Below are 42008 nucleotides of genomic sequence, written 5' to 3' on the forward strand. Positions count from 1 at the left end.
CTGCTCGCGGGCGAGAGCGCCGAGCAGCGGGCGTCCGAGGGCACCGACCCGTACGACCTGGACGGCGAACGCGCGGCGCTGTGCGGCACGTTCGCCGTCAGCGGCCTGCCGAGCCATCCGGCGGGTCACTAGGCCCCTGCGGGTCCGCCGGGCCCTGTTCCTCGGCGCGGCCCGCTTCGCCTGGGCGCGGTTCCCCTGAGCCCGGTTCGCCGCGGCCCTCCGCGGTGTCCCTGGGGCCCCTGGCGGCGTCACGGGCGGAGCGCGCCGCGCCCGTGGCGAAGTTCCGCAGCCGCCCGCCCAGCTCGCCGGCGCCGCCCGCCACGTCGTTCACGAGCTTGACCAGCGGGTCCTTGCCGGTGCGCACCCGCTGTGCGTAGTGCCCTGCCGACTCCCGCACGGAGTCGCTGACCGAGGCACCGCCGTCCTCGTCGCGGCGCGGGTAATGGCCGTCCATGATCCGCTGGTAGTCGCGTCCGGCGGCCCAGGCGCGCAGCTCGGCGGCGCGCACGACGGCGAACGGGTGGCTGCGCGGCAGCACGTTGAGGATCTTCAGCGCCGAGTCGCGCAGGTCGCCGCCCGCCTCGTACTCGTCGGCCTGTTCGAGAAAGGCGTCGACGTTCATCTCGTGCAGGTGGTTGCCCCCGGCCAGCTTCATCAAGCCGCGCACCGACGCCTGCGGGTCCTGTCCGACGAGGAGCCCGGCGCGGTCGGCGGACAGCTCGGACTTGCGGAACCACTCGCGGAGCGCGGTGACGATGGCCATGATCGCCAGGTTGCCCAGGGGTATCCAGGCGACGCGCACCGCCATGTTCGTCAGGAACAGCAGCAGCGTGCGGTAGACGGCGTGGCCGGACAGCGCGTGCCCGACCTCGTGGCCGATGACCGCCCGCATCTCCGCCTCGTCGAGCAGCTCCACCAGGCCCGTGGTCAGCACGATGATCGGCTGGTCGAGGCCGATGCACATGGCGTTCGGCCGGGGGTCCTGCGTGACGTACATGGCCGGGACCCGGTCGAGGTCGAGGACGTAGGCGGCGTCCAGCAGCAGCTCGTGCAGCTGCGCGAACTGCCGCTCGCTCACCCGCACCGAGTCCGACAGGAAGAGCAGCCGGAGGCTGCGCTCCGGCAGCATGCCGCTGAGCGCCTTGAACACCGCGTCGAAGCCGGTCAGCTTGCGCAGCGCCACCAGGGCGGAACGGTCGGCAGGGTGCTCGTAGGCGCGGGAGGATATGCCGGGGAAGCGCCGCCGTTCCGCGCCCGCGCTCGTTTTCCCGCCCGTTCCCTTGCCCGTTCCCGTGCCGTTCCCGCCGTGGCCGGTCCTGTCGGCGCGCTCGGCGCTGTCGGCGCTGTCGGCGCTGTCGGCGCTGTCGGCGCTGTCGGCATTGTCCGTCATGGGGCCCCCTCGTCCGCTTCCGGGCTGTGCGTTGCCCCTCACTGCACCGCACGGGAGCGATGGGGGCAAGAGGCCATGGCATAGTCCTCCGCATACGATGACAGTGAGTCCAAGCAGTCCCGTTCCCGGATAGGTCCGCGTATGACGCAGCTCACCACTTCTCCCGCCGCCTCCGCCCTGCGCACCCTCGCGGAGGAAGGGGGCCACGAGAGCCTGAACGCCTACGCCATCGGCGGCGGTGCACTCGCCGCCCTGCTCCTGCTCCTGTGGATCACCACGCGGCTCAACCGCGACCGCTAGGCCGGCCATGCAGGAGCCGATAGGGCCCGCGAAGCGGCGGCTCGGCGTGATGGGCGGTACCTTCGACCCCGTCCACCACGGACACCTGGTCGCCGCGAGCGAGGTGGCGGCGCGCTTCCACCTCGACGAGGTGATCTTCGTGCCGACCGGCCAGCCGTGGCAGAAGGGCCACCGTGCCGTCTCCCCGGCCGAGGACCGGTACCTGATGACGGTCATCGCGACGGCGTCCAACCCGCAGTTTTCCGTCAGCAGGATCGACATCGATCGCGGCGGGAAGACGTACACGATCGACACGTTGCGCGAGCTGCGGGCCGAACACGCCGACGCCGACCTGTTCTTCATCACCGGCGCCGACGCGCTCGGCCAGATCCTGGGCTGGCGCGACGCCGGAGAGCTGTTCTCCCTGGCGCACTTCATCGGCGTGACCCGCCCCGGGCACGCGCTCGCCGACCCCGGCCTGCCGGGCGGCGGCGTGTCGCTGGTGGAGGTGCCCGCGCTCGCCATCTCCTCCACCGACTGCCGGGAGCGGGTCGCCCGCGGCGACCCCGTCTGGTATCTGGTGCCGGACGGGGTGGTGCGCTACATCAACAAGCGGGCGCTGTACCGGGACCTCGCGGGGCCTGAGCGCTGAACGGACTGAAGGGCGGCAGTGGTGAACGACCGACACGATCCGTACGGTCAGCCCTACGGCTATGACGAGTACGGGCGCCCGCTGTACCGGACCGCTCAGCAACAGCCGCCCGCCCCGCAGGAATACGACTACGGAACGGGGGAGCAGCCCCCCGTCTGGGACACCGGCACCCAGGCGCCGCAGAGCCCGCACGCCCCGGTCCCGGGCGCGTACGACTACGGCACCGGCCAGCAGCCCCCGGTGTGGGACGGCTACCAGGGCGGCGGCTACGAGGGCTACGGCGGTTACGACGGCTACGGCCGCCCGCAGGACACCGGCCCGCAGCCCCCCGTCACCGAGACGTTCGACTACGGCCGCGACCAGAGTCACGGCCACGACCAGACATACGGCCAGGGCTGGGCGGGGGTGCCCGGGCACCACCACGACGGCGGCACCGGCGAGCAGCCGCCGGTGCCCCCGGCCGAGCCGGGACCGCCGCCCGCGGTGGACGAGCCGCCCGCCGTGGCCGTTCCGCAGCAGCGCCGGCCGCCGGCCGACGACTTCGGGGCGGACTACGGGACCGAGCAGTTCGCGTTCGTCGACGAGCAGGACGACGACTCCGAGGACGTCATCGACTGGCTGAAGTTCAGCGAGAGCCGCACCGAGCGCCGCGAGGAGGCCAAGCGCCGCGGGCGCGGCAGGCGGCGGCTGCTGATCATCGTGCTGGTCCTCGCCGTGCTCGGCGGTACCGCGTTCCTGTGGGCCACCGACCGGCTGCCCGGCGTGCCGGGGCCCGACAGCGGCGACGAGGCGACGGCCGGGGCCGAGGTGCGCGACGTGATCGTCGTCCACCTGCGGCAGACGGATTCCGACGAAACGGCGACGGCCCTGCTCATCGCGAACGAGACCGCGGGAACGGGCACCACCCTGCTGCTGCCCAACGAGCTGGCCGTCACCCCGGACGGTGGCGCCACGACGCTCGGCCAGGCCGTCACCGAGGAGGCCGCCGGCTCCGTTCGCGACTCCCTCGGCACCCTGCTCGGCGCCGACATCAAGGGCACCTGGCGCCTCGACACCCCTTACCTGGAGATCCTGGTCGACCTGGTCGGCGGCATCACCGTCACCACGGACACCGAGGTGCCCGGCGGCGAGGAGGACGAGGGCCCCCTCGTCGAGCAGGGCGAGGACGTGCTGATGGACGGCAGGGACGCCATCGCCTACGCCTCCCACCGCGGCGACGGCGAGCCGCAGACCGCCCAGCTGGCCCGCTTCGGCCAGGTGCTGCACGCCGTGCTGCTGAAGCTGCCGAGCAACGAGAGCGGCGCCACGCAGGTGGTGGAGAGCCTCACCCAGATCACCGACCCCTCGCTGACCGAGGAGGAGCTGGGCATCAGCCTCGCCCGGCTCGCGGGCTACGCGCAGGACGGCGGCCACGACACCGAGTCGCTGCCGGTCGAGAGCGGCGGCACCATCAGCGACGAGACCGCGGACGGTCTGGTCGCGGACGTGCTGGGCGGCACCGTCAGCAACACGGAGGCCGGCGCGGTGCCGCGCATCGGCATCAGGGACGCCAGCGGCAGCGAGGACGCCGCGGAGACCGCCAGGATCGCGCTGGTCAACGGCGGGTTCACGGTCGCCGACAGCCGCCCGGGGAACGAGCAGGCCGCCGAGTCGAGCGTGACGTACGCCGACGAGGCCCATCAGGCGACCGCGCGCGAAGTGGCCGCGACCCTCGGCCTGCCGGATGACGTCGTCACTCAGGGTGACGCGGCAGGAAATGCCGATGTGACGATCGTCCTGGGCGGGGATTATGGACAGTGACCGTCAGTGCGCCGTGAGACCCTGGCTTCAACAGCAGGGGCCGACGCCCGCGACACCGAGGAGACTGCCGCACCTGTGACCGCCACGGACCGCGCCACCGAGCTGGTCGAGGCCGCCGCCCAGGCCGCCGCCGACAAGCTCGCGCACGACATCATCGCGTACGACGTCAGCGACGTGCTGGCCATCACCGACGCCTTCCTGCTCGCCTCCGCACCCAACGACCGGCAGGTCAAGTCGATCGTCGACGGCATCGAGGAGCGGCTGCTGAAGACCTTCGGCACCAAGCCCGTCCGCCGGGAGGGGGAGCGGGAGGGCCGCTGGGTTCTGCTCGACTACGTCGACATCGTCGTCCACGTGCAGCACGCCGAGGAGCGCGTCTTCTACGCCCTGGAGCGGCTGTGGAAGGACTGCCCGGCCATCCCGCTGCCCGAGGACGCCGCGGCCACCCGGGGCAGGGCCGCCGAGCACGCGCAGCAGGAGCGCGCGGCCGAGGCGGGCGTGCGGGGCGGTGAGGTCAGCTGAGCGCCCCGGGGACGCGGCGCATCGTGCTCTGGCGGCACGGGCAGACCGCGTGGAATCTGGAGCGGCGCTTCCAGGGCACCACGGACGTGGACCTGACGGAGACGGGCCGCGCGCAGGCGAAGCGTTCCGCACGGCTGCTCGCCTCCCTCACACCGCACAGCATCATCAGCTCCGACCTGCGGCGCACCCGGGACACGGCGGCCGAGCTCGCCGCCGTCACCGGGCTGGAGGTCACCTACGACGAGGCGCTGCGCGAGACCTACGCCGGTGCCTGGCAGGGCCTGACGCACGACGAGATCATGGCCAGGTTCGGCGAGCAGTACGCGGCGTGGAAGCGCGGCGAGGCGGTCAGGCGCGGCGGCGGTGAGCTGGAGACCGAGGTCGCCGACCGGGCGGCCCCGCTGGTCGAGCGCGCCGCGGAGAAGCTGCCGTCCGGCGGGGTGCTCGTGGTGGTCAGCCACGGCGGCACGATCCGCACCACGATCGGCCGGCTGCTCGGCCTGCCGTCGCCGAGCTGGGAGGCGCTGGGCGGGCTGTCCAACTGCGCCTGGTCCGTGCTCGGCGAGGGCGTCCGCGGCTGGCGACTCATGGAGCACAATGCGGGCTCCCTGCCGGAGCCGGTCCTCGGCGACGATGTCTGACGGACGGCGGTAGCCCGTCCGCTGCCGCGGCCGCGGGCACTGCCGCCGGCCCGCGCCGCCTCAGGACCGGCGGGCGCGGGCGCTCAGCGTCCCGATGTGCCGTCGGCTCTCCTCGTCCGCCGGCACGTACACGACCATGCGGGCCTCCGGCACCCCGTTGATCGACATGGACTCCGACCGCAGCCTGATGTGGCCCACCAACGGGTGGCGGAACGTCTTCAGCCGCGGCCCCGGCGGCACCACGTCGCCGCTCGCCCACAGACCGGCGAACTCCGCGCTCTTCTCGCACAGTTGCCGCAGGAAACGTTCCCATGCGGGCTCGCCGACATGGTTGCCGTAGGCCGCGCGGAGCGTGGCCACCATGATCTTCAGCTCGCTCTCCCGGAAGACCAGCGGGCAGTCCTCCAGGCGGCCCGCGAACAGGCTCCACAGCGCGTTCGGCCCGCCGCCCGGCCGCAACGGTGCCCCCGGCCCGCCCGGCCCGCCGAGGAAGACGGCGGCGTACGCGACGTTCTGCCCCAGCACGTCGTAGCGCGCGTTGTAGACCACGGCGGGCAGCGGGACCAGCGCGTCCAGCACCGTCTGCACGTCCGCCCCGACCGCCGCCGCGTCCGTGTCGTCGCCGTGGCTCCCGGCGAACGGCACCTCCGCCAGGTGGAACAGGTGCTCCCGTTCGGCCGCGTCCAGGCGCAGCGTGCGCGCCACCGCGTCGAGCACCTGGGCGCTCGCGTTGATCCGGCGCCCCTGCTCCAGCCACGTGTACCACGTGACCCCCACCCCTGCGAGCTGCGCGACCTCCTCGCGCCGCAGCCCCGGCGTGCGCCGCCGCACCCCGGGCGGCAGCCCGACGTCGGCGGGCGTGATCCGGGCCCGCCTGCTGCGCAGGAAGGCGGCCAGCGCCGGCCGCCGGCGCTCCGCCGCCGACCCACGAGTCACTGTCGACATGGTCACGTCCCCCAGCCTGCCGCCGCCCGGCCGCCGCTGCCAGTTGCTGTCACTACCAGTATCAACGGGCTCTCGTTACCGGTATCAGAGGCGGCGCACGCTGACGCCATGACCACCACATCGACGGCGCCCGCCCCCGCCGACCGGGCGACCGGCGGCCAACCTCCGGAACGCCGCGGCCTGTTGCTCGCGACCATCCTCGCCGGGCAGTTCATGGCCCTGCTCGACGTCTTCATCGTCAACGTTGCCGCGCCCGGCCTGCGCGCCGACCTGAACGCCTCGGACGCCGCCGTCCAACTCGTCGTCGCCGGCTACACCATCGCCTACGCGGTGCTGCTGATCACCGGCGCGCGGCTCGGCGGCCGGTACGGCCCCGGACGGCTCCACCTCGCCGGGCTCGCCGTGTTCACCGCCGCCTCGCTCGCCTGCGGCCTCGCCCCCGGCAGCGGGCCGCTCATCGCGTTCCGCCTCGCCCAGGGTGCCGGGGCGGCGCTGATGCTGCCGCAAGTGCTCAGCCTGATCCAGCGCACCTTCCACGGGCAGGAACGGACCAGGGCGCTGACGCTGTTCGCCGCCGTGCTCGCCACCGGCGCCGTGGCCGGACAGGTCGCGGGCGGCGTCCTGATCAACGCCGACCTGTTCGGCCTCGGCTGGCGGCCGGTCTTCCTGCTCAACGTGCCCATCGGCCTCGTGCTGCTGGCCGTCGGCCTGTGGGCCGTGCCGCTCCGCCGCCCCGGCGGCACGGACCGCGCCCGCGGCCTCGACCTGCCGGGCCTCGTGCTGCTCACCGCCGCGGTGCTCGCCCTCACGGTGCCGCTCGTGCTCGGTCAGGAGCGGGACTGGCCCGCGTGGTGCCTGCTCTCCCTCGCCCTCGGCGCGGTGCTGACCGGGCTGTTCGCCCGGTACGAGACGCTGCTCGCGCGCCGCGGCGGCGCCCCGCTGATCTCCCCGCGGGTCCTGACCAGCCCCGGGGTCGTCGTGGCCGCTACCCGGATCTTCCTCGCCATGGCCGTCAACGGCGCGGTGCTGTTCACGCTCTCCCTGCACTTCCAGGGGCCGCCGTCCCAGGGCGGCCTCGGGTACGGCGCGCTGCGCACCGGGCTGATGTTCGTGCCGACGGCCCTCGCGTTCGGCGCGGCCTCCCTGCTGTGGCGCGCGTTCCCCGCGCGCCTGCACGCCGCACTCCCCGCCACCGGCTTCCTGCTCTCGGCGGCCGGGCTGCTGTGGACCGGCCTGCTGCTGCGGAACGGGGACAGCGGCGGCGCGCTGCTGCCGATGGCGTTCGCGCTGAACGGCTGCGGTCTCGCGTTCGCCTACGGTCCGACCCTGACCCGCGCGCTCGGCCTGGTGGCGCCCGCGGACGCGGCGGACGCCAGCGGGGTGACGGCGATGGCCACCCAGCTGGGCATGCTCGTCGGCATCGCCGCCGTCGGCACCCTGTTCCTGAACCGGGCCGAAGCCACCGGTTCCACGGCGCAGGGCGTGTGGGCCGCGGCGGCCGTGCTCGCCGTGACCGGAGTGGCCGGAGCGGCAGCAGGCGCGGCACGCCGCCCGCGGGGGCGCTGAGCCGGGTGTATCGATCCCGTCTCTCTTCGTGCCGGGACGGGATCGCAAGGCTTATCGGGCAGTCGCTGACGTGGCAGAATCGTCAGGGCGCCGGAGCTGGACCACCGGCGCATGTCGCCCGGCTCGACGGAGGGGTTCGCCTCGTGTGCACGGCCCACAACCGAGGGTGGAGCTGATACGGCGTGGGTGCGCACAGCAGGAAGTGCGACTGGTGCGGAGCCGGCACCCCGATCGTCCGCGACCTCCAGCCGGTCAACGTCGCCTACCAGTACTGGTGCGTGGAGTGCGCACGGGCTCTGATCATCAAGGGCGACCCGATCGAGGTCTACCGCGAGCTGGAAGGAGAGCCGATCTACGGCCGCCTCCTCGACGAGCACTGCGCGCTGAAGCGCTTCTACTCCTTCGCCAGCGTCTGACCCCCACCCCCACCCCACCCACTCACCCGCCATCCGCGGCAGCAACCGATTTGGCAATCGCCCGGCAGGCCCGTGTAGAGTAGGCATCGCCGCCAAGGGAAGCCCCGAGGCGGACCACCCAGGGGCTATAGCTCAGTTGGTAGAGCGCTTGCATGGCATGCAAGAGGTCAGGAGTTCAATTCTCCTTAGCTCCACAGGTCAGAGGCCACTTCCGTTGCGGAAGTGGCCTTCTGCGTGTCTATCTGAGTGACTGACGTTCCCGCCGCCAGCCCGCGTGTCCGATATGCGGCATTCGGGCGTCAGCTTCCGGTGGACGTTCCCCCGTCGAACTTCCTTCCCGTCCTCTGTCCTCCTTCGCCGCAGCGGCGGAGGAGGACAGCGCGTCGGCCCTCCGGACCGTTTCGCGGACGCGAGACCGGGGCCCGCCGCGCGTGCGGTGGACCCCGGTGCAGGGTGGGTTGTCGGCGTGGCTGGTTCAGGTTCCGAAGATGCGGTCCATGGTCAGGGCTCCGGTCTGGATGACGGGGCGGATCTGCTTCCGGTAGACCCTCTCGGTGGTCTCCGAGCTGGAGTGGCCCACGAGTTTGGCGATCTCCTCGACGGGGACGTCGTGGTCGGACAGCAGGGACACGAAGCTGTGCCGCAGTTCTCTGGGCGTCCACTCGGCGGGGTTGATGCCGTCGGCCTTGGCGATGGCTCGCCGGAAGGCCCGTCGGACGTTGGCCGCGTCCAGCGCTGTGCCGACGTCGGAGGCGAAGACGAGGTTGTGGTCCTGCCATCCCGCGCCGGCGTCCTTCCGCTGTTGTTCCTGTGCGCTTCGGTGTCGTCGCAGGGCCGAGACGCAGCGGTGAGGGAGGGCGAGGGGGCGTCGGGACTTGCGGGTCTTGGTGTCGCCGCTCCTGCGGACGGAGTGCCAGACCGAGATGTGCGGAGGGACGGGGGGATCGGCGTGCGGGCGACCGTCGAGGTCCACATGGTCCCAGGTGAGTGGGCGCAGTTCCTCGGTCCGGGCTCCGGTGAGGAGGGAGACGACGACGTAGGCGTGCATGGAGTCGCCTTCGACAGCCCGCAGGACGGCTTCGGCCTGGGCGAGAGTTATGGCCTTGGACGGCCTTCCCGGTTGACCGGTGGGCACCGTGCACAACGCCACGACATTGCGGTCGATCTTGCAACGGACCATGGCCCGTTGCACCGAACGGTTCAGACAGGAGTGCATGCTCTGAAGAGTGCGCGTGCTGAGCGAGCGCGCCTTCGACGCCAGCCACTCGTCGACGTCATCGACGCTGAGTTCACATAGCTTCCGGTGGCCCAGGACGGGGACGATGTGCGTGTGGGAGAGAGTGGTGTACAGATCTACCGTCTCCGGATCTTTCCCTGCGAGACCGTACGCCAGCCAGTTGGCAACCGCCTCCTCGACGGTGTACTCGGTGTCGACTGCGACGCTGGTCTCGTGGTCGTTGAGCAGCTTCTTGAGTTTGGTCCTGGCCTCGGTCTTGCTTTTTGCGCTCCTGCGTCTGGGTCGGTTCATGCCGGACCCGCGGCAGGTGCCGGCGGAAGTGGCCGAGTACCTGGCCGGGCAGTTGGAGATAGCGGACGCCTCGTGCCTGAAGCTGTACGGGGAGCGGGACGGTACGGCCCGTACGCACGCCGGGGAGATCCAGGAGGCCGAGGGCTGGCGGGACTTCGCCGAGGTCCGTGAGGAGCTGGTGGCCTGGCTGGACGCGCGGGCGTGGACGACGGGGGACGGGCCGAAGGCGCTGTTCGACGCGGCGGCGGGCTGGCTGCGCGAGGGGCGGGTGCTGCTGCCAGGGGCGAGCCGACTGGCCCGGCTGGACGCCTACCCCGACGGCTATCCCCGGCTGCGGATTCCGGTCGGCAAGACCTACACCGAGCGCATGGTCCCGCTGCACCCCCAAGCGGCGGACGCGCTGCGCGAGCTGATCGACGCGGCCAAGGCCGCGAACGCAGCAGCCCGCCACGACGCATGGGCCCAGCGGCCGGTCCGTTACGTGTTCATGCGGCGCGGCAAGCCGATGGGGCGGCACTTCCTGTTCGCGGACGCCCTGGAGATCGCCTGCCGCAAGGCCGGGCTCGTCGACGGCGACGGCAACCCCACAGTGACCCCCCACCGGTTTCGCCACACGGTCGGCACCCAGCTCGCCGAAGGCGGCGCCCAGACCCAGACCATCATGGCGATCCTCGGACACCGCAACGCACAGATGTCGGCCACCTACTCCCACGTCAGCGACCCCGTCCTGAAGCAGCAGTACGAAAAGGTCATCGCCGCCGGCGGACGGATCGCAGGCCCGGCCGCGGAGGAACTCCTGAGCAGCAGGATCGGCGAGGACACCCTCAACTGGCTCAAGACCAACTTCTTCAAGACCGAACTCGAACTCGGCCACTGCCTGCGTGCACCCGCCGAAGGGCCTTGCGAGTGCGACATCTACCTCCGTTGCTCGAAGTTCCTCACCACGAGCGAGTATGCATCGCGTCTGCGGTCCCGGCTCGCCCGCGAGCAGCAGCTCGCCCAGGACGCCATCGAACGCGGCTGGCCCCGAGAGGTCGAACGACACAACGCCATCGCCGACCAAATCCGCTGCCTCCTCGCCGACCTCGGCGCGAGTATCGAAACCGGCCCCGACGATCACTGCTGAACGATCCTGCTCCGGCGAGTCGTGCTCAACCTCACGCTCACACATCGATGGCCTTGCGAGCATGACTCACAAACTGCTCTCGCTTGTTCAACACGTGGTTGAGGAATCTCCTGATGCGATGCGACTCGTTCGCCCCCAGCGCGTCACTGCCCTCCCGACCGATGATTCTCGCCTGAATCGCAGCTGAGCAGGCCGACAGTGACTTGGTCAACTCGCCAGCCATGCGAGCCAGCATCTCCGGACCTTCAAGCTCGACGGCAGTCTGAGCATCGGCCAGGTCACCTTGAACCAACCTACGGGTGTCGTTCAGAGCTCCCCGCAACCCGTCGAGATCATGGCCTGGCCTGGCTAACTCAGCTTCGATCCCCCGCAGCGCCCCATGAACCTCATCAGCTTTGACTATGAAGGCGGCATAAGCATCACGGCGCAGCTGGCGACGCCAGTGTCGATGCTCAGCTCGAACCTGCCGCTGCCCCGCTATCCCAGCAATGGCCGCTGCAAGGGCTGTTCCCACTACTCCCACCGCAGCACCCAAAACCGCCGAAGTCCCAGCATCCACACGAAGAGTGTGCCAGCGAGACTCCATGGACGCCCGTGAACCTCAAGACAATTCAGAGGCAGTCACCCAAAACGTCCAGATAAAGAACATGCTGGGCCGCTACTCCTTCCAGCTGCCCGACTTGCCCGGTGGACTGCGTCCCCTGCGTGACAAGGACGCTGCCGACGACGCATGAGTGAGGTCCCGAAACTGTCCTGACCGTCGCCTGCTTGACCGGAGACTTCCTGCTGACCCTTGCCCCGAGGGGACTGGCAGTCGTCACGCCCGCCGGGTCATGACGGCTTCGCGGCCCCCTTCGCCCACCTTCCGGTGGGTCCCGATTCGCCCTGTGTCGTGCATCACAACCGGCCCATGTCACGTCCAGGCCGCCTGCTCCCATCTGGTGGGCGTCAGCAAGCGAGCCGAGGAGGACGGAACTATGAGCGCACAGCAGGAGACCGGCACGGCGACCGCGCACCGCGTGGTGATCCTGGGGGCGGGATACGCGGGCATGGCTGCGGCCATCCAGCTCGCGGCCCGGGTAAAGCGGCGCGAGGACGTGCAGGTGACCCTGGTGAACGCGCAGGAGCGGTTCACCGAGCGTATGCGCCTGCACATGACGGCGACCGGGCAACAGCTCGCCGAGCTGAGCATCCCTCAGCTGCTGGAGGGTACGGGCGCGCAGTTCGTGCGCGGCTGGGTGACGGCGCTGGACGCGGACGCGAAGACCGTGCGGATCGACGACGACCGGGTGCTGCCCTACGACACGCTGGTGTACGGGCTGGGTGGCGTCGCCGACACCTCGGCGGTGCCGGGGGCCGAGGACCACGCGTACACCCTGAGCAGCGCCCAGGACGCCGAGCTGCTGGCCGACCGGCTGGCGCGGCTCGGCAGCGGCACGGTGGTGGTCGCGGGCAGCGGGCTGACCGGCATCGAGGCGGCCGCGGAGATCGCCGAGCGGCACCCGGAGTTGAACGTGGTGCTGCTGGGCAGGCAGGAGCCCGGTGTGGCCATGAACTCGAAGGCCAAGGCGTATCTGCACGCCGCGCTCGACCGGCTGGGCGTCCAGGTACGCGTCGGCGTCGAGGTGGTGAAGGTGCTGCCCGACGGGGTGGAACTGGCGGGCGGGGAGAGCATTGCGGCCGACGCGGTCCTGTGGACGAGCGGCACGCGGGTGTCGCCGCTGGCGGCCGCCGCCGGGCTGGCCGTCGACGGGCACGGACGCATCGTCACCGACGCCGCGCTGCGGTCGGTGTCCCACCCCGAGGTGTACGCGATCGGCGACGCGGCCGCGATCCGCCAGGGCTACGGCGTCATGCACGGCACCTGCCAGGGCGGCATGCCGACCGGGGTGCAGGCCGCGCTGTCGATCGACCGGGTGCTCAGGGGCAGGCAGCCCAAGCCGTTCCGCTTCGGCTACTACCACACGCCGGTGAGCCTGGGAGGCGGTGACGCCGTGGTGCAGTTCACACGGCCTGATGACAGCCCGCGCCGGATCTGCCTGACCGGCCGCGTGGCCGTCCGGTACAAGGAGACGGTGACCGCCTCGCCCTGGCCGACCTACGGCCGTATGAAGAAGATGCCCGCCTCGGGCGCGTTCTGGCCCCGCGGGGGCCGCTTCACCCGCATCCGGAGGGCACAGTGACCGACCTGCCCGCCTACCCCGACCCCGACCCCGACCCCGACCAGGAAGTCTTCCACGAGCACCGGCGGCTGCTGTTCTCCGTGGCCTACCGCCTCCTCGGCAGCGCGGCCGACGCCGAGGACGCGGTCCAGGACGCCTGGATCAAGTGGTCTGCCGCGGACCGCTCGCAGGTGGCCGACCCCAAGGCGTACCTGACCCGGATCGTCTCGAACCTGGCGCTGGAACGGCTGCGCTCCACCCGGCACAAGCGGGAGACCTATGTGGGGCCGTGGCTGCCGGAGCCCATACTCACCAGCGGGGATGCCGCCGAGGCCGTCACGGACGCCGAGTCGGTGTCGATGGCCATGTTGGTGGTGCTGGAGACGCTCAGCCCGCTGGAACGCGCGGTGTTCGTGCTGAAGGAGGTCTTCGACTTCAACTACGCCGAGATCGCCGAGGCGGTGGAGCGTTCCGAGGCCGCGGTGCGGCAGGCCGCGCACCGGGCCCGCGAGCACGTACGGTCCCGGCGGCCGCGCTTCGCCGCCGACCGGTCGCGGCAGCGCGAGGCCACCGAGCGGTTCTTCGCCGCCGCGACCGGCGGTGACGTCAACGCCCTGATGGAACTGCTCTCCCCGGACGTCACCCTGTGGACCGACGGCGGCGGCAAGGTCCGACAGGCCCTGCGCCCGGTTGTGGGCGCGGCCACGGTGGCCGCCTGGTTCGCGGCCATCGGCACCGTCACCTACCAGGGCGTCGAGCCCGCCGACATGAAAGCCGAACTCGTCGAGATCAACGGCGGGCCGGGCATCGTGTTCAGCGGGCCGGGACGCGTGATCGCCACCGTCACCTTCGACTTCGACGCCGACGGTCGTATCACCGCCATCCACAACGTGGCCAACCCGGACAAACTCCAGGCCGTCGCCGACGGCACCGCTCACGACCTCGGAACGCAGTGAGCGTCGTCACCGCATGCCGCCACCGGGCGCGAGCAGGCTGGTGAGCTCGGCGATTGCCTCGGGGGACGGCTTGAAGCAGCGGCGGATGTTCTCCGGCTTCTTGTGCCGAGACTTCGCCATGAGCATCAGCAGCGAGGCGCCCTGCTCGCCGAGGTGGGTCAGGGCGGAGTGGCGATACTCGTGCGGATCCCAGCCGGTACCGGGCCCGCGCACCGCGGTGTGCTCGTACGGCAGGGCGCGGGCCTGACCGTAGGACAGGCGGGCGAACCCGGTATCCGGGCAGACGGCCCGCGCGGAGAGCACCTTGCCCGGCCCCGGGCGGCGGTGAGTGACGAACACCGGGCCGCGGGTCCGGCCGCGAAACAGCCTCGGCAGCAGCCGGGCGGTGCCGGCGTCCCAATAGACCGTCTCCAGCACGAAGTCCTCCCGTGCCTGCCCGCGGCGCCGGGTCTTGGCGCGGGCGCCCTTCGCCTTCACCGGTGTGCGGCGACCGGCCAAGTCCAAGTCCTTGATATTCAGCCCAAGGATCTTCTCAACCCGGGCGGCCGTCTCGTAGAGCATCCGGTCGAAGGTCTTCTCCCGCAGGTGGACGTCGCGGCGGGCGATCAGCCGGTCGACCGTCATCTTCGAGCGAGCTGGGGTTTCGGAGTCCGGCACCGCCAGCCGCTTCACCCAGGCCGGAACCATCGGCCCCCTCGTAGCCGCGATCACGGCACCAGCCGAGCCAGGACAGGACCCCCGCCCGCCGGGGAGTTCCGAGTGTTGACCGCCGCAGCGCCCCAGAGCAGTTCGAGGGCTTCCCCGATCTCGTCGTCCGCCACCGACGACAGCGGACGAGCCTCGCCGAGCCGTTCTGCAGTCTTACCCACCCCGATCCCGTAGGCCCGGACCGTGTTTGGGTTGCCGAGCGAGTCGAGGAACACGTCGGCCGCCGCCCGGACGGTCAACGCCTTGCCAGTCGGCAGCTGCACGACACTTGGCACCGCTTCCCCTTGCCACAGATAACAGTGCCGCTTCGTGCAGCGGCTGGAGAACGTCACCGCAGGTGACGAACCAAGCTGCCGCAGACATATAGGGCGTTATCTGCGGCAAGACTTCAGACCGGCCGCGCCGTCGACGCCCCGTCCGCCGCTCACCAGCGCCGACGAACTCTTAGCGCACGAACCGAGACGTCGGCCTCGCCTTTGCGGGCCGGCCGCAGCAGCCGGACACCCAGCTCGGCCAGCCGGCGCGGGCAGGGGCATTGTTCAGGTCCATGCGTCCTCCTCGTGAAGGCTGGCGGGAGGCCAGGCAGGGTCACGTCCCGTGAGGTGGTGTAGTCACTGGCCGAGCTGATTGGGTTCTTGCTCTGGCGGAAGCTCGCGGTCCTGCCCGGCCGGTTTGGAGTTGAGGAGTTCGGCCATAGAGTCTTCGGAGAGGTAGCGGCGGTCGAAGGCCTGCCATTCGTCATGGAGTTCGGCCGGGACCGCGGCGGCGAGCCGGTCCAGGGCGGGGGGGTTGGGGAAGATCAGCACGACATCGGCCCTGCGTTTGATCTCCCGGTTCAGCCGTTCCAGCGGGTTGGTGGACCAGATCTTCTTCCAGTGGTCCGGCGGGAAGTCCCAGAACGCGGTGATGTCCGTCGCGGTGTTCAGCAGCATCGTCTTGACCTGGGGGAATTGCCGTCCCAGCATGTCGGCCACCACATCCGGCTGTGAGCGGACGGCCGCGCCGGTGGTCTGCGCGAAGATGGTGCGGATCGTTGCCGCCACCGTCTCGCCCGAACCCTTTTCGATCACGCTGAAGACATCGCGCACGAAGTGAACCCAACACCTTTGCCAGGCGGTGCCGAGGAAGACGGTGCGGATCGCGGCCACCAGCCCGCTGTGGCTGTCCGAGATGACCAGCTGGACGTTCTCCAGGCCACGGGCCCGTAAGGAGCGCAGGAACTTCGTCCAAAACGGCTTCGACTCGCTGTCACCGGCCATCAGCCCCAGTCGATGGCAGAAGTGTTGGTTTGGCTTTCTGGGTTGTCAACAGTTCCCGCAAGTATTCCGGAAGCGCCGATCGGTCGAGGGGTGCGGGCTGCACTGCATAACCGCACCTCATTTGACCTTCGCACCCACCTGGCTCTGCTCGACTCGACACGGAGTTCCGCATTCTGGATCAAGTCCAGGGTTAACATTGCCGGGAATTAACGGAGATATCCCGGATCATGCTGTGCGGACACCGGCGTACCCTGGCCCGGACGGCAGGGTGGTGTGGTCGTGGTGGATGGCCATCCCGCCGCCGGTCAGCGGCACGCCGGAGCCCCCGTTCCGGAGGGCGACGATCTCCGCGACGATCGACAGGGCCGTCTCCTCCGGGGTCCGTCCCCCCAGGTCCAGGCCGATCGGCGAACGCAGCCTGGCCAGTTCGGCGCCGGTGACGCCGACCGCGCGCAGTTCCTCGACCCGGGCCAGGTGCGTTCGGTGCGACCCCATCGCGCCGACGTAGGCCACCGGCAGGCGCAACGCCCGCCGCAGCAGCGGGATGTCGAACCGTGCGTCGTGGGTGAGCACGCAGATCGCCGTGCGCGCATCGAGCCGCTGGGCGTCGAGGTACCGGTGCGGCCACTCGGTGATCACCTCGTCGGCCTCGGGGAAGCGGGCCGCCGTGGTGAAGACCGGCCGCACGTCGCACACCGTGACCCGGTAGCCGAGGAACCGGCCTGCGCGAGCGAGGGCGGCGGCGAAGTCGACCGCGCCGAAGACGAGCATCCGGGGTGGCGGCAGGCTGGTCTCGACGAACAGACTGACGGGTTCGCCGCACCCCGGGCCCCCCTCGGTGCCCAGGCAGAGGGTTCCCGTACGTCCGCCGTGTACGAATACCGTCGCCTGCCGGGCGGCGGCCCGGTCCAGCGCGGCCGAGCCGAGCGTTCCCTCGCGAGAACCGTCGCCCCGCACGTGCAACGCCCGCCCCACCAGGTGGTCCGGGCCCTCGACGACGCGGGCGAGGGCGGCGGGACGGCCGGAGGTGGCCGCGGCCAGGGCCGCTTCGACGGTGGAACGTTCCGGCGCGCCCTGCCGGGCTTCGGGCTTCGTCCGTACCGGGGTGACCAGGACGTCGATCGTGCCGCCACACGTGAGGCCGACGGCGAACGGGTCCTCGCCTGCGGCCCCTCCGGTGGCCCCGCCGATGGCCGCGAAGCGCTCCACCAGGGTGGACCCGGTGGCGAGGGAGCGCACGCACAGTTCATACACCGCCGCCTCGACGCAGCCGCTGGAGACGCTGCCCACCGCCGTGCCCTCCGCATCGACCGCGAGGGCGGCGCCCGGCTGCCTGGGGGCGCTGCCCCCGACGGCCGTGATGGTGGCGACGGCGAAGTCACGTCCCTCCGCGCACCACCGGTGCAGGTCCGCGGCTATGTCCAGCATGCTTCCTCCTTCACGCGCGCCCCTCGCCCAGCCCGTCGGTACGACTCCCGCGACCCGCCGGTCACTACTCCCCGGCGACGAGCTCGTCCAGGTCGACGTCGCCACGGAAGCCGGCGTAGTCCTGCATGGCCGCGAGCCAGATCTCGTGGTCCTGGGGTCGCGGGTCAGCGGAGTAGACGGGGAGCGTGAGCGAGTCGACCACCTCGTCCGGCAGGCCGGTGAAGTCCCGCAGGCTGTCCCGCGCGTCCTGCTCGTTCGCCGGATTCCCGATCCACTCCACCGCCTGCTCCAGGCCGGACCGGAAGCCCTCCAGCGCCTCCGGGTTGTCCTGCGCCCACTGTCCACTGGTCGCCCAGAGGATCAGCCCGATCTCCTGCGCCATTTCGAGGTGGGGATACGCCACCACCCCGGCCTCCTCCTCGGCCAGGATGTCGTCGATGAACGGGGTCACGGTCTCCACCGCGTCGACGCGGCCGGCCATCAACTGGTCCTTGCCGGCCGGCGGGTCGACTTGGACGGTGCCGATGCTGTCGAGGGGAACTCCGGCCTGGTCGAGCCAGTACTGGGTGGCCAGGCGCAGGGTGCCGGTCTCGTTGAGTACCCCGATCGTCTTCCCGGCCAGGTCCTCCGCGCTTTGGACACCGGTGCCCTCCGAGCCGATGACCGCGGCCGTGGGGTTGTCCGGTACCTCGACGGATGTACCCGCCGCCTCCACGATGTCCAGGCCCTGCGCTGATCCGCTGAGGAGGAGCGTCGGGGTCGAGAGGACCACGTCGAAGGAGCTGCCGAGGGCGGGCGGGAGCGTTTCAACGTTCTCGACCTGCGTGAACTCCACCTCGACACCCTGCTCTTCGAAGAATCCCTGCTCGTCCGCGACCCGGGCGGACAGGACACCGGCGTTGGAATTGTGGGCGATCCGGATCGTGTCACCGCCGCCCCCGCCGCCCGTGCCCTCCGAACCACCGGGGGCGCAAGCGCCGAGCTGGACGGCCAGCAGACCGGCGGCGGCTGCCGCCGCCGCTACCGCGGCATTGTTTCTCCTTGGCATCTGGTGGCTCCTTCGCTGCCTGAGAGTGTGAGGTGTGAGGTCTGGAGGTGTGCTGCCGGAGGGGCTGTCGACCCGGTCGGCCGGTCGGCCCGTGGGCCGGCCGGTCAGCCGGTCGCGGTCCCCATCCGTGCGGAGACCACGTCTTCGAGCAGGGTGACCAGCCAGTTCACGGCATAGCCCAGGACTCCCGCGATCAGCAGCAACCCGTACACCTGCGCCGACTCGAAGTTCGCCTGCGCTGCGCCCAGCAGGGCGCCGAGTCCGTTGATGCGCGTGACGATCTCCACCAGCAGGGCGATGATGAGCGCCAGCGGCGCGGACACCCGGATGCCGAGGAGCACCGGTCGGGTCATGGCCGGGAGCACCACCTTCGTCAGCCGCTCCTTCCGGGAGAGTCCCAGGGTGCGGGGGACGTCGAGCAGGACGGGACTCAGGGAACGCCGCGCAGAGCGGCAGGTCAGCAGGATCGGCCACGTGGCGGGAAGCACCACGATGGCGAGCTTCATCTCCATGGTGTAGCCGAGAATGAGAGCCGCCACCGGCACCAGGGACGCGGCGGGCAGGACGCGCAGGAACTCGAGCCCCGGGCCGAGCGCGCGGTCGGCCACGCGGCTCGCGCCGACGAGGATTCCCAGGCTCGCGCCCAGGAACGTGGCGATGATGAGGCCGAGGAGGAACGTGAGGGCGGACCAGCCGAGCGCGGGCAGCAGCGTGCCGTTCTCCACCAGCGGGCGGGTGGCGGCGAACCATTCGCTCGGCGGCGGGTAGTAGGGGGAGTCGGGGCTGCCCGCCAGTTGCCAGAGACCCAGCAGGGCGATCAGCGGGAGCAGTCCGCGGACCGGGGTTCCGGAGTGTCCGTTCCGGCGGCGGCCGGGGCCGCGCCCGGGCGTCGCGGGTGCCGTGGCGGCGGTGCTCGTCTTATCGGGGGTGGCCATGGCGCTCATGCCGCATCACCCGCCGCCGCCATCTGTCCGCGGAACACGCCCCGGGCAATGGCCATCAGGACGGTGTTGAGGACGATGCCCGAGACGCCGATGACCACCACATAGGCGAACATCTGCTCCGGCTGGAGCGCCTGGCCCGCCTGGACGAGGGCGAAGCCGAGACCGGCCGGGTTGCCCACCATCTCCGCGACCAGGGTGAGGACCACGGAGATCGAAAGGCCGAGCCGCAGCCCCACCATGATGGCAGGGGTCGCCGCCGGGAGCTGGAGCTTCCAGAAGGCGGCGGCCCGGCCGAGGCCCAGCACATGACCGACTTCCCGCAGGCGGGTGTCCAGACCGCGCATGCCCGCGAAGGTGTTCAGCAGGATCGGCCACACCGCGGCGTAACACGCCACCACGATCTCCATTTCCTTCGTGAAGCCGTACAGCAGCACCGCGATCGGCACGAAGGCCACGACCGGCAGTGCCCTGAGGGCTTCGACGCTTGCCATGGAGTAACGCCAAAGCGGCCGGAAGAGGCCGAGCAGCGCGCCCGCGCTCACCCCGATGACGGCCGCCATCAGCCATCCGGACACGGCCGCGCTGAGCGTGTGCCACAGGTTCTCCTGGAGCTCCCCCGTGGACAGCAACTCGGAGAATCCGTTCGCGATGTCGGAGGGGGGCGGCAGGTAGGTGAACGTCAGCAGGCCGACGTGGATCGCCGCTTCCCAGAGCAGCAGGGCGGCGGCGATCGTCGCCGCGCCGAGCAGGTTGACCCTGCGTGCCATCAGTTCACGCATGACGTTTCCCGTGCCCCATCGCCTCGTAGACCCGGTGCCGCAGCGCCAGGTACTCGGGGGACTCCTTGGTGGTGATCTGGTCGCGCGGGCTCGGCAGGCCGATCGCCAGATCGAGTCCGACGTGGGCCGGTCGGCCCTCCAGGACCAGGACCCGGTGGCTGAGGTAGACGGCCTCCTCGATGTCGTGCGTCACGAACACCACCGTCGTGCCGGTCAGTTCCTGGACCCGCTGCAGCTGGTCCTGAAGCGACGCCTTGGTCATGGCGTCCAGCGCGCCGAAGGGCTCGTCCATCAGCAGCACCGAGGGGCGCATGGCCAGCGCCCGGGCGATCTGCACGCGTTGCTGCATCCCGCCGGAGAGCCGCCACGGGTATTCGTCGGCACTCTCCTGGAGGCCGACCATGGTCAGCGCCTCGGCGACCCGCTCCGCACACTCCGGCTTGGTCAGCTTGCTCTCGATCCCCAGGGCGACGTTGCGCCGCACAGAACGCCACGGGAGCAGGGAGTGGGAGTAGTCCTGGAAGACGGTGACCACGTCGGCGGGCGGGCCCTCCACCGGGGCATCGGCGCTGCGGACGGTGCCGCCCGACTTCTCCTGGAGGCCGCCGAGCACCCGCAGCAGGGTGGTCTTGCCCGAGCCGGACGGGCCGAGAACCGAGACGAACTCTCCCCGCGCCACGGTGAGGTCAATGCCATCGAGGATGACGTTGGCGCCGGCCGCTCCGACAAGGGTGACCTGAAGGTTTTCGCAGGTGAAACTGGGTACGGCTGCACTTTTTTGGTCAGCGTGCACGGGCATCGTCACTCGACTCCTTCATCGGGACTGCTCTTCTCGCCCGAGGGCGCGCGCCCGAGCACCGCCGGGAGTTGGGGTATGGATCAACAGTCGGCGCGTCAGGGGATTCAGCCTTCCGCCGGGATGAGGTCGGCGAGTTCGACATCGCCGCTGAAGTCCTCGACCTCCCGCATGACTTCGAGCCACACTCCAAGATCTTCTGGACGCAGCTCGGAGGTGTAAGAGGGCAGTTCGGTCTGGGCGATGATCTCGTCCGAGAGGCCGGTGTAGTCCTGGAGGACGGTCTCCGCCGTCTCCCGGTCCTCCTGGATGAACTGGATCGCCGCTTCGATCGCTGACCGGAAGCCCTCGACCGTCTCCGCGTTCTCCTCGGCCCAGTCCCGTTCCGCGCCCCAGAGGACCGCGCCGATCTCGGGCGCCATCTGGAGGTAGGGATCGCCCAGGTCCACGGTGTCTTCCTCGGCGAGCGCGATGCTGCGGAACGGTTCGATGGTCTCGACGGCGTCGACGCGCCCGGCGGACAGCTGGTCGGCCATGGCCGGCCCGTCCACCTGGACGATGTCCACACTGTCGAGTGGTACATCGGCCTGCTGGAGCCAGAACTTGGTCGCGGTGTGGAGGGTACCCGTCTCGTTCAGCACGCCGAGGGTCTTCCCCTCCAGATCCTCGATGGCGGTGATCCCGGCGGACTGGGAGCCGATGACCGCGGCAGTCGGATTCTGCTCCCGATCGACGGTGGCGCCGCAGACCGCCACCATCGGAATGCCCTGCCCGCTCGCGGCGATCATGTTGGTGGGTGCGGTCTGCACGATCTCGAACGACCGGCCCAGGGCGGGCGGCAGCGTCGAGATGTTCTCCACTGCGGTGAACTCGACTTCGATTCCTTCGTCTTCGAAGAAGCCCTGCTCGTCGGCGATGCGGACGGGCAAGTTCGCGGCGTTCGTATTGTGCGCTATCCGCACCGTGTTGCCATCGCCGCCCGCGTCTCCACCGCCGTCGGGTGCGCCCGCACATGCGGCGAGGGGGACGGCCATGGTCAATACGGCGAGGGTGCCGGTGATTCGGCTGGTGAGCATGCTGAACTCCATCGTTCACGAGGCGGGGTCAGGACACGCGGGCCACACCGGCTGGGGGCCGGCCGACCGGAATCCTCACCGCCCCTCGATGACCTCTATAACGAACAACTTGTCTCGTTCAGCGGAGGCTAGATCCCGCAGAAGACCCCGTCAACACATTGACACGAGCTGACACCATCTGGGTATCGTCCTGCCCACAGGTCAAGATGTCTCCTCTGGCGGTCATCGAATGAAGCTCTCCTCGCAGTTCACTGTTCCCGCAGAGCCCGAACGGGTCTTCCCGCTCCTGTTCGATCCCGATGTGATGCGTACCAGCATTCCGGGGTGCTCCGAGCTGGTGCGCGACGACGACGACACCTATCGCGGGCGGTTGGAGAACGTGATCGCCCACGTCCGCTTCAATGCGGGTTTCACGGCGAAGATCGTCTCGATCGACGCTCCGCGCCACGTCGGCGCACTCCTCCAGGGGCAGGACCGCAAGCTCGGCAGCTCGATCAAGATCGACGCCAAGCTCAGTGTCCAGCCGGACCCGGCCGGCTCCCTGGTCGGATACCAGATGGAGATGGCGCTGTGGGGCAAGATCGGCAGGCTCGGCGAAGCCCTCGTCCGCCGTCGTTCCGTGGAGATCGAGCGGCAGTTCGTGGAACGCTTCAGCGCGGCGTGCGCCGTGGACACGGCGAGCACCTCGGACACGTCGGACGCCTCGGAGACCGAGTCGGCCGCCCGACCCGCTGCGCTCGCAGAACCGGCCGCCGGGCCCACCCGATCCGCCGCGCCCGCCACCCGCGCCGCGCCCGATCGCCCCGCGCCACGTCGCCGCTGGTGGCAGCGGATCTCGCACTGGTGGCAGCGGACCGTTCGGCGCCGCGACAACCGGAGTTCTCGATGACCATGCTCCATCGCCCCGAGTCCCTGGACGAGGCGTGCATGCTCCTGGCGGAGCTCGACGACGCCCAGGTGTACGGGGGCGGCACCGCCATCGAAATCCTCCGCAGGCAGGGCATCCTGTTCACCGAGGACCTTGTCGACGTCAGCCGGATACCGGAGCTGCGAGCCGTGGAGACCGGCCCGGACGGCGTACGCGCGGGTGCCATGGTGCCGGTCCGGCGGATGGAAACCGACCCCGCGATCCGCCGGGCGGTCCCGCTGGCGGCCCGCACCTACGGCCACGTGGCCAACCCGCGCGTGCGGAACACCGCCACGGTGGGAGGGAACGTCGCGCACGGCGACTACCGTCTCGACCCGCCCACCGCGCTGCTCGTCCTGGACGCGACCATCGAGGCCCGCTCGGTGCGCGGCCCGCGGAGCCTGGCGGTGCGCGAGTTCTTCACCGGTTTCCAGGAAACCGCCCTGGAGCACGACGAGGTGATCACCGCGATCACCGTGCCCGCGCAGCCCACTGACGCCGTGGGCCGCTTCGTGAAGATGAGCAGCCTCAGCGCGAACGACTGGCCCAGCGCCTCCGCCGCGGCACTCCTCACCACCGAGGACGGCCGGCGAACCCTGCATCTCGGGCTCGGCGCGCTGGCCCCCGTCCCCGTCCACCTGTCCCTGGACGTCAGCGGAATGCCGACCGAACGCGCCGTGTCAGAGGCGATGGCCGCGGCGGAGCCCCTGATGGACCCGATTCCCGATGTCCGGGGCTCGAGCGACTACAAGCGGCGCCTTGGCCTGGTGGCGGTGCGCGAGGCCGCCACGGACGTCTGTGAGGAGCGCACCCATGCTTGACCAGCGGAGTTCCGAGAATCCTGCCGATAACACGACGTCGCCCGCCTCCCCGGGACTGTCCGCGGTGGGCTCCCGGCGCCGGCGGGTCGATCCGGCGGGCCGCGTCCGGGGGCGGGTTACCCATGTCGGAGACGTGGACCCGGGCTCCACCTCGACCGCGCACGTCGCGCTGCACCGCAGCACCCGCCCGCACGCCCGCATCCGGAGCGTCGAGGTGGACGAGGCTCTGGCCATCGACGGCGTGCAGGCCGTCGTCACCGGCGCCGACCTCTACGCGGCGCTCGGCGAGCACGTGCTCACCGGACCGGCGTTCCAGGACCAGCCCGCCATGGCCTACGACCGGGTCCGGTACGTCGGCGAGCCGGTCGCGGCGGTGATCGCCACCGACCTTGCCACCGCGCGGGCCGCCACCGAGTCGGTCCACGTGGACTACGAAGACCTCGAAGCGGTCTACGACGTCGACGATGCCCTGACGGGCCGCGCGTTCGTCCACGACGAGCTGCGTCCCTCGGCGGTCTTCGGCGACCTGAGGCACCTCAACGGTGTTCGCGATACCAACGTCAACTACGAGTTCCGGCTGGCTCGCGGCGACACCGACGCGGTCGAGACGGCGGCCACCGGCGTGCAGCGGCGTTTCTGGTGCCCGCCGACCCACCACGTGCCGATGGAGCTGCCGTGCACGGTCGCCTGGGTCGAGGGCAACCGGCTGGAAATGCTCACCACCACCCAGACGCCGTCCTACGTGCGCCAGACCGTCGCCGACATGCTCCGCCTGCCGCTCAGCGACGTCCAGGTGCGCACCCGGCCGCTGGGCGGCAGCTTCGGCTCCAAGATGTACGACCGCCTTGAGCCGTTGGCCGCCGCAATCGCCTGGGTGCTGCGCCGGAAGGTCCGCGTCGTGGCCAGCCGCGAGGAGGCGTTCCTCCTCACCACCAGGCACGGGGCGCGGGTCACGAGCGCCATGCGCGCCGACGCCGACGGCGACCTGGTGGCGGCCACGGCCGACATCATCTACGACACCGGTGCATACGCCGACGTGGGCCCACGCATCACCGGCAAGTCCGGCATGGTCGCCAGCGGCCCCTATCGCATTCCCAACGTCTCCATCCGCTCGCGGTGCGTCTACAGCAACAAGCCCTCGGCAGGCCCGTTCCGCGGCTTCGGAGTGCCCCAGGTGACCTGGTCGCACGAGTCGCTGATCGACGAGCTGGCCCGGCGGACCGGCGAGGACCCCTATGCCTACCGCAGGCGTCACCTGCTGCGGGAGGGGGACGTCGCCGCGATGGGAACGGTCATGCACAGCGCAGACTTCACCGGCTGCCTCGACGCCGTGGCCGAGGCCGTGGACTGGGCGAACCCTCCGGAGCGGGGCGAGGGGCGCTGGCGCCGGGGACAGGGCATCGCGGTGGGAGTGAAGGCCGTCCTCACGCCGACCGTCTCCAACGCCGTGCTCCAGCTCAACCAGGATGCGTCCGCCAGCCTGTTGATCAGCACCGTGGAGATGGGGCAGGGCAGCGACACCATCATGGCCCAGATCGTCGCCGAGGTGCTGCGGATCGACAGCCACCGGGTGCACGTCGTCCCGGCCGACACGGACGTCACGCCGTACGACACCATCACCGCAGGCAGCCGCTCCACCTACCACACCGGCAACGCCGTGCGGCTGGTCGCGGAGCAGATGCGGGAGCGGCTGCTCGCGCTCGCGGCCGAGCAGTCGGGGGTGCCGGCCGGCGAGCTGCGGCTCACCGAGGAGGGCATCAGCGGCAGCGGGCATCCCGAGCCGCTGCGGGTCGAGGACGTCGTCCTCCGGCACTTCAGGGCCAGGGGCACGACCCTGACCTGCGCCTCGAACTTCACGACCGACTGGGTCCCCTACGACAGGAACACGGGGCAGTCCGCCAAGGTCACCGAGCACTGGTTCGCCGGCGCCGTCGCCGTACGCGCCGCCGTCGACACCTGGACCGGGCGCATCCGGCTGGAACACCTCGCGGTGTCGGGCGACGTCGGGAAGGCGATCAACCCCTTCCTGGTGGAGCAGCAGCTCTCCGGTGCCGCGATCACCGGCATCGGCCACGCCCTGTTCGACGAACTTGTCCTCGACCAGGGGCAGTTCGTCAACGGAACGCTGCTGGACTACCAGTTGCCCTCGCTCGGCGACATGCCGGACCGGCTCACCCCGATCATCGTGGAGAGCCCGCACCGCACCGGTCCGTTCGGCGCCAAGGGGGTCGGCGAGACCGGCATCCTTGCCGTCGCGCCGGCCATCGCCAACGCCCTGCGCGACGCCGTCGGCGTCCGCCTCACCGAGCTTCCCCTCACCGCCGAGCGGGTCCTGAACGCCATCGAGCGGAAGCGGGCCGAGGAAAGCCCGCAGGAAAGCCGGCAGCAAAGCCCGCAGGAGAGCCAGGAGGGAAACCAGTGAGCCGGATCAGCCTGGTGGTCGACGGGAACCGCTACGTCGCCGAGATCACCGACTCGGCGCTGCTGCTGGATGTGCTCCGGGAGCAGGCCGGAGCCACCGGCGTCCGCGAAGGCTGCGGCGTCGGCGCGTGCGGCGCGTGCACCGTGCTCGTCGACGGCGTGAGCGTCAGCAGTTGCCTGGCGCTCGCCGAGCGGTACGACGGGGCACGGATCACGACCGCGTCGGGACTGCCCGCGGACGACGAGGTCGTCGAGTCGTTCGTCGAGTGCGGAGCAACGCAGTGCGGCTACTGCATTCCGGGCTTCGTGATGATGGCGCACGAACTGCTGACCGAGAATCCGGAGCCTGACAAGGAAGACGTGGTGCGCCATCTGGACGGCAACATCTGCCGCTGCGGCACCTACGCCGAGATCCGCCGCGCGGTGCTCGCCGCCGCGGAGAAGCGGAGGGCACGGTGATCGTCTCCACGGCCCGCGGCGACATCGGAGTGCTGGACCACGGCGCGGGGCCTCCCGTTCTCCTGCTGCACCCGCTCGCGCTCAGCGCCGAGCTGTGGCGCCCCCTGGCAGAGGCGACCGAGGGCTTCCGCTTCCTCGCGGTGGACGCGCCAGGACACGGCGGGACGCCCTGGGACGGCGAGCCGTTCACCGTCGAGGACATGGCCGCCGATGCGGTGGCGGTCCTGGACGCACTGGGCGTGGAACGGGCGGGACTTGCCGGCCTCTCCATGGGCGGCAGCACGGCCGTGGTCCTCGCCGGCAACCACCAGGACCGGATCGCCTCGCTGGCCCTCATCGACACCACCGCCTGCTACGGCGACGACCGGGTGAAGACCTGGGAGGCGCGGGCCGTCCGAGCGGTCGAGGTCGCCCGCGACAAGCAACTCCCGTTCCAGGTGGACCGCTGGTTCTCCCCCGGCACGGCCGAGCGTGCCCCGGAGACCGTGCGGCGGATCTCGGACATCTTCGTGCGGACCCGCTCCGAGGCCCACGCCGCGGCCTGCCGGGCACTGGGTGCGGTCGACGCGCGGGATCTGCTGGACGCCATCACGGCACCCACCACCGTCATCGTCGGGTCGGAGGACTACGCCACCCCACCGGGGATGTCGGCCGAGTTGCACGCCGGCATCGCCGGGTCGCGCCTGCACGTCCTGGACGGCGCGCGGCACCTCAGCGTGTACGACGACCCGCGTTCCTGGGCCACGGCGGTCGACCACCTGAGGACCACCCTCGCGGGGACCACCCTCGCGGCGCCGGAAGGAGGCGCTTCGGCATGACCGACGCGGAACGCCGTGCAGAGCCGCTGCTGAGCCTGCGGACCTGGCTCGACCGCGTGGCGGAGACCGGCGAGCTGGGTCACGTATCCGGCGCCCACTGGGACCTGGAGCTGGGCGCCATCGCCGAACTGAGCTACCGCCGACCGCGCCCGAAGGCGCTGCTGTTCGACGAGATCCCCGGCTACGACAAGGGGCTGCGGGTGCTGACCGGCAGCACCGGCTCTTCCCGGCGGCTCGGCCACACCCTGCGTCTTGCCGACGGCCCGGCGGACCTGAGCGGCATGGACGACGCTGCCCTGGTCGCCGCGCTGCGCGGCAAACCATCGCAGTGGGCCGCCCGGGCCGCGGACTTCCCGGTCCTCGAAGTGAACGACGCGCCCCTGCTCGAGAACACGGTCGAGGGCCCCGACGTCGACCTCACCGCGTTCCCCGTTCCGCGCTGGCACGGGCTCGACGGCGGCCGGTTCATCGGCACCGGCTGCTTCGTGGTGACCAGCGACCCGGAGACCGGAGCCGTCAACGGCGGGTGCTACCGCATGCAGATCCAGAACGACGGACGCACCGCCACCATCAACGCGGTGCCGGGCAAGCACGGTGCCCAGAACATCGCGCGCTGGTTCGAACGCGAGGGCCGCGCCCCGGTCACCGTGTCGTTCGGGCACGACCCGGTGCTGCTGGTCACCGGCGGCACCGAGGTGCCGGCCGGCATCTCGGAGCTCGACTACACCGGGGCCATCCTCGGCGAGCGGGTCCCGGTGCTGCGCGGCACCGCGACCGGGCTGCCGATCCCGGCGGGCAGCGAGTTCGCCCTGGAGGGCTGGCTGCGCCAGGATCTGGCCTGCGACGAGGGGCCTTTCGGGGAATGGACGGGCTACTACTCGGCGAGCCGCCGCCCGGTGCCGGCACTGGACATCGCGCGCGTCCACTTCCGGAACGACTGCATCCAACTGGGCGCTCCCCCCGGAAAGCCCCCGCACGACTACTCGTACATGCGCACCGCGATGAAGTCCGCAATGATCCAGGACGAGTTGGTGCGCGCCGGCGTGCAGGGCATCAACGCCGCTTGGGCCCACGAGGCGGGGGGCGGCAGACTGTTCGTCGTGGTGTCCCTCACCCAGCGGTACGCGGGGCACGCCCGTCAGGTCGCGCACCTCACCGCACAGGGCCCGGCCGCGGCGTACATGAACCGCTACGCCGTGGTCGTCGACGACGACATCGACCCCTCGAACCTGGAGGAGGTGGTGTGGGCGATGTCCACCAGGACCGACCCCGCCAGGGACATCGACGTGATCGACAGGACCTGGGGCAGCAAGCTGGACCCGATGCTGGAGGAGGGCGCGCCACCGTTCAACAGCCGCGCCGTCATCGACGCCTGCCGCCCGTTCGAGAGGCTGGCCGGCTTCCCCGAGGTGTCGCAGAGTGACCCGGCGTTCCTGCGGTCGGTCGCGGAGAAGTGGTGTGATGCGCTGTCCTGACGGCTGACCTGATGGACTGTCAGCCTACGACGTGGAAACAGTGGTCGGTCGTGGGCTTTTGATGACTCAGCGGAATACGGAGCGAGCGAACATGGCGACTGAGGTCCCCGCGGTGGTGGCGACGGTACGGATACTCGAAAAGCTGGCTGCCGAAGCGCCTGCCGCGGTCCCGCCCGGGCGCCTGGTGACGGAACTCGAACTGAATCGGAGCACCTGCTACAACATTCTCGCCACGCTCCAGCGCTCGGGCTGGGTACTGAACGTCGGCAACCGTGGCGGGTGGACGCTGGGCCCGACGCTGCTGAGCATGAGCGGCAAGGCCGACGAGGTGCTGTCCGCCATCAGCCAGCATGAACTCCAGGCGCTCAGCGGTGAGCTGGGGTTCATCGCCTTCCTCGCCGAGCGCACCGGCGCCGGCGACTACGTGGTGATCGCCAAAGCGGAGCGGCAGAAGGGTGTACGGGTGACCGTGGACGTCGGCGACAACTTCCCCTTCTCGGCCCCGGCCCTCATGCAGGCGTTCTGCGCCTGGCTGCCCAGCGCGGAGTTCGGTCACCTGGCGCACCGGCACGGCGTGGTGCAGTTCACCGACCGGACCGTCGTCGATCCGCAGGAGCTTGCGCTGCTCTTCGAGTCGGTCAGAAAGGACGGATTCAGCAGGAGTATCAGGCAGTTCAACCCTGCCCAGGGTGCGGTGGCGGCCCCGGTCTTCGACGCCAGGGGGCAGGTGGCGAAGGCGGTCTGCGTGCTCGCCTTCTCCTCCGAGCTGGACGAGACGAACGTCGCCCACGTCGGCGCGTCCGTGCGGGCCTGCGCCAGGCGGATCACGCAGCGCACCGGGGGTATCGAGAACCCGGCGGTTGGAGCCGCGGCCGGCTGAGACGGGTGCCGGTACCGGAATTGGAGCAGGAGCAGGAGCAGGAGCAGGAGCAGGAGCAAGAGCCGGTGACGGAACCGGAACCGGTGACGGAACGATGAGCCGCCAACCGGGCATGCACATCCTCCAGGCCGGCTCGTTCACGGCCTCGTTCGACCGGGTCATGATCACGCCGCTGCTGGTGATGATCGCGGATGAGTTCGGCCTGTCCCTCGCCTCGGTGACGGTCGTCGCCACCGTGCACCTGCTGAGCTACGGAGCGATGCAGGTGCTGTGGGCGCTGCTGTCCGACCGCTACGGGCGGGTCCGCATCATGCGTCTGGCGCTGTTCGCCGCGGCGCTCGCCGCGTTCCTCTGCGCGGTGGCCGGTTCGCCGGAAGCGCTGCTCGCGGCCCGAGCGGCGTCCGGTGCCGCGTTCGCTGCCGTGATCCCGGGCGCGCTGGTCTACGTGGGGGACACCGTCGCGGCGCGGGAACGGCAGGGACCGCTGACCGACCTGATGCGCGGAACGGCGGTCGGTGCGGCGGTGGCGACCCTCGGGGCGGGCGTGCTGGCCGACTTGACGTCCTGGCGGGTGCCGTTCGCCGTGATCGGCGCCGGCGCGCTGCTGCTCGCCGCGTTCATGTCCCGGCTGCCCGAGCCTGCGGGGCTCACCCCGCAGGGTTCGCGGGCGGCGCTGCTGGCCGTGGTCAGGAACCGCTGGGCGATATTCGTGCTCCTGCTGGCCCTGGGCGAGGGCTTCGTCCTGCTCGCGGTGCTCACCTTCGTGCCTGCCGCGCTCCAGGCCGACGAGGGGCTGAGCGCCACGTCGGCCGGTGCCGTCGTCGCAGGCTACGGATTGGGAACGCTCGTCACCGCCCCCGTGGTGAAGCGGCTGTCGGCGGCCTCCGTGCCGCGCGACCGGATCATCGCGATAGGCGGGCCGCTCGCGGCTCTCGCGCTGTTCGTGTTCCCGGCCCGCCAGGGCGCGGCCACCATGCTCGTGGGCTGCGGACTCCTGGGCTGCGGCTGGGCCTTCGTGCACTCCAGCCTCCAGACCTGGGCCACGGAGGTGGTCCCGGGGGCACGCGCCGCCACGGTGTCCCTGTTCTCGACCGCACTGTTCCTCGGCAACGCGGCCGGTGCCTTCGCCGGTGGACTGCTACTGGGGGCGACCGACTTCCAAATCGTGTTCCTGATCTTCGCCGCCCTCGGCGTCCCCGTGATGGCGTCGGCCTGGCTCGGCAGCCGACGCTACGCCGGGTGATCGCGGCCGAACCGGATCGGCTCTGGGTTCTGTCGCAGATCTTGCGGTCGGTCACTGTCCGTAGCCTCAGGGCTGCCGGATGGCCGTCCGGAGGTTGCCCGAGATCAGCCCTGCTCGGTGCTCGTCCGGGTGATGGTCATGGGCCGTGGGAGAGATCGCGGTTGAGCTGAAGGAGTTGCTGTTCCCTGGCGTTGCCGACGTGGCGATCACGTCGGTGGAGGTGAGGCCGTAGACCATACGCGTTGCGGCATGCAGCACCGCGCCTGGTGTGCGGTGTCCGGGGTACGGCGGCTGGTCCGAGCGGGTCCACGGCTCCTACAGTTGCGGCTCACGGTGCGGCGGCATGCGGCTGACCTGCTTCGCCACCAACACCTCGGGCCGGCCGATCGCCGAGCTCGAGTTCCATCACCGGCTGCGGGCCCGGGCCGAGGACCGCATCCGCGCCGCCCGGGGCCACCGACCCGCGCAACCTGCCCCTGCACCGCACCGGCCAGAACCGGATCTGGCAGGAGATCGTGCAGATCGCTCTCGACCTGCAGGCCTGGCTGCCCATGCCCGCCCTGACCGGCACCGCCCGTCTCTGGGAGCCCCGCCGACCACGGCTCCGCCTGTTCACCGCGGCCGGACAGCTCGTGACCACCGGCCGCAGAACGATCTCCGCCTCGCGGCTCACTGGCCCTCGACCGACATGGTCACCCGCGCCCTCGAACAGCTCGCCCTCCTGCCCAACCCCGGCTGACCAGGGGGACTCGCCCAGGAACTGCCCTTCCCGATGGACGACGGAAACACCCCCGCTGGCCCGGGGCGGACCCGGGCGGCCGCGCCCGGTGCGCCTCCCGCCGCGGTGCTCCCCGCGCCCGCGGGGATGGTCCGCGGCTTGACTCGTGGTCGGGTCTGTCCCAATGAGTGGTGTATCCGGGGTGGTTGGAGGTTACTGACGGGCTGCGGTGAGGCGGCCGTCGAAGGTGATGTCGAAGGCGTTCAGCGCTGTCTTCCAGCGCTTGCGGCCGGTGCCGGTGGGGTCCAGCGACATGATCGCCATGTAGACGCACTTCAGCGCGGCCTGTTCGTTGGGGAAGTGGCCGCGGGCCTTGACCGCCCGGCGGATGCGGGCGTTCACGCTCTCGATCGCGTTGGTGGTGCACACGATCCGGCGGATCTCCGCGTCGAACCGCAGGAACGGCGTGAACTCCTCCCATGCGTTCTCCCACAGCCGCACGATGGCTGGGTACTTCTTCCCCCAGGCGTCGGCGAACTCGGTGAACCGCTCCAGCGCGGCGTCCTGGGTGGGGGCGGTGTAGACCGGCTTGAGCGCCTTGGCCATCTTCTCCCAGTCCTGCCGGGCCGCGGCAGTTCATGACGGTTTGGTGGGCGCATGGCGTGTTCTGCGTGCCAGGCCGGGTGCGACGGCTGCTGAACTCATTCCCCGACTGGAAGATGCGATCCGGGGTGCCGAGTTGGACGTCCAAGCGATCCATGCGGAAGACGCTCCCGATATTGCGGGATCATTGGCTGTGGAGGCGATCTCCGCGGGGGTCCTCGCGATGCGTGCCTATATCGAGAAGACGCGGTCACTAGCGCGTAATGCCGTGATGGGGGCTCTTGAGGTCGATGTTGTATGGGCGGAATGGTTGGCTGACAGCCCAGATGGCGAAGGGATCGTCGAGTGGAGCAGGCTTAGGGAGCACTACGACTATCAAGTTCGGGACGTCGCTGCATTGCTCAGCGTCGACAAAGCTGACGAGAAGGACCTGTTTCGTGACATCTCGATGCGTGCAGAACGGGAGAGCATGCCCGTCCTGGTTCGGATGAGGGAACTCGTGTCGAATGCGACCTCATGACATGGGAGGGAAAGCGTGAAGACGCACAAACTGACGTCTGGAGGCGGGGGCCCGGCGGCCCAGGCTCCCGGTGGGCCGACAGGCACTGCTCGTCCTGGTGTCGGCGACGGGTGGATCGTGGCCCTTTGGCGGTGAGTCAAAGCCGCCCGCCTGTGCGCGATCGGCGCGGGACATCCGTGCGAGGGCCTGCAAGTGGTCGACGGTCGATCCGACGGCGGGGGTGGCTCGATGCTCCTCTCCGGCGGGCCCGCGGGCGGAGCGGCGAGGAAAACATGTCGACGCGGGCCGGGGCCGCCATCAGAATCTCGGCCATGGACTCCCTCACCGTCCGCGTCCCCGGCCCGGCGCACGGCAGTCCGATCCCCGTGCTGTGGGTGTGCGGCCCGCCTGGGGCGGGCAAGACGACAGTCGCGTGGGAGTTCTGGTCCCGACTCGTCCGGGACGGGGTAGCCGTCGGCTACGCCGACATTGGGCTTGCTTTCCGTGAGGCATGCAGGGTGAGTCGTCGAGGGTTGCTGCGTGGACGAGGTGGGTGGCATCAGTGGAGGGCTGTCGCCAACGCGGATCGGTGGGCAGCGGTGTGGCCGTGTTCGCGTAGGGACCTGAAGCGGGGTAGGCGGTCGGGTCAGCGCTGGAGCAGAGATCGGACGACGAACGTCATGTGCTGGATGTTTCCGGCCCGCAGCCAGTCGGTGACCTGGCCCGTGCCGTGCTTGGAGGTGAGGGGGCCTTCGGCGCAGTCCCGCAGCCAGGTCTCCCCGGCGCTGGCCACCGCCCCTCGGAACTCGGGCAGCTCGCGGATTCGGCGTGCCGCCGCACGGATGCCCGCCGCGCGGTCGGGCCCTCTGTTCCACACCTTGCACAGCACGAACCAGCTGTCGATGGTGTAGCGCAGGACGCCCCAGGGCGGGCCCCCGCCGGCCGGCTGCTGGGCGAGCGCGGCGACGGGCTGGACGCCGTAGTCGCCGTAGGCGAGCAACGGCACGTAGTCACGGCCACTCGCCCGTGTCTCGTGCCACATCCGCCAGTCGGCGCGGGGCTCTTCGTGGAGTGCTCCCGGCTCCAGCATGTCGTCCGTGACGTGAGGGAATCCCCCGCCGAGAACGGCGACGGTCCGCCAGTTCGCCAGGGGCCAGAGGGCGTCGAGGGCGCGCAGGGCCTCCTTGGCGGCGTCCGGGCGGCCCGGAAGGACACCGCACAGATCGAGCAGCAGATCGACGGGCACGTCGGGGCCGGCGTGAGCGAGAAGGCGGTCGACGTCCTCGGCCGTATCACCGCTCCACTCACCCGGCACGCGTACGCGGACGCCCACCCCGCAACCGCGGAGGCGAGCCGTCTCCAGAGCGGCGGATCGCTGGGCCGCGCTCCGCTCGGGCCCGGTCACCGGGCGGAGCAGGCCGGAGAGCCCCGTGCACTCGGACAGGATCTCCGCCAGCGCCGGTATCTGCGCCTCTTCGGCGAACGGGGCGTCGACCCATCCAGGATGGCGGCGGTGCGCTCCGCGCACCCGATCCACTTCCTTCTTCCAGGGAGTGTTGTTCAGCGCCGCCGGGGGCACACCTGGGCACGGCGGCAGGTTCCACAGCGGGGCCATCGCGGCCTGGAGGTCCGGCCGGACACCCAGGTAGGCCAGCCGTGCGTGCTGCCGGACGGGAAGGACGGGGACGTAGCGCGGTACGGACATCGCGGCTCCCTCGGACAACCCGCGTGCTTCCCTCCTTTGTCAGGGTCTGCGCCGGATGGCTCACCGGGAAAGGACGCCTTTTCGGTCGGGATGGCTGAAATGCGCGAGGCCCCGACCCGGCTGTGGCGTGCGTTGCACTATTCGTGATGCTCAGTGGGGGGCCACATGCGCGGCGCATAACGGGGTGTCTCTCCCGGCGGGCAGCCGGGGCGGGGAGTGACGTCGGCTCCGTGCATCGTGAAGAGCCCGGTGCCGTTTCCAGTGCGGTGCGCCCGCGGTCACCGTTGCGCCGGAGCCGCTTCTCATCCCGGTGCGGCAGGAGGACACGGGGGGCGGCTTCTGGAACTCGCCTGTGGGCAAGGGTCTTCAGTTCCTCGGTGAGGTCATCGGGATCAAAGTAACGCGTGTGACTGGCGCAGTACCCGTACCTTGCCCATCCGGCCAGGTCGGAGCGCTTGACGGTCTCACGGGAATGGCCGCACTCAACCGGCGTGGAGTCCACGCCCCATACATCGTCGCTCCACAGCGTGGTTCCCGGGCCGGCGTGTGGGCCACGTGGCGGACGAGGTCTACGGACTTGCGCAGGCGCTTGTTGCAGCCGGGCTGCTTGGGCAGGTAGGGGAAAAGGTGCCGCAGGTGGGCATGAGCGTGCCGGAGCCACCGCGCCTCGGAAGTGAGCCGAGCATGGCCTGCATCATCGTCAGGGTCACCAGCTCGGCGTCGCTGAGCTGCGGCGCGATGCCAACAGCTGGCCGCCACGGCCCGAACTGCGGCGAATCCTTCAGCAGATCATCGGTCTTCACGTAGATCGCGGTCGCCAGGAAGTCCAATTCTGTCTCCACACACCGACATTGGACTCTCTCGCCTCGACTGAGCAGGGAATCGCGGCAATCCCGGCATGGATATTTCCGACTACGGTGTCAGCACGATCCTGCCGAAGACCTCGCCCGCGTCCATTTTCTGGTGCGCCAGCACGGCTGCGTCCAGTGGCAGCACCTCATGCACCACTGTTTCAATCTCGCCCCGGCTCGCTGCGGCGAACTGCTCGCTCCGCACGGCACGCCGGTCGGATCCGGTGACGGTGGCTGCGCTGAAAGCGGCAAAGGACATCGACTTCTGGAACGCCGCCATGATCTTCGTGCCGAAGTCCGCCGGTGGCTGGCCTGCGACAGCGCCCACGGCCACCATGCGGCCGTTCGGGTTGAGCCGGTCGAAGAACGACGGCATGTCCTCGCCGGCCACCACGTCGATGATGACGTCATACCCTGCGGGAACTGGTTCCTCTCCGCCGCCGGAGCGGTCCAGCACGTGGGTGGCGCCGAGGCGTCGCAGCTGCTCGCCGCGCTCGGCCGAGGAGGTGGTGACCGCCACCGCGGCGGCGCCGCCGTGAGCGGCGAGTTGCACGGCCATGATCCCGATGCTTCCGGCCGCGCCACGCACCAGGACCGTCTCCCCGGGAGCGAAGTGGGCGTGGCGGAGCCCGAAGTGGGCCACCACGCCGGAACTGCCGAGTGTCACCGCATCGACCGCGGAGAGGTTCACGGGCAGGGGAACGATCTCTTCGACCGGTGCGAGGGCCTGTTCGACGTAGCCTCCGCCGGTGCCGGTGAAGGCCCACACCCGCCCGCCGATCCACGAGGCGTCGACGCCGTCACCGACCGCGGTCACGGTGCCCGCCACCTCGCTGCCTGGGATGTGGCCCTCCTTGAAGCCGTAGGCGGCCAGGGCCCCGCTTCGGATCACGGTGTCGACTCCACCGACGCCCACGGCGTCGGTGGCGATCACCACTTGTCCGGCAGCAGGTGCGGGAGCCGGCAGGTCGACAACGGCCAGACCTTCAGGACCCCCGTACGTCTGGATCGCGATTGCCTTCAACGTCGTCCCCATGTTCTTGGACCGATCAAGTGCGGTCGTGCTCAGTACCCGCCGCCGATCGCCGCCGATGGCGGGAGGGGTGCACGGCACGGTAGCGGTTGGGCTCCGGTGCTGTGCGCCCCGATGATCTCGGTGAGCTGCTACGTCCGGAACGCTAACGGACGCCCCCGTCCGTTTAGGTAAAGTGAGAGCATGGTCGACCGTTTGCCTCACACCCTGCGTTCGGACGCGCTGGACAACCGCGAGCGCATCCTCGACGCGGCCCGAGCACTGTTCTCCGCCGACGGCCTGGACGTGCCGATGCGGGAGATCGCGCGGTGCGCGGGGGTCGGACCTGCCACCTTGTATCGTCACTTTCCGACCAAGCAGGTACTGGCCACCGAAGCCTTCGCGGACCAGCTGCGCGCGTGTCGCACCATCGTCGACGACGCGTGCGCCGATCCCGATCCGTGGCGTGGCCTTTGCCTGGTGATCGAAAAGATCTGTGAGCTGCACGCGCGGGATCGGGGTTTCAGCGAAGCCTTCATGTCGGCCTTTCCAGGGGCGCCGGATGTCGCGGACCGTGAGTACACGGTGAAAGCGGTCGCCGGACTGGCTCAGCGGGCCAAAGACGCAGGGCACCTGCGGTCCGATTTCGTCCTGGACGACCTCATTCTCATCCTCATGGCCAACAAGGGGATCCACATGAGATCGACCGACACCCAGGTCATGGCCTCCCGACGCTTCGCTGGGTTGGCGATCCAGGCGTTCGAAGCCTGCCCTCAGCAAGCACCACTACCACCAGCGGCACGACTGGTATCCGCAGCACCGGACAGCGCCTGACCGTGGGCGAGCGGTATCCACGCTCGACCCACGAACCACTCGGAACAGATCATCTAGGTCCTGTCCTGTCGATCTTGTCGGATAAGCCCGCGGCGTCAGATGCGGTGCATCGCAAGGCGCCGGATCGCAGCTCATACCTGTCCGTATTCGCGCGATTCGGTAACGCAGCGAGGTGCCGTAGCTGGCGTCGCGGGCCCGGCAAGATCGGCCGGACAGGGCCTAGGCGAACCAGAGCAACTGCGGCGACCGTAGAAATCTGCTCCGGACCAGTTCACCAGGGGTTTCCAGCGGCTGAGCGTCTCACCTGATCTGATCGCCCAGGTTGGAGCCGGTCTCATGAACCCGCTCCTCAGCGACGGGACAGCTCGCACGGGATGGTGACGCGGGGTGGCAGCCGGGCTGCCACCCCGCATCGTCGTTGTGCGGGCGGTGTCCCGGGCTGAGGGCCTGGTGCCTTCCCAGTAGTCCGCCAGCCGGGCCACCAACCCGCACACACGCAGAATCCTCCGCCCCGAACAAGCTGAAAGGGCCCGTCAGCAAGCTGACGGGCCCTCATACAAGATCTAGGCTAAAGGTCGCGGCATTGCAACGACTTCGGACCGCTCACCGTGTTGGTCGATGCATTGTTCACCGGCGGCTCTGCGTTTTCGCTGCACGACAGTGGACCACTGATGGTGTTCCCTGCGATCACGTTCCACCCATGCGTCCGATTCACCGTCACCGGGCCGTTGATTGTATTCGGACCACATCCCAGCACCGGGTTGCCGATGGTCACCGACGAAGTCCCGGACAATGTCACCGGGCCGGAGATCCGGCTGTCGCAGATCACCGCCACTGCCGCGCCGTCTGCCCGCACCGGACCGCCGATCACCGCACCGTCCGCCTGGAGCGAGGCGCCGGCCCGCACCGACACCGGGCCCGACACCGTCGCCCCGTCCAGGCAGGTCACGCCCTCGGTCACCGTCAGCGGCCCGGTATGCCGGCCGGTGATCACCCGGTCGCAGTCGAGGGCAGCATTCGTATCGACGACGTCGATCACCGCAGTCACCGAACCGTACTCGGTCGAGCCGTGGACCGTGACCCGGCCGGCGGTGTCGGTGGCGCCGTCCGGTACCGGGTCCCATTCCACCAGGAGCGGCTCGTTCGAACCATCGGCCATGGTCATCCCCTCCACCGAATCCGGCAGCGCCACCTCACCGCCGACCTGCGCGCCCGTGTACACGGTGTCCTCCACCACGTGCGTCGCGTGGCTCTTGTTGAAGACATCGATCGACGCGTTCGGCTCCCAGGTCTGCGTCATGCCCGGTACGGCGGTGAACATGGACTGCCATCTCGCAGGCTCCCACGCCAGCACGCCCGCGCCCTGGTTGTTCGGGATGTCATTGGCGATCCGGAACACGTGCTGGAGGGCGTCGGCCTGGCCCTGAACGGTTCGTGGGTACGTCGAGTTGGGCATCGGGGCCCCGCCGCCGCCCGATGCCGGGTAGGAGGTCTCGGCGATGTCGATCTTGTAATCCGGGTGCGCCGCCGCCACCGCGTTCAGGGTGCCCTCGATGTGATCCGGCGACCCGTGCCATTCCGGGTAGTAGGAATGGGCGAGAACATCAGGGTCGGCGCCCTTGGCGTTCAACCGGGTCAGGTACTGGTCCCAGAACTCGAGCGCCTTGTCGCCCCGGCCGGTGGCGATGTGCGCCTCGACATCGATGTCCTCACCGTGGTCGGCCGACACGTCGCGGACGGCCTGGACTCCCGCCGCGGACAGCGTCGTGAACCGGTCCCAAGCCTCCTCGTAGAGCCGCTGCTCCTCCGGGTCTTCGGAGCCCCAGTACTCCCAGAGCAGACCACCGCCTGGCTGCGACTGGTAGATCTCCGGCTGGTCCCGGAAGTACGGCGGATCGGTGGTGCCGATCAGCGCCGCCTCACTGCCGTACATGAAACCGTTGATGATTTCGTTGCCGATCGCCACCTTGTCCGGGGTCGTGCCCTGCTCGATCAACTGCCCCACGTTGTCGTAGGTGTAGTCGTACACCGCCTGCGTCAGGTCGTCGAACTCCAGCTCGGCCCACGCCCGCGGCTTCGGCTGCTTGGCCGGGTCGGCCCACGAGTCCGCGTAGTGGAAGTCGATTCCCAGACCCATGTCCCGCTCGGCCTTGATCCACTCGGCGACCTCGAGCGTTCGCTCCGGGCCCTGGTAAGGCACGGGCAGCACGTCGCCCGAAGATTCGCTGCGAGGCTCGTTGAAGACGCGCAGCCGGATGTATTCCAAGCCACGGTCCTGGAGCACGTCGAGGAGGTGAGGACCCGCACCCGGGTCCTCCTCATTCGGACTCACCCAGTAATTGCGTCCTTCGGCGACATCGTTGTCCACCCAGGAGGCGTCGGCGCCGAGGATCAGGTCGTCACGCAGGTAGTTGTAGACGCTGAGCTCGCTGATACCCAGTGTCGCGCCCGGCGAGGCTCCCGTGAACGCCACCCGCACGAATCTCGTTCCCGGCTGGGTGAAGAGATCGACCGATCCGCGCCCGGGCTGGTGGTTGGCCGAGTGGTCGGCGATGACCTCCCAACTGCCACCGTCCGTGGACGACTCGACGACGTACTGGTAGACCGCCCCGGCATCCGGGAAGACGACTTCGACCTTCCTGACGTTGTCGTAGGCGCCGCCCAGATCCAGCGTCAGCCACTGGTCCGCCGATGTGCCGTCCGCCATCCACGCCGTCCCGTCGTCCTGGTCGATCGCCAGGTCAGCGGTGGACGCCCCGCTGCTGACATCGACGCCGGCCCAGGGCTTCTCACTGATGTCACTCTCGATCGGTGAGATCTCGGCCTCGCCGAAGTATGCGGAGGCCGGGGCAGCCGACCCGAGTGCTACTGCGCCGCTGGCCACGGTGACCGCGGTGATGATGCTGAGTGCGGTGCGGATGGGATGTTTTCGCATCTTGCTTGGTCCTCATCTCTGCATCCCCGAGTGGGAGCACAACTGTGTTCCAGCGAGACATCAAGGCCATCCGGCGAATGACAGACGTTCGCCGACGACCACGGCCCGCCCGGTCGGCGAGGCGGCATGGCATGCTTACTCGCCCACAGGGTGGCTACTGCTTGGTCGGGTAGACCGACGTCGCCCAGCGCGGCCCGACCCCTCGGGCTTCTCGGCCGGCCGTAGCGATGTCGACGGCGGGTCACCGTCGAACTCACCGCACCGGCGGAGCACGGCCGGGTTCCGGTCGGTGCGTCCTAGCCCTGCAGCTCTTCCCGGGAAAAACGATTGGAACGATTCATACTCTTTGCCGAGAGCCGCCAGGGAGGCGCGCCCGTTCCCCGGAGCCACAAAGGCTCAGGAGGGCACGGAATGCCCCTTGCCCATGCTGCTGGCCGAGCCGGCCACTTGGGCATGTTGCCGCCAGCGGCGCTCCGGAACCGCCGGGCCTGCCCGCTGCCGAACGCCTGGGCCCCTCGCATCGGCAGCCCGGGGTATCGGATGAGCCTCCTCCCTGCTGGTTGAAACGTTTTTAGCGCAGTGAGTATCGCGGGGGAGTTCGGCCGCGTCAAGAGATGTTTCTTCGGGTTCCGGAAAGAGGTGGAACGTCCGCGCACGGGTCATCGAGGCGTCACCGAGTCCGCTGGCGGCGCTCGGTCGGGCCCCCGCCTGTCGGTCACTGAGGGTCAGACGGGCGGCGAACCGTGCACCGTCCCCGCAAGCCGGTCCAGCCGTCGGTTCGCCGCCCGGTCTCGGCGAAGAGCCACCTGGGTCGCCGACCGCCTTGGGCAACGCACCGCTGTCGGCGTCGGGTTGACCAATCGCCGCCATGTTAACGCTGCCATCGGGCCGCATGCCTTGACAGCCTCATTTTTCGTCGATAACACTCACGATGCAACACGAACTGTGCACGTTCACAGGGAGAATGAGGGACAGAATCGACGACAGCACGCATGCACCACGCACGTACTCTGGGAACGCTCACAGGCTGGTGGGCGCGCACAGGCGTCGTGGTCACATGCCAGGCAGCTACGCAGCTCACCATGCCGTTCAGGGCCCCGTTCGCTTGACGGCCTGGCGAGTGCTCTCATCCTCACCGGCGGATACAGGAGGTTCGGCAGGATGAGCACACACCCCGAGGCCCCCACTGTCCGTCACAGGCGTCGCAGGAAGGCGGTGATCAGAGCGGCTGGAGGACTGGCCGAATCGGCCGACTTGTACGTGGCGTTCCCCCGGATCGCAGGCTGCCACAGCAGGCCCTCGGGCGTGTCGGCGCTTCAATCCCCTTCGGTGGCCGCCACCCGGGCCCCCTGGTCTTCGCCGCCAACGCCACGGCAGCCGGCGCGGGCATCGCCATCCTCGTGGCCGACCCCTTCAACGACAGCTGGGCCCGCATCCGCGAGCCGGTCCGCGTTCGGCCACCCGGACACGGCGATCGTGGGCTCCGGCTTCGCTTACTGGGATATCGACATGACGCGGGTCTTGCGGGACTCCCTCACCGCCGCAAAAGGCTCAGGCACCCACCGCCCCGGAAGTCGCCTCGTGGCGCGGACTGTTCGTCGGACAGGGCCCGACACCCCATCAGGGAGTACCGCGCGCTGAGCAGCAACTGGGCATCGGGCCGCTGTCGGTCTCCGTCAACGAGTACCCCACTCACGACGAGCTCGACGTGCCAGGTCGCCCTGGAGCCCTACCGCCTGGTCCTGACGCCCGCCTGAGCGGCACACCGCCCCTCGCGGTAAACCCCCACGGCAAACCCCCCACGGT

At 70.1% G+C, this 42008-nt stretch carries 33 protein-coding genes, 1 tRNA gene and 7 pseudogenes; 24 read left to right on the forward strand and 17 right to left on the reverse strand.

Annotated elements, in window-relative coordinates; translation table 11 throughout:
- Nucleotides 1–97 precede the first annotated feature (97 nt).
- Nucleotides 98–1390, reverse strand: a complete 1293-nt coding sequence (locus STBA_RS25140) for a M48 family metallopeptidase (RefSeq protein WP_079252151.1) — start codon at nt 1388–1390, stop codon at nt 98–100.
- Nucleotides 1391–1531: 141 nt separating this feature from the next.
- Here STBA_RS25140 and STBA_RS37995 point away from each other — a divergent pair, with 141 nt between their 5' ends.
- The 5 genes from STBA_RS37995 to STBA_RS25160 all read left to right on the forward strand — a co-directional run bounded on the left by STBA_RS37995 (nt 1532) and on the right by STBA_RS25160 (nt 5284).
- A complete protein-coding gene (locus STBA_RS37995; RefSeq protein ID WP_171987784.1) occupies nt 1532–1690 on the forward strand; it encodes a hypothetical protein in 159 nt (52 codons plus the stop codon).
- Nucleotides 1691–1697: 7 nt separating this feature from the next.
- The gene (nadD, locus tag STBA_RS25145) at nt 1698–2321 is read left to right on the forward strand and encodes a nicotinate-nucleotide adenylyltransferase (RefSeq protein WP_077061410.1); all 624 of its coding nucleotides are present in this window, start codon (nt 1698–1700) and stop codon (nt 2319–2321) included.
- Between the two features lie 21 nt (nt 2322–2342).
- The gene (locus STBA_RS25150) at nt 2343–4121 is read left to right on the forward strand and encodes an LCP family protein (protein WP_077063576.1); all 1779 of its coding nucleotides are present in this window, start codon (nt 2343–2345) and stop codon (nt 4119–4121) included.
- Between the two features lie 75 nt (nt 4122–4196).
- Entirely contained in the window at nt 4197–4643 is a 447-nt protein-coding gene (gene rsfS / locus STBA_RS25155; RefSeq protein ID WP_077061411.1) for a ribosome silencing factor, read from the forward strand.
- Nucleotides 4640–5284, forward strand: coding sequence for a histidine phosphatase family protein (locus tag STBA_RS25160; RefSeq protein WP_077061412.1), 645 nt, complete (start codon nt 4640–4642; stop codon nt 5282–5284). The genes rsfS and STBA_RS25160 overlap by 4 nt, the downstream gene beginning before the upstream one ends.
- Nucleotides 5285–5344: 60 nt before the next feature.
- On the opposite strand, the gene STBA_RS25165 is transcribed toward STBA_RS25160, so the two are convergent.
- On the reverse strand, nt 5345–6229 hold the full coding sequence (locus tag STBA_RS25165) for a helix-turn-helix transcriptional regulator (RefSeq protein WP_077061413.1): 885 nt from the start codon (nt 6227–6229) through the stop codon (nt 5345–5347).
- A 108-nt stretch (nt 6230–6337) separates the two neighbouring features.
- Between STBA_RS25165 and STBA_RS25170 the strand changes: the two genes are divergently transcribed.
- The 3 genes from STBA_RS25170 to STBA_RS25180 all read left to right on the forward strand — a co-directional run bounded on the left by STBA_RS25170 (nt 6338) and on the right by STBA_RS25180 (nt 8405).
- Nucleotides 6338–7795 (forward strand): MFS transporter, encoded by a 1458-nt coding sequence (locus STBA_RS25170; RefSeq protein ID WP_171987785.1) that lies wholly within the window; start codon nt 6338–6340, stop codon nt 7793–7795.
- 182 nt (nt 7796–7977) lie between these two features.
- The gene (locus tag STBA_RS25175) at nt 7978–8211 is read left to right on the forward strand and encodes a hypothetical protein (RefSeq protein WP_049575784.1); all 234 of its coding nucleotides are present in this window, start codon (nt 7978–7980) and stop codon (nt 8209–8211) included.
- A gap of 121 nt (nt 8212–8332) precedes the next feature.
- Nucleotides 8333–8405, forward strand: a tRNA-Ala gene (locus STBA_RS25180).
- Between the two features lie 281 nt (nt 8406–8686).
- Here the strand turns inward: STBA_RS25180 and STBA_RS25185 are convergent.
- The gene (locus tag STBA_RS25185; protein WP_079252152.1) at nt 8687–9739 is read right to left on the reverse strand and encodes a site-specific integrase; all 1053 of its coding nucleotides are present in this window, start codon (nt 9737–9739) and stop codon (nt 8687–8689) included.
- Between STBA_RS25185 and STBA_RS39555 the strand changes: the two are divergent.
- A pseudogene (locus STBA_RS39555) lies at nt 9726–10043 on the forward strand (DUF4158 domain-containing protein); the annotation flags it as partial. The gene STBA_RS25185 and the pseudogene STBA_RS39555 sit on opposite strands and share 14 nt — an antisense overlap.
- 36 nt (nt 10044–10079) lie before the next feature.
- Nucleotides 10080–10865 (forward strand): annotated as a pseudogene (locus tag STBA_RS25195) (site-specific integrase); the annotation flags it as partial.
- 37 nt (nt 10866–10902) lie between these two features.
- On the opposite strand, the gene STBA_RS37290 reads toward STBA_RS25195, so the two are convergent.
- Complete coding sequence (locus STBA_RS37290) at nt 10903–11424, reverse strand: hypothetical protein (RefSeq protein ID WP_143659570.1); 522 nt, start codon at nt 11422–11424, stop codon at nt 10903–10905.
- A gap of 25 nt (nt 11425–11449) precedes the next feature.
- Here STBA_RS37290 and STBA_RS38000 point away from each other — a divergent pair, with 25 nt between their 5' ends.
- The 3 genes from STBA_RS38000 to STBA_RS25215 all read left to right on the forward strand — a co-directional run bounded on the left by STBA_RS38000 (nt 11450) and on the right by STBA_RS25215 (nt 13983).
- Nucleotides 11450–11599 (forward strand): hypothetical protein, encoded by a 150-nt coding sequence (locus STBA_RS38000; RefSeq protein WP_171987786.1) that lies wholly within the window; start codon nt 11450–11452, stop codon nt 11597–11599.
- 243 nt (nt 11600–11842) lie between these two features.
- Complete coding sequence (locus STBA_RS25210; protein WP_077061416.1) at nt 11843–13048, forward strand: FAD-dependent oxidoreductase; 1206 nt, start codon at nt 11843–11845, stop codon at nt 13046–13048.
- Entirely contained in the window at nt 13045–13983 is a 939-nt protein-coding gene (locus STBA_RS25215; protein ID WP_077061417.1) for an RNA polymerase sigma-70 factor, read from the forward strand. Before STBA_RS25210 ends, STBA_RS25215 begins: the two co-directional genes overlap by 4 nt.
- A gap of 6 nt (nt 13984–13989) precedes the next feature.
- On the opposite strand, the pseudogene STBA_RS25220 reads toward STBA_RS25215, so the two are convergent.
- From STBA_RS25220 to STBA_RS25255, 8 genes and pseudogenes are all read right to left on the reverse strand, one after another.
- A pseudogene (locus STBA_RS25220) lies at nt 13990–14966 on the reverse strand (tyrosine-type recombinase/integrase).
- A gap of 336 nt (nt 14967–15302) precedes the next feature.
- Nucleotides 15303–15944, reverse strand: a pseudogene (locus STBA_RS25225) (transposase); the annotation flags it as partial.
- A gap of 231 nt (nt 15945–16175) precedes the next feature.
- Complete coding sequence (locus tag STBA_RS25230; RefSeq protein WP_077061418.1) at nt 16176–17378, reverse strand: XdhC/CoxI family protein; 1203 nt, start codon at nt 17376–17378, stop codon at nt 16176–16178.
- A gap of 64 nt (nt 17379–17442) precedes the next feature.
- Nucleotides 17443–18426, reverse strand: coding sequence for an ABC transporter substrate-binding protein (locus tag STBA_RS25235; RefSeq protein WP_077061419.1), 984 nt, complete (start codon nt 18424–18426; stop codon nt 17443–17445).
- 104 nt (nt 18427–18530) lie between these two features.
- The gene (locus tag STBA_RS25240; RefSeq protein ID WP_077061420.1) at nt 18531–19361 is read right to left on the reverse strand and encodes an ABC transporter permease subunit; all 831 of its coding nucleotides are present in this window, start codon (nt 19359–19361) and stop codon (nt 18531–18533) included.
- Between the two features lie 5 nt (nt 19362–19366).
- The gene (locus tag STBA_RS25245) at nt 19367–20149 is read right to left on the reverse strand and encodes an ABC transporter permease (RefSeq protein WP_079252155.1); all 783 of its coding nucleotides are present in this window, start codon (nt 20147–20149) and stop codon (nt 19367–19369) included.
- Nucleotides 20142–20948 (reverse strand): ABC transporter ATP-binding protein, encoded by an 807-nt coding sequence (locus STBA_RS25250; RefSeq protein WP_077061421.1) that lies wholly within the window; start codon nt 20946–20948, stop codon nt 20142–20144. The genes STBA_RS25245 and STBA_RS25250 overlap by 8 nt, the downstream gene beginning before the upstream one ends.
- A gap of 104 nt (nt 20949–21052) precedes the next feature.
- Nucleotides 21053–22021, reverse strand: coding sequence for an ABC transporter substrate-binding protein (locus STBA_RS25255; RefSeq protein WP_171987787.1), 969 nt, complete (start codon nt 22019–22021; stop codon nt 21053–21055).
- A 229-nt stretch (nt 22022–22250) separates the two neighbouring features.
- On the opposite strand from STBA_RS25255, the gene STBA_RS25260 reads away from it, so the two are divergent.
- From STBA_RS25260 to STBA_RS25300, 9 genes and pseudogenes are all read left to right on the forward strand, one after another.
- A complete protein-coding gene (locus tag STBA_RS25260) occupies nt 22251–22910 on the forward strand; it encodes an SRPBCC domain-containing protein (RefSeq protein ID WP_077061423.1) in 660 nt (219 codons plus the stop codon).
- Nucleotides 22907–23749, forward strand: a complete 843-nt coding sequence (locus STBA_RS25265; protein WP_216355967.1) for an FAD binding domain-containing protein — start codon at nt 22907–22909, stop codon at nt 23747–23749. Before STBA_RS25260 ends, STBA_RS25265 begins: the two co-directional genes overlap by 4 nt.
- Before the next feature lie 133 nt (nt 23750–23882).
- Nucleotides 23883–26171 carry a xanthine dehydrogenase family protein molybdopterin-binding subunit gene (locus STBA_RS25270; RefSeq protein WP_216355968.1) on the forward strand — a complete coding sequence of 763 codons (2289 nt, stop codon included), beginning with the start codon at nt 23883–23885 and terminating at the stop codon, nt 26169–26171.
- Nucleotides 26168–26629, forward strand: coding sequence for a (2Fe-2S)-binding protein (locus tag STBA_RS25275; protein ID WP_077061425.1), 462 nt, complete (start codon nt 26168–26170; stop codon nt 26627–26629). Before STBA_RS25270 ends, STBA_RS25275 begins: the two co-directional genes overlap by 4 nt.
- On the forward strand, nt 26626–27447 hold the full coding sequence (locus tag STBA_RS25280; protein ID WP_077061426.1) for an alpha/beta hydrolase: 822 nt from the start codon (nt 26626–26628) through the stop codon (nt 27445–27447). Before STBA_RS25275 ends, STBA_RS25280 begins: the two co-directional genes overlap by 4 nt.
- A complete protein-coding gene (locus STBA_RS25285; protein ID WP_077061427.1) occupies nt 27444–28922 on the forward strand; it encodes a UbiD family decarboxylase in 1479 nt (492 codons plus the stop codon). Before STBA_RS25280 ends, STBA_RS25285 begins: the two co-directional genes overlap by 4 nt.
- A 91-nt stretch (nt 28923–29013) precedes the next feature.
- Complete coding sequence (locus tag STBA_RS25290) at nt 29014–29802, forward strand: IclR family transcriptional regulator (protein WP_077061428.1); 789 nt, start codon at nt 29014–29016, stop codon at nt 29800–29802.
- A 94-nt stretch (nt 29803–29896) separates the two neighbouring features.
- Entirely contained in the window at nt 29897–31045 is a 1149-nt protein-coding gene (locus STBA_RS25295) for an MFS transporter (protein WP_077061429.1), read from the forward strand.
- A 340-nt stretch (nt 31046–31385) separates the two neighbouring features.
- Nucleotides 31386–31784 (forward strand): annotated as a pseudogene (locus tag STBA_RS25300) (transposase); the annotation flags it as partial.
- A gap of 192 nt (nt 31785–31976) precedes the next feature.
- On the opposite strand, the pseudogene STBA_RS25305 reads toward STBA_RS25300, so the two are convergent.
- A pseudogene (locus STBA_RS25305) lies at nt 31977–32393 on the reverse strand (transposase); the annotation flags it as partial.
- Between STBA_RS25305 and STBA_RS37300 the strand changes: the two are divergent.
- A complete protein-coding gene (locus STBA_RS37300; protein WP_143659571.1) occupies nt 32362–32886 on the forward strand; it encodes a hypothetical protein in 525 nt (174 codons plus the stop codon). The pseudogene STBA_RS25305 and the gene STBA_RS37300 overlap by 32 nt on opposite strands.
- Before the next feature lie 625 nt (nt 32887–33511).
- On the opposite strand, the gene STBA_RS25315 is transcribed toward STBA_RS37300, so the two are convergent.
- The 3 genes and pseudogenes from STBA_RS25315 to STBA_RS25325 all read right to left on the reverse strand — a co-directional run bounded on the left by STBA_RS25315 (nt 33512) and on the right by STBA_RS25325 (nt 36445).
- Nucleotides 33512–34570 carry a beta family protein gene (locus tag STBA_RS25315; protein ID WP_077061431.1) on the reverse strand — a complete coding sequence of 353 codons (1059 nt, stop codon included), beginning with the start codon at nt 34568–34570 and terminating at the stop codon, nt 33512–33514.
- Between the two features lie 394 nt (nt 34571–34964).
- Nucleotides 34965–35412, reverse strand: a pseudogene (locus STBA_RS25320) (IS982 family transposase); the annotation flags it as partial.
- Nucleotides 35413–35482: 70 nt separating this feature from the next.
- On the reverse strand, nt 35483–36445 hold the full coding sequence (locus STBA_RS25325) for a zinc-binding dehydrogenase (RefSeq protein WP_077063582.1): 963 nt from the start codon (nt 36443–36445) through the stop codon (nt 35483–35485).
- A gap of 192 nt (nt 36446–36637) precedes the next feature.
- On the opposite strand from STBA_RS25325, the gene STBA_RS25330 reads away from it, so the two are divergent.
- Entirely contained in the window at nt 36638–37267 is a 630-nt protein-coding gene (locus STBA_RS25330; RefSeq protein WP_077061432.1) for a TetR/AcrR family transcriptional regulator, read from the forward strand.
- A gap of 568 nt (nt 37268–37835) precedes the next feature.
- Here the strand turns inward: STBA_RS25330 and STBA_RS25335 are convergent.
- Nucleotides 37836–40202 (reverse strand): glycosyl hydrolase 53 family protein, encoded by a 2367-nt coding sequence (locus tag STBA_RS25335; RefSeq protein WP_077061433.1) that lies wholly within the window; start codon nt 40200–40202, stop codon nt 37836–37838.
- Nucleotides 40203–42008: the final 1806 nt, after the last annotated feature.

The sequence above is a fragment of the Streptomyces sp. MP131-18 genome, from assembly GCF_001984575.1.
Lineage (GTDB): Bacteria > Actinomycetota > Actinomycetes > Streptomycetales > Streptomycetaceae > Streptomyces > Streptomyces johnsoniae.

Bases quoted from the DNA above. Each gene is read 5' to 3' on its own strand.
- STBA_RS25235 (WP_077061419.1), bottom strand. From the start codon at position 18,426: ATGCCAAGGAGAAACAATGCCGCGGTAGCGGCGGCGGCAGCCGCCGCC.
- STBA_RS25250 (WP_077061421.1), bottom strand. From the start codon at position 20,948: ATGCCCGTGCACGCTGACCAAAAAAGTGCAGCCGTACCCAGTTTCACC.
- STBA_RS25165 (WP_077061413.1), bottom strand. From the start codon at position 6,229: ATGTCGACAGTGACTCGTGGGTCGGCGGCGGAGCGCCGGCGGCCGGCG.
- STBA_RS25290 (WP_077061428.1), top strand. From the start codon at position 29,014: ATGGCGACTGAGGTCCCCGCGGTGGTGGCGACGGTACGGATACTCGAA.
- STBA_RS25335 (WP_077061433.1), bottom strand. From the start codon at position 40,202: ATGCGAAAACATCCCATCCGCACCGCACTCAGCATCATCACCGCGGTC.
- STBA_RS25265 (WP_216355967.1), top strand. From the start codon at position 22,907: ATGACCATGCTCCATCGCCCCGAGTCCCTGGACGAGGCGTGCATGCTC.
- STBA_RS25260 (WP_077061423.1), top strand. From the start codon at position 22,251: ATGAAGCTCTCCTCGCAGTTCACTGTTCCCGCAGAGCCCGAACGGGTC.
- STBA_RS25255 (WP_171987787.1), bottom strand. From the start codon at position 22,021: ATGCTCACCAGCCGAATCACCGGCACCCTCGCCGTATTGACCATGGCC.
- STBA_RS37995 (WP_171987784.1), top strand. From the start codon at position 1,532: ATGACGCAGCTCACCACTTCTCCCGCCGCCTCCGCCCTGCGCACCCTC.
- STBA_RS25285 (WP_077061427.1), top strand. From the start codon at position 27,444: ATGACCGACGCGGAACGCCGTGCAGAGCCGCTGCTGAGCCTGCGGACC.
- STBA_RS25140 (WP_079252151.1), bottom strand. From the start codon at position 1,390: ATGACGGACAATGCCGACAGCGCCGACAGCGCCGACAGCGCCGACAGC.
- STBA_RS25230 (WP_077061418.1), bottom strand. From the start codon at position 17,378: ATGCTGGACATAGCCGCGGACCTGCACCGGTGGTGCGCGGAGGGACGT.
- STBA_RS38000 (WP_171987786.1), top strand. From the start codon at position 11,450: ATGGACGCCCGTGAACCTCAAGACAATTCAGAGGCAGTCACCCAAAAC.
- STBA_RS25245 (WP_079252155.1), bottom strand. From the start codon at position 20,149: ATGCGTGAACTGATGGCACGCAGGGTCAACCTGCTCGGCGCGGCGACG.
- STBA_RS25330 (WP_077061432.1), top strand. From the start codon at position 36,638: ATGGTCGACCGTTTGCCTCACACCCTGCGTTCGGACGCGCTGGACAAC.
- STBA_RS25295 (WP_077061429.1), top strand. From the start codon at position 29,897: ATGAGCCGCCAACCGGGCATGCACATCCTCCAGGCCGGCTCGTTCACG.
- STBA_RS25315 (WP_077061431.1), bottom strand. From the start codon at position 34,570: ATGTCCGTACCGCGCTACGTCCCCGTCCTTCCCGTCCGGCAGCACGCA.
- STBA_RS25210 (WP_077061416.1), top strand. From the start codon at position 11,843: ATGAGCGCACAGCAGGAGACCGGCACGGCGACCGCGCACCGCGTGGTG.
- STBA_RS25170 (WP_171987785.1), top strand. From the start codon at position 6,338: ATGACCACCACATCGACGGCGCCCGCCCCCGCCGACCGGGCGACCGGC.
- STBA_RS25240 (WP_077061420.1), bottom strand. From the start codon at position 19,361: ATGGCCACCCCCGATAAGACGAGCACCGCCGCCACGGCACCCGCGACG.
- nadD (WP_077061410.1), top strand. From the start codon at position 1,698: ATGCAGGAGCCGATAGGGCCCGCGAAGCGGCGGCTCGGCGTGATGGGC.
- STBA_RS25185 (WP_079252152.1), bottom strand. From the start codon at position 9,739: ATGAACCGACCCAGACGCAGGAGCGCAAAAAGCAAGACCGAGGCCAGG.